The sequence below is a fragment of the Nocardia anocheti genome, assembly GCF_029675105.1.
Classification (GTDB): Bacteria; Actinomycetota; Actinomycetes; order Mycobacteriales; family Mycobacteriaceae; genus Nocardia.
In genome coordinates this window covers 171,162-227,505 of the sequence record NZ_JAQQFV010000006.1, presented here as the reverse complement: position 1 = coordinate 227,505, position 56,344 = coordinate 171,162, and the positions used below count along the sequence as shown (strand labels likewise).

At 70.0% G+C, this 56,344-nt stretch carries 56 protein-coding genes (1 of these 56 running past the window's edge); 12 read left to right on the top strand and 44 right to left on the bottom strand.

The window, feature by feature from the left end:
* Positions 1-29 precede the first annotated feature (29 nt).
* Positions 30-401: a LapA family protein gene (locus QC180_RS17745; RefSeq protein ID WP_278263870.1), complete on the top strand. Its 372-nt coding sequence runs from the start codon at positions 30-32 to the stop codon at positions 399-401.
* Between the two features lie 7 nt (positions 402-408).
* Here the strand turns inward: QC180_RS17745 and QC180_RS17740 are convergent, their stop codons facing one another.
* The 5 genes from QC180_RS17740 to rpsB form a co-directional block, all read right to left on the bottom strand.
* On the bottom strand, positions 409-1,287 hold the full coding sequence (locus QC180_RS17740) for a phosphatidate cytidylyltransferase (protein WP_278264083.1): 879 nt from the start codon (positions 1,285-1,287) through the stop codon (positions 409-411).
* 111 nt (positions 1,288-1,398) lie between these two features.
* Positions 1,399-1,956 carry a ribosome recycling factor gene (gene frr / locus QC180_RS17735; RefSeq protein ID WP_278263869.1) on the bottom strand — a complete coding sequence of 186 codons (558 nt, stop codon included), beginning with the start codon at positions 1,954-1,956 and terminating at the stop codon, positions 1,399-1,401.
* A gap of 46 nt (positions 1,957-2,002) precedes the next feature.
* Positions 2,003-2,731 (bottom strand): UMP kinase, encoded by a 729-nt coding sequence (pyrH, locus tag QC180_RS17730; protein WP_278263868.1) that lies wholly within the window; start codon positions 2,729-2,731, stop codon positions 2,003-2,005.
* Positions 2,732-2,963: 232 nt separating this feature from the next.
* Positions 2,964-3,788 (bottom strand): translation elongation factor Ts, encoded by an 825-nt coding sequence (tsf, locus tag QC180_RS17725; RefSeq protein ID WP_278263867.1) that lies wholly within the window; start codon positions 3,786-3,788, stop codon positions 2,964-2,966.
* 109 nt (positions 3,789-3,897) lie between these two features.
* Positions 3,898-4,761 (bottom strand): 30S ribosomal protein S2, encoded by an 864-nt coding sequence (gene rpsB, locus QC180_RS17720; RefSeq protein WP_278263866.1) that lies wholly within the window; start codon positions 4,759-4,761, stop codon positions 3,898-3,900.
* A gap of 1,386 nt (positions 4,762-6,147) precedes the next feature.
* Between rpsB and QC180_RS17715 the strand changes: the two genes are divergently transcribed.
* Entirely contained in the window at positions 6,148-6,645 is a 498-nt protein-coding gene (locus QC180_RS17715; RefSeq protein WP_474646470.1) for a M23 family metallopeptidase, read from the top strand.
* 51 nt (positions 6,646-6,696) lie between these two features.
* Complete coding sequence (locus tag QC180_RS17710) at positions 6,697-7,206, top strand: DUF1990 family protein (RefSeq protein WP_278263865.1); 510 nt, start codon at positions 6,697-6,699, stop codon at positions 7,204-7,206.
* Between the two features lie 9 nt (positions 7,207-7,215).
* Here the strand turns inward: QC180_RS17710 and QC180_RS17705 are convergent, their stop codons facing one another.
* The 16 genes from QC180_RS17705 to QC180_RS17630 all read right to left on the bottom strand — a co-directional run bounded on the left by QC180_RS17705 (position 7,216) and on the right by QC180_RS17630 (position 23,242).
* Entirely contained in the window at positions 7,216-7,584 is a 369-nt protein-coding gene (locus QC180_RS17705; protein ID WP_278263864.1) for a GatB/YqeY domain-containing protein, read from the bottom strand.
* 84 nt (positions 7,585-7,668) lie between these two features.
* Positions 7,669-7,977, bottom strand: coding sequence for a DUF202 domain-containing protein (locus QC180_RS17700; RefSeq protein WP_278263863.1), 309 nt, complete (start codon positions 7,975-7,977; stop codon positions 7,669-7,671).
* Positions 7,974-8,339, bottom strand: a complete 366-nt coding sequence (locus tag QC180_RS17695) for a YidH family protein (RefSeq protein ID WP_278263862.1) — start codon at positions 8,337-8,339, stop codon at positions 7,974-7,976. Before QC180_RS17695 ends, QC180_RS17700 begins: the two co-directional genes overlap by 4 nt.
* A gap of 128 nt (positions 8,340-8,467) precedes the next feature.
* Entirely contained in the window at positions 8,468-9,391 is a 924-nt protein-coding gene (locus QC180_RS17690) for a tyrosine recombinase XerC (RefSeq protein ID WP_278263861.1), read from the bottom strand.
* Between the two features lie 274 nt (positions 9,392-9,665).
* Complete coding sequence (gene dprA, locus QC180_RS17685) at positions 9,666-10,826, bottom strand: DNA-processing protein DprA (RefSeq protein WP_278263860.1); 1,161 nt, start codon at positions 10,824-10,826, stop codon at positions 9,666-9,668.
* 267 nt (positions 10,827-11,093) lie between these two features.
* A complete protein-coding gene (locus QC180_RS17680; protein WP_278263859.1) occupies positions 11,094-12,602 on the bottom strand; it encodes a YifB family Mg chelatase-like AAA ATPase in 1,509 nt (502 codons plus the stop codon).
* A complete protein-coding gene (locus tag QC180_RS17675; RefSeq protein WP_278263858.1) occupies positions 12,602-12,958 on the bottom strand; it encodes a YraN family protein in 357 nt (118 codons plus the stop codon). Before QC180_RS17675 ends, QC180_RS17680 begins: the two co-directional genes overlap by 1 nt.
* A gap of 87 nt (positions 12,959-13,045) precedes the next feature.
* Entirely contained in the window at positions 13,046-13,351 is a 306-nt protein-coding gene (locus tag QC180_RS17670; protein WP_011210678.1) for a DUF2469 domain-containing protein, read from the bottom strand.
* A 47-nt stretch (positions 13,352-13,398) separates the two neighbouring features.
* The gene (locus tag QC180_RS17665; RefSeq protein WP_278263857.1) at positions 13,399-14,103 is read right to left on the bottom strand and encodes a ribonuclease HII; all 705 of its coding nucleotides are present in this window, start codon (positions 14,101-14,103) and stop codon (positions 13,399-13,401) included.
* A gap of 21 nt (positions 14,104-14,124) precedes the next feature.
* Entirely contained in the window at positions 14,125-14,892 is a 768-nt protein-coding gene (gene lepB / locus QC180_RS17660; protein ID WP_474646483.1) for a signal peptidase I, read from the bottom strand.
* Between the two features lie 76 nt (positions 14,893-14,968).
* Positions 14,969-15,310: a 50S ribosomal protein L19 gene (rplS, locus tag QC180_RS17655; protein ID WP_019048201.1), complete on the bottom strand. Its 342-nt coding sequence runs from the start codon at positions 15,308-15,310 to the stop codon at positions 14,969-14,971.
* Between the two features lie 164 nt (positions 15,311-15,474).
* Positions 15,475-16,362 (bottom strand): hypothetical protein, encoded by an 888-nt coding sequence (locus QC180_RS17650; RefSeq protein WP_278263855.1) that lies wholly within the window; start codon positions 16,360-16,362, stop codon positions 15,475-15,477.
* Positions 16,363-16,383: 21 nt separating this feature from the next.
* Positions 16,384-18,777: a Tex family protein gene (locus QC180_RS17645; RefSeq protein ID WP_278263854.1), complete on the bottom strand. Its 2,394-nt coding sequence runs from the start codon at positions 18,775-18,777 to the stop codon at positions 16,384-16,386.
* Between the two features lie 47 nt (positions 18,778-18,824).
* Positions 18,825-19,973: an alpha/beta hydrolase family protein gene (locus QC180_RS17640; RefSeq protein ID WP_278263853.1), complete on the bottom strand. Its 1,149-nt coding sequence runs from the start codon at positions 19,971-19,973 to the stop codon at positions 18,825-18,827.
* 48 nt (positions 19,974-20,021) lie between these two features.
* Positions 20,022-21,635: an AMP-binding protein gene (locus tag QC180_RS17635; RefSeq protein ID WP_278263852.1), complete on the bottom strand. Its 1,614-nt coding sequence runs from the start codon at positions 21,633-21,635 to the stop codon at positions 20,022-20,024.
* Positions 21,632-23,242 carry an AMP-binding protein gene (locus QC180_RS17630; protein ID WP_278263851.1) on the bottom strand — a complete coding sequence of 537 codons (1,611 nt, stop codon included), beginning with the start codon at positions 23,240-23,242 and terminating at the stop codon, positions 21,632-21,634. The genes QC180_RS17635 and QC180_RS17630 overlap by 4 nt, the downstream gene beginning before the upstream one ends.
* A 96-nt stretch (positions 23,243-23,338) precedes the next feature.
* Between QC180_RS17630 and QC180_RS17625 the strand changes: the two genes are divergently transcribed.
* Together QC180_RS17625 and QC180_RS17620 are read left to right on the top strand one after the other, a co-directional pair.
* Positions 23,339-24,190 carry a helix-turn-helix transcriptional regulator gene (locus tag QC180_RS17625; protein ID WP_278263850.1) on the top strand — a complete coding sequence of 284 codons (852 nt, stop codon included), beginning with the start codon at positions 23,339-23,341 and terminating at the stop codon, positions 24,188-24,190.
* 385 nt (positions 24,191-24,575) lie between these two features.
* Positions 24,576-24,944 (top strand): VOC family protein, encoded by a 369-nt coding sequence (locus QC180_RS17620; RefSeq protein WP_278263849.1) that lies wholly within the window; start codon positions 24,576-24,578, stop codon positions 24,942-24,944.
* Positions 24,945-24,954: 10 nt separating this feature from the next.
* Here QC180_RS17620 and trmD read toward each other — a convergent pair whose 3' ends face one another.
* The 7 genes from trmD to QC180_RS17585 form a co-directional block, all read right to left on the bottom strand.
* Positions 24,955-25,635, bottom strand: coding sequence for a tRNA (guanosine(37)-N1)-methyltransferase TrmD (gene trmD, locus QC180_RS17615; RefSeq protein WP_278263848.1), 681 nt, complete (start codon positions 25,633-25,635; stop codon positions 24,955-24,957).
* Positions 25,636-25,638: 3 nt separating this feature from the next.
* Complete coding sequence (rimM, locus tag QC180_RS17610; protein ID WP_278263847.1) at positions 25,639-26,163, bottom strand: ribosome maturation factor RimM; 525 nt, start codon at positions 26,161-26,163, stop codon at positions 25,639-25,641.
* Positions 26,164-26,406: an RNA-binding protein gene (locus QC180_RS17605; protein ID WP_019048210.1), complete on the bottom strand. Its 243-nt coding sequence runs from the start codon at positions 26,404-26,406 to the stop codon at positions 26,164-26,166.
* Positions 26,406-26,843 (bottom strand): 30S ribosomal protein S16, encoded by a 438-nt coding sequence (rpsP, locus tag QC180_RS17600; RefSeq protein WP_278263846.1) that lies wholly within the window; start codon positions 26,841-26,843, stop codon positions 26,406-26,408. The genes QC180_RS17605 and rpsP overlap by 1 nt, the downstream gene beginning before the upstream one ends.
* Before the next feature lie 193 nt (positions 26,844-27,036).
* Positions 27,037-27,615 carry a Uma2 family endonuclease gene (locus QC180_RS17595; RefSeq protein ID WP_278263845.1) on the bottom strand — a complete coding sequence of 193 codons (579 nt, stop codon included), beginning with the start codon at positions 27,613-27,615 and terminating at the stop codon, positions 27,037-27,039.
* A 282-nt stretch (positions 27,616-27,897) separates the two neighbouring features.
* Complete coding sequence (locus QC180_RS17590; RefSeq protein WP_278263844.1) at positions 27,898-28,992, bottom strand: amidohydrolase family protein; 1,095 nt, start codon at positions 28,990-28,992, stop codon at positions 27,898-27,900.
* A gap of 70 nt (positions 28,993-29,062) precedes the next feature.
* Positions 29,063-29,875, bottom strand: a complete 813-nt coding sequence (locus QC180_RS17585; protein WP_278263843.1) for a nuclear transport factor 2 family protein — start codon at positions 29,873-29,875, stop codon at positions 29,063-29,065.
* An 82-nt stretch (positions 29,876-29,957) separates the two neighbouring features.
* Here QC180_RS17585 and QC180_RS17580 point away from each other — a divergent pair, with 82 nt between their 5' ends.
* The gene (locus tag QC180_RS17580; RefSeq protein ID WP_278263842.1) at positions 29,958-30,749 is read left to right on the top strand and encodes a phosphatidylethanolamine N-methyltransferase family domain-containing protein; all 792 of its coding nucleotides are present in this window, start codon (positions 29,958-29,960) and stop codon (positions 30,747-30,749) included.
* Between the two features lie 56 nt (positions 30,750-30,805).
* On the opposite strand, the gene ffh is transcribed toward QC180_RS17580, so the two are convergent.
* The 6 genes from ffh to ftsY all read right to left on the bottom strand — a co-directional run bounded on the left by ffh (position 30,806) and on the right by ftsY (position 38,958).
* Positions 30,806-32,368 (bottom strand): signal recognition particle protein, encoded by a 1,563-nt coding sequence (ffh, locus tag QC180_RS17575; protein WP_278263841.1) that lies wholly within the window; start codon positions 32,366-32,368, stop codon positions 30,806-30,808.
* 55 nt (positions 32,369-32,423) lie between these two features.
* The gene (locus tag QC180_RS17570; protein WP_278263840.1) at positions 32,424-32,738 is read right to left on the bottom strand and encodes a hypothetical protein; all 315 of its coding nucleotides are present in this window, start codon (positions 32,736-32,738) and stop codon (positions 32,424-32,426) included.
* Between the two features lie 134 nt (positions 32,739-32,872).
* Positions 32,873-35,320, bottom strand: coding sequence for a [protein-PII] uridylyltransferase (locus QC180_RS17565; RefSeq protein WP_278263839.1), 2,448 nt, complete (start codon positions 35,318-35,320; stop codon positions 32,873-32,875).
* 84 nt (positions 35,321-35,404) lie between these two features.
* Positions 35,405-35,743: a P-II family nitrogen regulator gene (locus tag QC180_RS17560; RefSeq protein ID WP_278263838.1), complete on the bottom strand. Its 339-nt coding sequence runs from the start codon at positions 35,741-35,743 to the stop codon at positions 35,405-35,407.
* Between the two features lie 4 nt (positions 35,744-35,747).
* Complete coding sequence (locus QC180_RS17555; protein WP_278264081.1) at positions 35,748-37,052, bottom strand: ammonium transporter; 1,305 nt, start codon at positions 37,050-37,052, stop codon at positions 35,748-35,750.
* A 316-nt stretch (positions 37,053-37,368) separates the two neighbouring features.
* A complete protein-coding gene (ftsY, locus tag QC180_RS17550; protein WP_278263837.1) occupies positions 37,369-38,958 on the bottom strand; it encodes a signal recognition particle-docking protein FtsY in 1,590 nt (529 codons plus the stop codon).
* A 155-nt stretch (positions 38,959-39,113) separates the two neighbouring features.
* Here ftsY and QC180_RS17545 point away from each other — a divergent pair, with 155 nt between their 5' ends.
* Positions 39,114-39,503, top strand: a complete 390-nt coding sequence (locus QC180_RS17545) for a DUF2237 family protein (RefSeq protein WP_067448994.1) — start codon at positions 39,114-39,116, stop codon at positions 39,501-39,503.
* A 61-nt stretch (positions 39,504-39,564) separates the two neighbouring features.
* On the opposite strand, the gene QC180_RS17540 is transcribed toward QC180_RS17545, so the two are convergent.
* Positions 39,565-40,323 carry a TetR/AcrR family transcriptional regulator gene (locus tag QC180_RS17540; protein WP_278263836.1) on the bottom strand — a complete coding sequence of 253 codons (759 nt, stop codon included), beginning with the start codon at positions 40,321-40,323 and terminating at the stop codon, positions 39,565-39,567.
* A gap of 112 nt (positions 40,324-40,435) precedes the next feature.
* Between QC180_RS17540 and QC180_RS17535 the strand changes: the two genes are divergently transcribed.
* A complete protein-coding gene (locus tag QC180_RS17535) occupies positions 40,436-41,344 on the top strand; it encodes an NmrA family NAD(P)-binding protein (protein WP_278263835.1) in 909 nt (302 codons plus the stop codon).
* Between the two features lie 75 nt (positions 41,345-41,419).
* On the opposite strand, the gene smc is transcribed toward QC180_RS17535, so the two are convergent.
* The 9 genes from smc to QC180_RS17490 all read right to left on the bottom strand — a co-directional run bounded on the left by smc (position 41,420) and on the right by QC180_RS17490 (position 52,197).
* Positions 41,420-45,058 (bottom strand): chromosome segregation protein SMC, encoded by a 3,639-nt coding sequence (smc, locus tag QC180_RS17530; RefSeq protein ID WP_278263834.1) that lies wholly within the window; start codon positions 45,056-45,058, stop codon positions 41,420-41,422.
* Between the two features lie 118 nt (positions 45,059-45,176).
* Positions 45,177-45,665, bottom strand: a complete 489-nt coding sequence (locus QC180_RS17525) for a DUF1707 SHOCT-like domain-containing protein (protein WP_278263833.1) — start codon at positions 45,663-45,665, stop codon at positions 45,177-45,179.
* A gap of 73 nt (positions 45,666-45,738) precedes the next feature.
* Positions 45,739-46,194: a DUF350 domain-containing protein gene (locus QC180_RS17520; RefSeq protein ID WP_278263832.1), complete on the bottom strand. Its 456-nt coding sequence runs from the start codon at positions 46,192-46,194 to the stop codon at positions 45,739-45,741.
* A 30-nt stretch (positions 46,195-46,224) separates the two neighbouring features.
* Complete coding sequence (locus QC180_RS17515) at positions 46,225-47,388, bottom strand: glutathionylspermidine synthase family protein (protein ID WP_278263831.1); 1,164 nt, start codon at positions 47,386-47,388, stop codon at positions 46,225-46,227.
* Positions 47,388-47,924, bottom strand: coding sequence for a hypothetical protein (locus QC180_RS17510; protein ID WP_474646482.1), 537 nt, complete (start codon positions 47,922-47,924; stop codon positions 47,388-47,390). The genes QC180_RS17515 and QC180_RS17510 overlap by 1 nt, the downstream gene beginning before the upstream one ends.
* A 184-nt stretch (positions 47,925-48,108) precedes the next feature.
* A complete protein-coding gene (locus QC180_RS17505) occupies positions 48,109-48,402 on the bottom strand; it encodes an acylphosphatase (RefSeq protein ID WP_278263829.1) in 294 nt (97 codons plus the stop codon).
* Positions 48,399-48,842: an OsmC family protein gene (locus tag QC180_RS17500; protein WP_278263828.1), complete on the bottom strand. Its 444-nt coding sequence runs from the start codon at positions 48,840-48,842 to the stop codon at positions 48,399-48,401. Before QC180_RS17500 ends, QC180_RS17505 begins: the two co-directional genes overlap by 4 nt.
* A gap of 117 nt (positions 48,843-48,959) precedes the next feature.
* Positions 48,960-49,673, bottom strand: a complete 714-nt coding sequence (locus tag QC180_RS17495) for a response regulator (protein WP_278263827.1) — start codon at positions 49,671-49,673, stop codon at positions 48,960-48,962.
* Between the two features lie 4 nt (positions 49,674-49,677).
* Positions 49,678-52,197 (bottom strand): sensor histidine kinase, encoded by a 2,520-nt coding sequence (locus tag QC180_RS17490; protein ID WP_278263826.1) that lies wholly within the window; start codon positions 52,195-52,197, stop codon positions 49,678-49,680.
* A gap of 215 nt (positions 52,198-52,412) precedes the next feature.
* On the opposite strand from QC180_RS17490, the gene QC180_RS30370 reads away from it, so the two are divergent.
* The 4 genes in view from QC180_RS30370 to QC180_RS17475 are tightly spaced (at most 1 nt apart) and all read left to right on the top strand, a layout consistent with a single transcriptional unit that may run on beyond the window.
* Positions 52,413-52,499: a potassium-transporting ATPase subunit F gene (locus QC180_RS30370; protein WP_474646481.1), complete on the top strand. Its 87-nt coding sequence runs from the start codon at positions 52,413-52,415 to the stop codon at positions 52,497-52,499.
* Positions 52,500-54,170, top strand: coding sequence for a potassium-transporting ATPase subunit KdpA (kdpA, locus tag QC180_RS17485; RefSeq protein WP_278263825.1), 1,671 nt, complete (start codon positions 52,500-52,502; stop codon positions 54,168-54,170).
* Position 54,171: 1 nt separating this feature from the next.
* The gene (gene kdpB, locus QC180_RS17480; protein WP_278263824.1) at positions 54,172-56,319 is read left to right on the top strand and encodes a potassium-transporting ATPase subunit KdpB; all 2,148 of its coding nucleotides are present in this window, start codon (positions 54,172-54,174) and stop codon (positions 56,317-56,319) included.
* Position 56,320: 1 nt separating this feature from the next.
* A protein-coding gene (locus QC180_RS17475) for a potassium-transporting ATPase subunit C (RefSeq protein ID WP_278263823.1) crosses the window boundary here: on the top strand, positions 56,321-56,344 show its beginning. Its footprint extends 846 nt past the window's final position; 24 of the gene's 870 nt are visible here — the first part of the coding sequence; the start codon lies at positions 56,321-56,323; its stop codon lies off the right edge, out of view.

Here is a 56,344-nt window from a genome sequence, read left to right as displayed (position 1 = left end):
CGGCCATAGCCGTCGGCCATGATCGAGGCATGTCCACCAACGCAGAATCGGGCGCCACACCGGCCGCTCGGGAGCCGGTCCCCGAGCCCACCGACGGCAAACACCACAAGCGGGTGCCCGCCGATCAGGCCCCCACCCGGCGGCCGACACCGGACGCCCTGATCAAGTCACGCACCGGCTACACCTGGATCGGCCTGCTGGCCGCGGCCATCCTCGGCATCGTGCTGCTCATCTTCATCATCCAGAATCTCGACCAGACCAAGGTCCAGCTGCTGTTCTGGGACTTCTCGCTGCCGCTGGGCGTCACCGTGCTGCTCTCGGTGATCGTGGGCGCGCTGGTGATGGGCCTGGTCGGCGGCGTGCGCATCCTGCAGTTGCGCCACGCCGCCAAGAAGCCCTGACCCGGCCTCAGAGCAGGGCGCTGAGCACCAGCCAGGACACGAACGCCGAAGGCAGCATCGAGTCGAGTCGGTCCATGATGCCGCCGTGCCCGGGCAGCAGCGTGCCCATGTCCTTGATGCCTAGCTCACGCTTGATCTGCGATTCGATCAGATCGCCCAGCGTCGCGACGAGCACCAGGCCCACACCGAGCACCACGCCGATCATCGAGTTGGCGTCGAGCAGCAGGGTGACGGTCAGCAGACCACCGATGACGCTGAACACCAGCGATCCGCAGAAACCCTCCCAGGACTTCTTCGGGCTGATCGCGGGCACCATCGGATGCCTGCCGAACAGCACACCGGCCACATAGCCGCCCACGTCGGAGCACACGACCAGGATCATGAAGGTCAGCACCCGCAGGTTGCCGTCGGGTTCGAGCAGCAGCAGCGTCGAGAACGAGGCCAGCAGCGGGATCCAGGACAGCGTGAAGATGGTGATCGCGGTGTCGCGCAGGAAGTTCTTCGGCGCCTGGCTCAGGCCGTGGTCGAACAATCGCCACACCATGCAGACCAGCGCCGTCGCCGCGAACGCGCCCACCACGCCCCGCGCACCCCATGGCCAGCCCAGCCAGAACACCGCCTGACCGCCCACCAGCAGCGGGATGCGCGGCACCAGCACGTCGGCCTCGCGCAGCCGCTTGGCGACCTCCCAGGTGGCCACGCCCACCGCCACCCCGACGACCCCGATGAACACCTTGGGGACGAACAGCAGGATCGCGATCAGCGACAGTCCCAGGCCCAGGCCGACCGCCAGCGCCGCGGGCAGGTTGCGACCCGCCCGCGAGGTCGACGCCACCGGCGCCGCGGGTGCGTCCGCGGGCGGTGCCGCGGCGATCTGGTCCGGCATCGGTTCCGGTGCCGCTCCGGTGGCGGCGGCGTCTTCGGCCACGATTGTCCCGTCGCTCAACTCGTCGTTCCGTTCATCCCCCGCACGAGCGGGACTGGCGAGATCTGGCGCTCAGACCTCGAGCAGTTCGGCTTCCTTGTGCTTGACCAGCTCATCGATCTGGCCCACGTACTTGGCGGTGGTCTTGTCGAGTTCCTTCTCGGCGCGCCCGACTTCGTCCTCGCCCGCTTCGCCATCCTTCTGGATCCGGCTCAGTTCGTCCATCGCCTTGCGGCGGACGTTGCGAATCGAGACCTTGGCATCCTCGCCCTTGCCCTTGGCCATCTTGACCATCTCGCGGCGGCGTTCCTCGGTGAGCTGCGGCACCGTGATGCGCAGGATGTCCCCGTTGTTGGTGGGGTTCACGCCCAGGTCGGAGTTGCGGATGGCGTTCTCGATCGGGCCGAGCTGGCTCTGCTCGTAGGGCTTGATCACGACCATGCGCGGCTCCGGCACGGTGATGCTCGACATCTGGGTGATCGGCGTCGGCGAGCCGTAGTAGTCGACCACGACGCGGGCGAACATGCCCGGGTTGGCGCGGCCGGTGCGGATGGTGCCTAGGTCGTCCTTCGCCACCGAGACGGCCTTCTCCATCTTCTCCTCGGCGTCGAAGAGCGCTTCATCAATCACGACCGGTTCCTCCACAGCGTCATCGTCATCTTCCGCGGTTGCGGGATCAGGACCGAACCAAGGTGCCGATGGGCTCACCGGCGACCGCGCGGGCAATATTGCCCTTGATCAACAAATTGAACACCAGCATCGGCATCTGGTTGTCCATGCACAAGCTGAACGCCGTCGCATCGGCGACCTTCAGCCCCTTCTCGATCACTTCCTTGTGGGTGATCTCGGTGAACATGCTCGCGTTCTCGTCCACGCGCGGGTCGGCGTCGAACACGCCGTCGACCGCCTTGGCCATCAGCACCACCTCGGCGCCGATCTCGAGGGCGCGCTGGGCGGCGGTGGTGTCGGTGGAGAAGTAGGGCATGCCCATCCCCGCGCCGAAGATCACCACGCGGCCCTTCTCCAGGTGTCGCTTGGCGCGCAGCGGGAGGTACGGCTCGGCGACCTGGCCCATCGTGATGGCGGTCTGCACGCGCGTGTCCACCCCCTGCTGCTGGAGGAAGTCCTGCAGCGCGAGGCTGTTCATGACGGTGCCGAGCATGCCCATGTAGTCCGAGCGGGCGCGTTCCATGCCGCGCTCCTCGAGCTCGGCGCCGCGGAAGAAGTTGCCGCCACCGATGACGACGGCGACCTGCACGCCGGTCTCGACGATCTCGGCGATCTGCTCGGCCACGGTCTGCACGACATCGGGATCGAGGCCGACCCCGCCGCCACCGAACATCTCCCCACCCAGCTTGAGCAGCACCCGGCGGTATCCAGGGCGGTCGTTACCCGGGTCGGTCATGGGTGGTCGTCTCCTTCGGCGAGGTCGAGAACTGTCGAACTGCGGGCACACGAATCAGCCGCACAGCAAGGCGAAGCGGCATCCATCCTGCCTTATCCGGTTCCCCTCGCCACACAAGACCCCCTCGCGTGACGCGGCGACCCCGGAACTGGGGGCAGCTGCCGCCGAGAATCGGCAAGAGCCCCTCGGAAGCGCACGGATGCTGCTCCCGAGGGGCTCTCGTTCAGGCGGATCAGGCCTGGCCGACCTCGAAACGGGCGAAGCGGGTCAGAGTGACACCGGCCTCGTCCAGCAGGGCCTTGACGGTCTTCTTCGAGTCGGTGACCGACGACTGCTCGAGCAGCACGACGTCCTTGAAGAAGCCGTTGACGCGGCCCTCGGTGATCTTCGGCAGCGCGGCCTCGGGCTTGCCCTCTTCGCGGGCGGTGGCCTCGGCGACGCGACGCTCGTTCTCGACCAGATCGGCCGGAACCTCGTCGCGGGTCACGTAGCGCGCCTTGAGCGCGGCGACCTGCATGGCGGCGGCGCGGGCGGCCTCCGCCGCGGCCTCGCCCTCACCGGTGTACTCGACCAGCACGCCGACGGCGGGCGGCAGGTCCGAGGCACGCTTGTGCAGGTAGGTGGCGACCTGTCCGTCGAAGGACACGACGCGACGCAGCTCCAGCTTCTCGCCGATCTTGGCGGCCAGCGCCTGCACGGCCTCGTCGACGGTGCCGTTGTCGAGCTTGAGCGCCTTCAGGGCGTCGAGATCGGCGGGCTTACCGGCGGCGGCGGCGGTGACGACGGCCTCGGCCAGCTCCTGGAACTCGGCGTTCTTGGCGACGAAGTCGGTCTCGGAGTTGATCTCGACCAGGACGCCGTCCTTGGCGATGACCAGGCCCTCGGCGGTCGCGCGCTCGGCGCGCTTGCCGACGTCCTTGGCGCCCTTGATGCGCAGCACCTCGACGGCCTTGTCGAAATCGCCGTCGGAGTCGGCCAGCGCGTTCTTGCAGTCCATCATGCCGGAGCCGGTGAGCTCCCGGAGCCGCTTCACATCAGCAGCGGTGTAGTTCGCCATCGGGGGCGAGCCTCCTCGTGTGTGGGGTGTCTGGGGGTTTACACCACCTTGCCGACCGCTTCTGAATTCAGAAGGGCCGGCAAGGTGAACGTAGAGCTAGGCGATCAGCTCAGAAGTCGGCCGGGGTGTGCTGCGCCGGGTCGGCCTTGACCTCGGCAGCGGCCTCGGCGGGCGTCTCGGCAGCGGCCTCGGCGGCCGGGGTCGCCTGAGCCAGCAGCTCCTGCTCCCACTCGGCGAGCGGCTCACCGGCGCCGGCCTCGGGCTTCGCGTCGCCGGAAGCCTGGCCCGCGCGGGCCTGCACGCCCTCGGCCACCGCGGAGGCGACGACCTTGGTCAGCAGAGCGGCGGAACGGATCGCGTCATCGTTACCCGGGATCGGGTAGTCGACCAGGTCGGGATCGCAGTTGGTGTCCAGGATCGCGATGACCGGGATGTTCAGCTTGCGCGCCTCGCCGACGGCGATGTGCTCCTTGTTGGTGTCGACGACCCAGATGGCCGAGGGCACCTTGGCCATGTCGCGGATACCACCGAGGGTGCGGTCCAGCTTGGTCATCTCACGCGTGAGCATGAGGATTTCCTTCTTGGTGCGACCCTCGAAGCCACCGGTCTGCTCCATGGCCTCGAGCTCCTTCAGGCGCTGCAGGCGCTTGTGGACGGTCGAGAAGTTGGTGAGCATGCCACCCAGCCAGCGCTGGTTGACGTAGGGCATCCCGACGCGAGTCGCCTCGGCCGCGATCGACTCCTGGGCCTGCTTCTTGGTGCCGACGAAGAGAACGGTGCCACCGTGGGCGACGGTCTCCTTGACGAACTCGTAGGCCTTGTCGATGTAGGTCAGCGTCTGCTGCAGGTCGATGATGTAGATGCCGTTGCGGTCGGTGAAGATGAACCGCTTCATCTTCGGGTTCCACCGACGAGTCTGGTGCCCGAAGTGCGCGCCGCTGTCGAGCAGCTGCTTCATGGTTACGACAGCCATAGCTCCCGTATCTCTCTTTCGTTGCCGGTTGACGCGGCCGATCGGTGATCGACTGCCCTGGCGCCACCGAAACCGCCGGACCCGATTCGAGAACCGGGACCAGCCGACGATTTCACTGTTCATCCGCTCGGAGAACTCGCGCGGACATGCCCTCTCGGAGGTCTGCGAACGAGCGACGACCGGATGGACGAGCACGGGTGGCGCGCGAAGTCGGTCCGCACCTCGGCGAAACGACACCGCCGAGCACAAACCGCGAGTTCAGTCTACGCGGAGCCGCGTCGAGGCCGAAATCGCCCCCTGGCGACGACCTGGGATTCCCATGGTGAAGTGCGAGATATCCACATCCGACGAAGTTGTCCCCATTCTCTCGAGGGCGGTTCCGGTGCGGTTCTCCGGCGCCCAGAGTGGGGGCATGACCACATTGACACGCATCCTGATCACGGCATTGCCCCTGCTCTGCGCCCTGGGAGTCCTCGGCGCGCCAGCGGCGGCTCATCCCTCCGATCCGCCCTGGCCCCCTGTGAACGAGCCGTCGCCGGGACTGCCGACTGAGCCTCCGTCGGACGGCCCGTCAGGTCAGCCAGCGGTCATGCCTCCGGCGGATTCTGTGTCGGCTCGGGAAGGCCGTGCTGTCCCTCCGTTCGTCACACCGGTCTCCCAGTTGCCGGTGGAAGTGCGGGTCGTCCAGTCGGCGGGGGTGCCGGTCGTCCGACCGCCGGTCGGCGTACAGCCGGGCGTCGTGCCATCCAAGCCCCGGTCTCCGGTGATGCCGTCCTGCGGTGGGAGTGGACACGCACGGATCTCGCCCGCGCCGGTCCCCGAGCGCCACGGAGAAGCCCGGATGGTTCGACGGGCACCCTGCCCAGGCACGGCCCCGTCCCCATCAGGACCCGTTCCTCCCGTGGTGCCCGCCGGTGCGTCCCCTCGCCCAGTGCTCACGCCCGCTCCCGTTCGTGTTCAGGTGTCGATTGTCGATCTCGCCGCAGCGCCACCGGCGTCCCCCGACGGACCAGGGCGACCTACGGCGGGGCGTCCTGCTGACCGCGTCGCGGATCCTGCGCCGGTCCCTGTTCGGGTGTCGAGCGTGGACCTCGCCGATTCCCCATGGGTGTCCGCAACCCGGCCGGGGCGCCCTCCGGCGGGACGCTCCACCGACAGGACCGCGGGTCACGCGCCGGTATCCGGTCGGGTCGATGCCGTGGTGCGGTCGAGTGGGTCGGCGGACGGGATGCCCGTGGTGCTGCGCGATCTTCTGCAGGCGTGGGTGGCTCAGCAGCGGGTGCAGCCGCTGCGGCCGCACCGGTGAATCGGCGCCGCGAGTCGACCGGAATGGGTGGACAGGCCGGAGTGCGTGGGCAGGTCTGGCGCCGGAAAAATGCGGCGGTTGTGAGCGCCTTGTGCCTGGTTCTCACAGTCGTCTCGGCGGCGGGGTCGGTGTCGGCGGCCGAGGTCGGGGATTTCGGATGGCCGTTGCGGCCGCGACCGAGTGTGGAGCGGCGTTTCGACAAACCGGAGCGGAACTGGTTGCCGGGGCATCGCGGCGTCGATCTGGCGGCTTCGGACGGGCAGGTGGTCTTCGCCGCCGGGGACGGGGTGGTGGTGTTCGCCGGGGTGGTGGCGAACAAGGCCGTCGTGTCGATCGATCACCCGGGCGGTGTGCGCACCACCTACGAACCGGTCGAGGCGCAGGTGGCGGTGGGCAACCGGGTGGTTCGCGGTACGCCGATCGGGACCGTGGTGGCCGGGCACGAGGGGTGCCCGGTGGCCGCCTGCCTGCACTGGGGAGCGCGTCGGGAATCCGGGGAACACAGTCGCCGCGAGTATGTCGACCCGCTCGGTCTGCTGCACGAGGTACCGATCCGGTTGAAGCCGGTGGAGCCGTGATGTGACCATCACCTCGGCCCCGACCGGCCCGCCCGGGGCGAGAATCGGGGTGTGCCAGAGAAATCAGCGCTCACCTACTCCGAGGTCGGTGCCACCCGGACCGCCCTGCCCGGGGGCTATCACCGGTTCCGTCATCGCCGCCCGATCGGCCACGGCCGCGCGTTGTTCGACCGCGCGGCCTCGCACATCCTCGACTTCGGGATGCAGAAAGGTGTCGGCATCTTCCAGCACGCCGAGACCCCCACCGCCGAACCGGACACCGACCTGACGGTCTTCCTCGGCCTCGGGCCGATCGGGATCGTGGCCCCGTGTCGCGTGGTCTATGTGCTAGACGAACCGGACCGGAGAGGCTTCGCCTACGGCACCCTACCCGGGCATCCCGAGGTCGGCGAGGAACTGTTCGCCGTCGAGTACGACCCGGCCGACGACACCGTCTACGGCCTCGTCACCGCCTTCTCCCGGCCGGGTGCCTGGTATGTGCGTCTGGGCGGACCGGTCGTGCGCCTGATCCAGCGCTGGTTCGCCGACCGCTATCTGCGCACGCTGCCGACCGGCGAATGACTCCGTCGCTCAGAGGAATCCGGCGAGGGTGTCGGCTTCGGCGGTGAGCTGGTCGCGACGGTCCGCCGCCCCGAGCCGATCGTATTCGGCGGCGGCGTCGCGTCTTTCGTCGATCTCCCGGCGCAGGATCTGGTCGATGTCCTCGTCGGTGAGATCGCGGCGAAGCGCTTCGGCGGCACCCACCCCGACCGCACTGTCCTCCAGTGCACCCGCTTTCACGTCACCCGTATCGACAGCCTCGGCGTTGTCGATCGCGGCCAGAACCGACCGGAGCGCCGAGACAGCACTGCGATCACGCGCCTTCATCGCGGGTTTCAGTCCGGCGCGCAGCCGGTCACGCAGCGAACCCGTGGGTCGATCGGTCGATCCGGACGTCATGGTCGCCGAGCGTAGTTGTCCACCGCCGTAGTGGTCGACCGGGTTTCTCGCGCGTCCCGGCGCCGATGGGCCGTGGGTCAGTGCTCAGCCGGTGAGTTCGTTGACCACGACGCCGAGAATGCCGATGAGGGCGACCGCGGCGACGGTGAGGGCCGTCATGGCGACGAGTCGATGGCCGCGGGCGGTGTGGCCGTGGTGTAGGGCGTGGCCGCGCAGCCAGCCGAGCCAGCTCAGTAGCAGCGCGGCTGCGGCCGCGACCAGGGGGATGACGATCGTCGGCCAGCCGTCGCGGGTGGCCTCATGGGCGAACAGCAGCGCACACCCGGCCGCTCCGAGCGCGGTGCGCCGCCAGGCCAGGGCCGTGCGTTCCTGCGCCAGGGTCGGCGGCGTCATGACAACAGCACCGCCAGGCAGGCCAGCGCCGCCACGAGCGCGACACCCACCGACAGCACCGGGACCAGGATCGTGCCGGGCAGTGGTCGCCCGGTCCGCATGGCGACCGTGACCCGCTGCCAGTGTCGATAGGCGCCGAGCGCCACCGCGAAGGCCATGACCAGACAGCTCACCGCGATCACCCCGCCGAATCCGGCCAGGCGCAGCGGCTGCACGAGGGTGTGCACGGCGACACCACCGGCGAGCAGCCCGAGCGCTGTCCGCACCCAGGCCAGAAAGGTGCGCTCGTTGGCGAGCGTGAATCGATAGTCGACGTCGTCCTCACCGTCGTCGGATTCCGCCCCGACCTCGGGCAACGTCATCACCACCACCTCCGGTCCCCATCTTGCCGCGCCACACCGCCGCACGGCGTCAACCAGGCCGTCACCCACCCCGATCACGACCGGCCACCACGATCCCCGGACCAGGCCCAGCAGCCCGGTCCGGCGACTCAGGCGCGCGGATGAGCTTGGTCGTGGACTTGTTTGAGACGTTCGACGGAGACGTGGGTGTAGAGCTGGGTGGTCGCCATGCTCGCGTGGCCGAGGAGTTCTTGGACGACGCGCAAGTCCGCACCGCCCTCGAGGAGGTGGGTGGCGGCGGTGTGGCGGAGTCCGTGGGGGCCGAGGTCGGGGGCGCCGGGGATGGCGGCGACGACATCGTGCACCACGGTGCGGGCCTGGCGCTGGTCGAGGCGGCGGCCGCGTTGGCCGAGGAGCAGCGCGCGCCCGGACCGCTCGTTGACCAGTGACGGTCGACCCGCGCGCAGCCAGGAGTCCAGGGCGGTGTCGGCCGGGGTACCGAAGGGCACCGATCGCTCCTTGTTCCCCTTCCCGAGGACCCGGACGAGGCGGCGTTCACGATCGACGTCCTCGATGTCGAGCCCACACAGTTCGCTGACCCGGATACCGGTGGCGTAGAGCAGTTCGACGATCAGACGATCACGCAAAGCCATCGGGTCCTGTTGCGCCGCACCCGATTCGGCCGCTTCCATTGCCTCCAGCGCGTGCTCCCGTCCCAGCACAGCGGGCAATACGCGGTGCGCTTTCGGCGCCTGCAACCGCAGCCCGGGATCGATGTCCAGCCGCCCGGTCTCGGTCAGCCACGCCGTGAAAGTGCGTGCCGCCGAGGCTCGCCGGGACAGCGTGGTCCGCGCGGCCCCACCGGCCGCGAGCTCGCCCAGCCACGATCGCAGCAACGCCAGATCCAGCTCTCGCACCGCCGAGTCCGTGGAGCGCGCGTAGAGGTGCTCGAGCAAGGACCGCACGTCCCCCAGATAGGCCCGCACCGTGTGCGCCGACCGATTCCGCCCCATCCGCAGATGCCGCCCGAACTCCGTCACCAACGCATCGAGATCCTCGGGCAACACATCCATCCCCCCACCGTCACCCCTCCCCCGCCCCCACGCAACCCACCACGCCGACCCTGCACCGCTCATCCAACGAGGAAGCCCTCCTCCAGATAAGCCGTCACTCCCTCGTTCCGCGCCCGGCGCGCAGCGACCACGCGACGAGCCAGTACCTCAGGCAACCGCTCCGCCCCGCGGCATCGTCGCACCACGCCCAGCTGCGCAATTCCGCTGCGGGAAGGGTGATCTCCACCGCCGGTCTCGGCCCGCCTCGAAGCTCCGATGACCACGGGATTGTGGTTCACGCTGTGCGTCTGGTGGTGATGCGGAACCAGCCTTCCGAGTCGCGGCCGACCAAGTCGGCGAGTTCCAGGCCGACGAGGACGGCGCGGACGGTGGGTAGGTCGAGGCCGGATTGGAGGGCCAGGTCGCGGGGTAGGCGGGAGCCGATGGTGGGGAGGGCGGCGTAGACGTCGGCGTCGGCGCCACGGAGGTGGGCGGCGGGGTCGGGGGTGTGGTCGCCGACGGGGAGGCGCAGGGGGCCCGCTTCGTCGATGACGTCTTCGGCGCGGGTGACCAGCAGGGCTTCGCCCTCGCGGATCATGCGGTGGCAGCCCACCGAGGCGGCGGAACCGACCGGGCCGGGGACGGCCATCGCGGGCCTGCCGAGTCGCCGGGCCCATTTGACGGTGTTGCGGGCGCCGCTGCGCAGGCCCGCCTCGACTACGAGTACGCCGTCGCCGAGGGTGGCGATGAGACGGTTGCGGGCCAGGAAACGGTGCTTCTGGGCGGTGGTGCCCGGCGGGTATTCGCTCAGGACCAAGCCGGTGTCGGCGATGGCGGCGATCAGGCGGTCGTGCTGGGCCGGGTAGGGGCGATCGACACTGCAGGCGAGGACAGCGACGGTCGCGCCACCGACCGCCAGGGCGGCGCGGTGGGCGGCGGCGTCGATTCCGAAGGCGGCGCCGGAGACGATGGTCCAGCCCCGACCCGCCAGATCGGCGGAGATCTCGTTGGCCACCTGCGCGCCGTATCCGCTGCTACACCGCGAACCGACCACGGCGACGGCGCGTTCGGACGCGGTCTGCAGCGACAGCGGACCCCGCGCCCACAGCACCAACGGAACCGCACCGTCGCGATCACGTTCCGTATCGAGTTGGTTCAACCCGAGCATCCGCCAGCCGGGCCATTCGGCGTCTTCTGGAGTGATGACCCGGCCACCGAGTCGTACCATGGCCTCCAGATCCGCTGCCGCCGTGTCGATCTCGCGCCGTGCGGCAACCGGCCCACGCAACGCCTCGGGCAACTCGTACTCGCGCACCGCCCTCGCGGCCTCACGTACCCCCACCGAAGCGATCAATGCCGAGAGCGGCGCGCACGGCCCTTGCACCACGCGTGACAAGTACACCCACGCCAGCCGAGCTTCCTCCAGCTCCACTGCTGTCCGCACCACCTCACTCACCGCACACCCCCTTGTCGCCGCCGAATCCGGCACTGGCCCAACAGTTCCCAGCGATTTCCAGCCGCCACCAGTCGCCCGGCACCAGACAGCGCTCGCCTTCTGCCCGCCCTCGCGACTGATGTGCACGCTGCCACTCGGGCACGCGCCCACCTGTCCGTTCCTCGAAGGTCTTCAACTGCCCTTGCCGCTGGCGAGTTGTTACCTGGCGGCACCGGACACCTGGCCTCCGCCGGTACTGGCGTCGTGCTCGCTCCTGACACTGGAAATTCATTGCGCACCCCGCTGACGGAAGTTCAAGGACGACAACACGTCCTGGACCGATGGCACTTCTCCACCACGCAGGTCACATACCGTCCACGCCACCCGAATGGCACGGTCGGCACCCCGGGCGGACATCCGACCGAGGCGTAGGGCGGTCTCGATGGGAGCGATCGATTCGCGAGGTAGGCGGAAACGCTGGCGCAGGATGTGCCCGGGGACTTCGGCATTGGTGGCCCAGCCGTCTTCGCTCCAGCGGTCCAGGGCGCGGGCTCTGGCCGCGGCGACCCGGGCGGCGACCGTCGCGCTGGTTTCGGAGTTCTGGTCGCCGAAGGTGGCGCCTGCCTGGCCGTGCATCTGGACCCAGATGTCGATGCGATCCAGCAGGGGGCCCGAGAGTTTGCCGAGGTAGCGGCGCCGGGCCAGCGGGGCGCAGATGCAGTCGACATCGCGGGCGGGTGCGCAGGGGCAGGGGTTGGCGGCCAGGACGAGCTGGAATCGGGCCGGATAGCGGGCGACGCCGTCGCGGCGGGCGATGCGGACCTCGCCTTCCTCGAGTGGGGTGCGCAGGGCCTCGAGCACCTTGGTGCCGATCTCGGCGCATTCGTCGAGGAACAGCACGCCGCGATGGGCGCGGCTCACCGCGCCGGGTCTGGCCATGCCGGAGCCGCCGCCGATCATGGCGGTGACCGAGGTGGAGTGGTGCGGGGCGACGAAGGGGGCCAGGGTCAGCAGCGGTTGTTCGGCGGAGAGCGAACCGGCCATCGAATGGATCGCGGTGACCTCCAGCGACTCGGCCTCCGACAGGGGTGGCAGCAGACCGGGAAGGCGTTGCGCCAGCATGGTTTTGCCGATGCCGGGCGGTCCGGTGAGCAGCAGGTGGTGCCCGCCCGCGGCGGCCACCTCGAGAGCCCATCGTGCTTCCTCCTGGCCGACCACATCGCTGAGATCGCCGCAGGGGATCTGCGCGCCGAGGACTGTGCCGTCGGGCTCGAGCAGCTTTCCTTCGTCACGCAGCCAGGCGACCACCGCCCGCAGACTGCGCGCGCCGAGGACCTCGATCCCCTCGACCAGTCCGGCCTCGGCGATCGCCTCCGCGGGCACCACCACCGTGGGCACCCCGGCATTGCGGGCGGCGATCACCGCGGGCAACACCCCGCGCACTCGCCGCACCCGTCCGTCGAGCGCGAGTTCGCCGAGCAGGACGGTCTTCACCAGCCGCTCCCCCGGCACCGCGCCGGAGGCGTCGAGCACCGAGACCGCCAGGGCGAGATCGTAGACACTGCCCACCTTCGGCAGCGTCGCGGGCGAGAGCGCCAGGATGACCCGCCCGTCCGGCCATTTCTCGCCGGTATTGGCCACCGCCGACCGCACCCGATTGCGTGACTCCTGCAGCGCCGTATCCGGCAGACCGACCAGATTCACCGACGGCAGCCCCTGACCGATGTCGGCCTCGATCTCCACCAGCTGACCGTCCACCCCGGTGACCGCCACCGACAGCGCCCGTCCGAGCGCCATCAGAACGCCGCCGTCAGATGGTCGATGACCGGCTTGCTGCCGCGCGGCAGCAGCACCGAGACGACGTCGAACCGGATCCGCCGCCACGGCCCTTCCTGCTCGGCCAGCCACAGCAGCGCCAGCCGCCGGATCCGCTGCTGTTTGCTGAAGGTGACCGACTCGGCAGGAGTCCCGAACCCCAGCCCCGACCGCGTCTTCACCTCGACGAACGCGGTCACCGACGGATCCTGGACGATCAGGTCCAGTTCCCCGTACCGGCACCGCCAATTGCGCGCGATGATCTCCATACCGGCCTCACGCAGATACTGCGCCGCCAGCTTCTCCCCGTATGCGCCGAGCGCCTGTTTGCTTCCCACCAGAGCAACGATCCCGGCACACACCTACACCGAGAATCCACCGACCTGGCAAAACACAAAACCTGTGGAGAACTTCCCGCCTGTGGACTACTCAGGCAGGCGCAGGTCGGGTTTCTCGAGTTCCTCGATGTTCACGTCCTTGAACGTGATCACCCGGACGTGCTTGACGAACCGCGCGGGGCGGTACATGTCCCACACCCACGCGTCGCTCATCCGCACTTCGAAGTAGACCTCGCCGTCGGCGTTCTGCGGGCGTAGCTCCACGGAATTGGCCAGGTAGAAGCGGCGTTCGGTCTCCACCACGTACGAGAACTGGCCGACGATGTCCTTGTACTCGCGGTACAACGACAGTTCCATCTCGGTTTCGTACTTCTCGAGGTCCTCAGCACTCATCGGGTGGGACGTCCTCCTGCTAGCAGCGCCGCGTTCATTGACTCACATCATCGCGCATGGGCCGCGCGGGTAGCCACTCGGCTACCACCCGGCACGTCGAGCTCGCGCACATTGCGCCAGGACCGGCGGTGTTCGGTGCTCGGTCCGAGCTGCCGCAGAGCGGCGGTGTGTTCGGGCGTGTTGTAGCCCTTGTGGGCGGCGAAACCGTAGCCGGGTAGCTGCCCGTCGAGCTCGACCATCATCCGGTCCCTGGTGACCTTGGCCAGGATGCTCGCCGCCGCGATGCAGGCCGCCGTGCCGTCGCCGCCGATGACCGGCAGCGACGGCGCGGGCAGGCCGGGGACCTTGAAGCCGTCGGTGAGGATGTAGCCCGGGGTGTGCCCGAGTCCGGCCACGGCCCGACGCATGCCTTCGATATTGGCGACGTGGATGCCGATGGAGTCGATCTCCCAGGCCGGGACCACGACCACGCTCCAGGCCAGCGCGAGGCGCTGAACCACCGGGAACAGCTCCTCACGGGCCGCCTCGGTGAGTTTCTTGGAGTCGTCGAGCCCGGACAGCTTGTCGTAGGCCTTGGGCGCCAGCAGGCACGCGGCGATGACCAGCGGTCCGGCACAGGGCCCGCGTCCGGCCTCGTCGACGCCTGCCACCGGCCCGAGGCCGCCGCGGATGAGCGCCGCCTCCAGGGTGCGCAGCCCGCTCGCGCGGCGCATCACCACCCGCGGCGGCCAGCCGGTCCGATCGTGCCCCACAGTTCGATTGTCCTCGTCGTCTCAGTTTTCCTGCGCGTTCTGCGCGCGCACCGGGCCGATCCGGCTCGGCGGCCAGATCTTGAACACGGTTTTGCCGCGCACATTGTCCACCGGGACCGTGCCCTGCAGATCGTCGCTGACGTGGGCGCGCGAATCGGCCGACTCGTTGCGGTTGTCACCCATCACCCACAGATGCCCTTCGGGCACCTTGACCGGCCCGAACACCCGGCCCGCCGGATAGACGGCGTTGGGGCGGTCGGTGTACCAGGGGTAGTCCTTCTTGATGTAGGGCTCGTCGAGCGGTTTGCCGTCGACCATCACCCGGCCCTGCTGATCGCAACACTGCACCGTCTGCCCGCCGACCGCGATGACCCGCTTGACCAGGTCGTTCTCGTCGGGCGGGACCAGCCCGAAGTAGGACAGGAAGTTCTGCACCCCGCGCACCACGGCGTTGTCGGAGCGGATGGACTTGTAGTGCCCGTTCCACGACGGCGGGCCGACGAACACGACGACGTCGCCGGGTCCGGGCTCGGAGCCGTAGTAGCTGATCTTCTGCACGTAGATGCGGTCGCCGATCAGCAGCGTGTTCTCCATCGACTGCGACGGGATCACGTAGGGCCGACCGACGAAGGTGACCATCAGCGCGGCGATGACCGCCGCGATCACGATCAGTATCGGCAGTTCCTGCCAAAACGGGCGTTGCTTCTTGTCGCCGCGCTTCTTCCTGCGTCGTCCGCCTTCGTCACCCGAATCGGACACCGACCCACTTTCGTCTGCCACGCCGAACAGAGTAGCCCGGCACCCCGACCGAAGTCGGAGTGCCGGGCTACTCGAAATTTCCGGGCTCCCAAGAGCTACCGTGAGATCAGCGCTTTTCCTTGATCTTGGCGGCCTTGCCGCGCAGATCGCGCAGGTAGTACAGCTTGGCGCGACGCACGTCACCGCGGGTCACGACATCGATGTGGTCGATGTTGGGGCTGTGCACCGGGAAGGTGCGCTCGACGCCCACGCCGAAGGACACCTTGCGGACGGTGAAGGTCTCGCCGATGCCGCCGCCCTGACGCCGGATCACGACGCCCTTGAAGACCTGGATGCGCTCCTTCGAGCCTTCGATGACCTTCACGTGCACGTTCAGGGTGTCGCCCGGACGGAAGTCGGGGACATCGCTACGCAGCGACTTCTCGTCGACGAAATCAAGGGTGTTCATTTTCCACCTTTTCGGATTCTTCGCGCGAACAGAGGAACCTGGCGGCACTGACGTGCGCGACCGGTTCATGCTCAGTACAGGAGTGCTCTCGGACATGACTCGCCCAAGGCAACCGGTTCATTGTGCCAGACCGGGTGGTCGTCGCCGAAATCGGGCGGCGTGGCTCACTCGCTCGTGGCGTGCTCACCGGCCTTGTCGGCGCGGCGACGCGGCAGATGCGGGTGCGGCGGGGGTGCGGGCGGCGCCGGGACGACCTTGCGGCTCAGTTCGGCCTCGGCGGCGGTGCGCGCGTGTTCGATGTCGGGCTTTCCGGCGATCAGGTCCTGGATGAAGATCTTCGCGCGGATGACGGGGCGGCGGTAGCGCCGTTCCCTGGCGACGGCCCGGTTCATCGTCTTGGGCCGGTTGCCGTAGCGCCAGCGGGCCCAGGGCGCGCCGGGCCTGCTCAGTCGGATGGCGCCGATCAGCAGCAGCGGCGCGAAGAACATGCCGAACAGGCCGGTCCAGATCTTGCCCTTGGCGATCACCACCGCGGCCAGCAGCAGGTTGAACAGCAGCGAGACGGCCAGGCCGAGGCGTACCCAGAGTCCGCGTGACTGGCGGAAGTCGTCGTAGTCGAGGAAGGTGTCCGGCTGCACACCCAGCAGCAGCAGTCCGGTCACCGCGACCGCGACGAAGACGGCGTCGACCGAGGTGCGGCCCTGTTCGGACCAGTAGACGTCACGCAGGTAGAAGATCAGCGCGAACTCGTCGAGGACCAGGGCGGCGCCGATGCCGAACAGGGCGGCGAGCACGCTGGAGGTGACCTGGGTGGAGTCCTCGGCGGTCGCGATCAGCCCGATGCCCGAGAGCAGCACGGTGATCACGCCGAACACCACGTGATGGATGTGGGTGTCGCCGGACTTGATGTTGCCCGGCCACCAGCGCACCTGGGCCCGGATCAGCCGCACGCTGATCCGGATGACCACGAAGCCGAGGATGAAGCCCAGCAGGAAGCAGAGCAGGGGCAGGCGGCCGTGCGCGATCACGTCGTTCTCGAGCCACCGTCGCATGCCGCCCGCCCTGTCGTCGTGTTACTGGCCGAATCCCGCTCGTCGCAGGGCGTCGGCCATCGAACCGCTCGGCGCCGCCGCGGGCTTGCGCTGGTTGCCGCCGCGACCCTGGCTCTGGCCGCGGCCCTGTGCCTGCCCGCGGTCACCGCCCTGGCCACGTCCACCGCCCTGGGGACGGCCCTGGCCTCGGTTCTGGCCGCGCGGTGCGCCGCCATTCCGATTGTCCCCCTGCGCGGGCTTGCCGGGCTCGTCATCGAGGCGCAGGGTCAAACCGATGCGCTGCCGGGCGACGTCGACTTCGAGGACCTTCACCTTGACCACGTCGCCGGACTTGACCACCTCGCGCGGGTCCTTGACGAAGGAGTGCGACAGCGCCGAGACGTGCACGAGCCCGTCCTGGTGCACACCCACGTCGACGAACGCGCCGAAAGCGGCCACATTGGTGACCACACCCTCGAGCACCATGCCGGGCTTCAGGTCGGCCACCTTCTCGATGCCCGCCGCGAACTCGGCGGTCTTGAACTCCGGGCGCGGGTCGCGGCCGGGCTTCTCGAGTTCGGCGATGATGTCGCTGACGGTGGGCACACCGAACTTCTCGTCGGTGAAGTCGGCGGGCTTCAGCGCGCGCAGGGTGCCGGTGTTGCCGATGATCTCGGCGATCGGGCGGCCGGTGGTCTCGAGGATGCGGCGCACGACCGGGTAGGCCTCGGGGTGCACGGCGGAGGTGTCGAGGGGGTCCTCGCCGCCGCGGATACGCAGGAAGCCCGCGCACTGTTCGAACGCCTTGGGGCCGAGCCGGGGTACCTCGAGCAGCGCGGTGCGGCTGCGGAAGGGCCCGTTCTGGTCCCGGTGGGCGACAATGCTTTCCGCGACCGAGCCGGACACGCCCGACACGCGCGAGAGCAGCGGCACCGAGGCGGTGTTGACGTCGACGCCGACGGCGTTGACCGCGTCTTCGACGACGGCGCCGAGCGAGCGGGCCAGGAGGGTCTCGGACACGTCGTGCTGGTACTGGCCGACGCCGATCGACTTGGGGTCGATCTTGACCAGTTCGGCCAGCGGATCCTGCAGACGGCGGGCGATGGAGACCGCGCCGCGCAGGGACACGTCCATGTCGGGCAGTTCGGCCGAGGCGTAGGCCGAGGCCGAGTACACCGAGGCGCCCGCCTCGGAGACCACGATCTTGGTCGGCTTGTTCTCGGGGATACGCGCGATGAGTTCGGTGGCCAGGGCGTCGGTTTCGCGCGAGGCGGTGCCGTTGCCGATGGCGATGAGCTCGACACCGAACCGGGCCACCAGCGCGCCCAGCACGGCCAGGGACTTCTCGGTCTGCCCCTGCGGTTTGTGCGGGTAGATGACCTCGGTGGCGACCGCCTTGCCGGTGGCGTCGACGACGGCGACCTTCACGCCGGTGCGGTAGCCGGGGTCCAGGCCCATGGTGGTGCGGGTGCCCGCGGGCGCGGCGAGGAGCAGGTCGCGCAGGTTGGCCGCGAACACGTCGACCGCGTCCTTCTCGGCGGCCTGACGCAACCGCATCCTGGTATCGATACCCAGGCTGACCTGCAGTTTGGTGCGCCAGGCCCAGCGCACGGTGTCGAGCAACCAGGGGTCGGCGGGGCGGCCCTGGTCGGCGATGCCGAAGGCGACCGCGATGCGGCCCTCGTAGATGGTGCGCTCGCCGGGCGCGGGTTCCTCGGTGTCGGGCTCGAGGTGCAGGGTGAGCACCTCCTCCTTCTCCCCGCGCAGCAGCGCCAGGATGCGGTGCGAGGGCAGCTTGTGGAACGGTTCGCTGAACTCGAAGTAGTCGGCGAACTTCGCGCCCGCCTCTTGCTTGCCCGCGCGCACCGTGGAGCTGACCTGGCCGCGGTTCCACATCAGTTCGCGCAGTTCACCGACGAGGTCGGCGTCTTCGGCGAAGCGCTCCACCAGGATCGCGCGGGCGCCGTCGAGCTGTTCGGCGGTGTACCCGGCCGGGTCGGTGGTGGGGTCGCCGATCAGCGCGTCGGCGACGGGCTCGTGTCCGGCTTCGCGGGCGATCTGGGCTTTGGTGCGGCGCTTGGGCTTGTAGGGCAGGTAGATGTCTTCGAGGCGGGCCTTGGTCTCGGCGAGCATGATCTGGGTGTGCAGGGCCGGGTCGAGTTTGCCCTGCCCCCGGATGGATTCGATGATCGCGCCACGGCGCTCGTCGAGTTCGCGCAGATAGCCGAGACGTTCGTCGAGCTGACGCAACTGGGCGTCGTCGAGGCCGCCGGTGACCTCCTTGCGGTAGCGCGCGATGAACGGAACCGTCGAACCGCCGTCGAGCAGTTCGACGGCGGCGCGGACCTGGGTCTCGCGCACCCCCAGTTCGTCCGCGATCCGCCTGCCCACGCTGGCCAGGGTGGTCGTGCTTTCAGTCTCGGGCGCTGTCGTCACGACCGCAGAGACTACAGCTCCGCACCGACACCCGGCGGACGCCCAGGTCAGCGGACCGTCGTGACCTCGGGTTCGGTGATCGGACGATCCAGGGCGGTGTCGGTGCGCTCGCGCAGGAACTTGTCGAACATGGCCGCGACGTAGGTGCGCACGAGTGTCGCCATCCGGTCGGGGTCGATGGTGCCGACGTAGGTGGCGGCCAGCGGCCGGGCGGCCGACGGGATGAGCGAGGGCATGTCGGTGAAGTCGTAGTGCGCCGAATCCGCGATGGACAGATGACGTTTCCAGCCCGGCGCCTGCCGCCAGAACGCGTCGAAGGAGGGGTTGCCGTCACCGACCTGCTCGATCTGCGCGCTGGTCAGCAGCAGGGTGGGCCGGTCGACACCCTCGGTCACCGCGCGGCCGAAGTCCTCGTCGACGCCGATCTGGCCGTCCAGATCGACGGCCGCGTCGATGCGGCGGTCCTCGTGCATCGCCTCGACCGCGGTGTAGCCGCCGGAGGAGTGCCCGACAACACCGATTCGGTCCAGATCGAGCGTCGCGCCCAGACCGGCGGGCAGCGGGTCCTGTTCGGCGTCGGGGTTGGTACCCGTGGCGAGTCCGCCGAGGGTGTCGAGCAGGAAGCGGAAGTCCGCCAGGCGGGTGGCGATGTACTTCTGCCGGATCTCGGGGTCGAAACCGTGGGGGGCCTCGGCGGGCCGCACGATCCGGCCGCCGGGGAACTCGATCGCCGGACCCGCCTCGTAGGTGTGGTCCACCGTCACCACCACGTAGCCGCGCGAGGCGAGGTCCTCGGCCAGGCCGGTGCCCAGGATCCGGGAGACACCCGCGCCGGGCGTGTAGAGCACGACCGGGTAGCTGCCGGTGCGGGCGGGCGCGTCGCGGTGCGCGTGGGTCAGCACGCCGGGCAGGTCGACGCCGAGCTTCTGCTCCAGGCCGGGGGCCAGTTCGGTCGAGACGTAGTGCGCACGGGGGTGACGGTCGGTGTCGGTCGCCGGGTAGAAGACCGAGACCATCAGTTCCCTGCTGTCGCTACCGGGAGCGAAGGGGTCGGGGCGGGCGGTGTCGACCAGGTGCAGGGTGGTCGTGCCGACGGGCAGCTCGCCGGTCGGGCCCGGCAGTACGGTGAGCCCGACCGGTGCGGCGGCGGCCGTACCCGCGCTGCTGGTCAGCAGCGCGCCGACCGCCACCGTCATCACCATTGCCCGACGAATCACCGTGTCCCCCAGCCGTATCCGCGAGCCTCAGCCGAGCAGTTCCCTGGCCAGCTCGCGCATCTCGGCCTTGCGGATCTTGCCGGTGACCGTCATCGGGAACTCCTCGACCACGTGGACGTAGCGCGGGATCTTGTAGTGCGCCAGCTTGCCCGTGCAGAACTCGCGCAGGGCCGCCGCGTCGAGCACCGCCGCGCCCGCGCGCAGCCGCAGCCACACCATGAGTTCCTCGCCGTATTTGTCGTCGGGTACGCCGATGACCTGGGCGTCGAGGATGTCGGGGTGGGTGTAGAGGAATTCCTCGATCTCGCGCGGGTAGATGTTCTCGCCGCCGCGGATCACCATGTCCTTGATCCGGCCGGTGACCGAGAGGTAGCCCTCGTCGTCCATCACGCCGATGTCGCCGGTGTGCATCCAGCGGGCGGCGTCGATGGCCTCGGCGGTCTTGTCGAGCTGCTCCCAGTAGCCCAGCATCACCGAGTAGCCGCGGGTGCACAGCTCGCCCGGTTCGCCGCGCGGCAGGGTGCGGCCGGTGGCCGGGTCGACGACCTTCACCTCCAGATGCGGGCCGACGCGCCCGACGGTGGCGGTGCGGCGGTCGATGCTGTCGTCGCGGCGGGTCTGGGTCGACACCGGCGAGGTCTCGGTCATGCCGTAGCAGATGGCGACCTCGGCCATGCCCATCCGATCGATGACCCGTTTCATCACCTCCACCGGGCACGGCGAGCCCGCCATGATGCCGGTGCGCAGGCTCGACAGATTCGGCGCGGCACCACTGTCGAGTTCGGCCAGCATGGCGATGAACATGGTCGGCACGCCGTAGAGCGAGGTGCACCGTTCGGCGGCGACGGCGGCCAGTGTGGCGGCCGGATCGAAGGCGGGCGCCGGGATCACCACCGCCGCACCGTGCGAGGTGGCCGCCAGATTGCCCATCACCATGCCGAAACAGTGGTAGTACGGCACGGGCACGCAGACCCGGTCGGCGGCGGTGTAGCCGCACAGTTCGCCGACGAAGTAGCCGTTGTTGAGGATGTTGTGGTGGCTCAGGGTCGCGCCCTTCGGGAATCCCGTGGTGCCCGAGGTGTATTGGATGTTGATCGGGTCGTCGGCCGAGAGCCCTGCCCCGATCTCGGCGAGCCGAGCGGGGTCGGGCGCGGTGGCGGCGACCGCCTGCCACTGCGGTGTATCGAGGATCAGGACCTGTTCCAGGGCCGGGCAATTCGGCCGGACCCGCGCGATCATCGACACGTAGTCGGAGGTCTTGAACTCCGGCGCCGCGATGAGCAGCCGCACCCCGGCCTGTCCGAGGACGTACTCGAGTTCGCTGGTGCGATAGGCGGGATTGATGTTGACCAGGATCGCGCCGATCTTGGCGGTCGCGTACTGCGCCAGGAACCACTCCGCGCAGTTGGGCGCCCAGATGCCGACGCGGTCACCGGGGACGATGCCCAGCGCGGCCAGGCCGGTGGCGACGGCGTCGACGGCCGCGCCGAGTTCGCGGTAGGTCCAGCGGCGGCCGGTGGGGCGGTCGACGAGCGCGTCGTGGTCGGGATGCGCCGCGATGGTGCGATCCAGGTTCGCGCCGATGGTGTCGCCGAGCAGTGGCGTGTCGGCGGGTCCACACGCGTAGGACAGTTCGGTCACCGGATCTCCTCGTTCCGCAGCAGGAATCGCTGCACTTTGCCGCTGGGTGTCTTGGGCAGGCTGTCGACGAAACGCACCCGGCGCGGATAGGCGTGGGCGGCGAACTTCTCCTTGACCAGCCGCTGGAGTTCGGCGGCCAGTTCGGGGCTCCCCGTGACACCGGGGCGCGGCACCACGAACGCCTCGACGACCTCGCCGCGCAACTCGTCCGGTCGACCGACCACGGCCGCCTCGGCGACCTGTTCGTGCAGCACCAGCACGCTCTCGACCTCGAACGGGCCGATCCGGTAGCCCGCCATGATGATCACGTCGTCGTCGCGTGCGCTGAAGTGGAAGAAGCCCTCGGCATCGCGGGCGCCGACGTCACCGGTGAGGTACCAGCGGCCGTCGGCGGTGAAGCGGCTCGCGGTGCGCTCCGGGTCGTCGAGGTAGCCGAGGAACCACAGCAGCGGGCTGTGGTCGGTGTCGATGGCGACGCGGCCGATCTCGCCGGGCGCGGCCGCGCGATCGGCGTCCTCGGCCAGTACCGCGCACGACCAGCCGGGCAGCGGTCTGCCCATCGATCCGGGCGGCACGGGGGTGTCCAGATCGGGATGCCAGGCGTGGCAGACGACCATGCCGTGTTCGGTCTGGCCGTAGTGGTCGCGGACCGCGACGCCGAGGGCCCGCCGAGACCAGGCGACGACATCCGGAGTGAGCGGCTCCCCCGCCGAGGACGCGCGCCGCAGTGTGAACCCCGGCTCGAACGCCCCGTCGTCGGCGCGCAGGGCCCGGTAGACCGTCGGCGCGGCGGCGAAATTGGTGACGCCGAAGCGCTGCAGCACCGCGCGGGTGAGCGGGGCGGAGAATCCCGCGTGCAGCAGCAGGGTGCGCACTCCGGCGGCCAGCGGCGCCAGGATCGCGTAGTAGAGGCCGTAGGCCCAGCCCGGGTCGGCGCCGTTCCAGTAGACGTCGTCGGGGCGCACGTCCAGGGCGAACTCCTGGTACGCGTGGAAGGAGGCCAGCGCGCGCACCGGGATCGGTACGCCCTTCGGTGTGCCGGTGGTACCGCTGGTGAACAACTGGACCAGCAGCCCGTCCCCGCCGACGACCACCGCCCGCGCCCGTGGGTCGTCGGCGCGATGCGCGGCGAGCAGGGTGTCCCAATTCAGCGTGCCGGGGATCTCGGCGCCGACGACGATCGTGTGGCGGTCGGATCCGCCCAGCTTGGCGGCCTGATCGGCATCGGTGACGACGACCTTCGCGCGGGCCGCGGTCAGCCGGAACTCCACGGCGGGCGGCGCGAACGCGGTGAACAGCGGAACGTGGACCGCGCCGCGCCGCCAGATCCCCAGCAGCGCCACGACCAACTCGGCCGACTTCGCCATCAGCGTGGCCACCCGGTCCCCCGGCTCGACGCCGAGCTCGGACAGGGCGGCGGCGAAGCGCTGGGAAGCCTCGCGCAGCTCGCCGTAGGTGAGTTCGCGCGCGCTCAGATCGGACTCGACGACCGTGACGGCCACCTGGTCGGCCGGGTGCCGGTCGCACAGCAGCTCGGCCGCGCAGGCGGCCGTGCCGTCGTAGTCGTCGAGCAGGGCGCGCACCCGCGCGTCCGGGTCGGTACTCATCGCAGTTCTCCTCCAACGCCTGGGCCTGCCGCCAGGGTCTCCCTTAGAATGTGGCACAGCTCACGTACCCCACTACCCCCGAAAAGGGGTGACCCGATGAAGGCCACGTCCCTGCTGCGGCCCCGCGACGACGACGCGCTGCGCGCCGAGATCCGCTGGGTGGCGCACCGGGCCGATGTGCCCGTGGTGTTCGGCGGCCCGGTGCACGAGGACACCCTGCTGCTCACCGAGTTCGTCGGCACCCTCACCACCGGTATGCGCGGTCTGTCGGTGCTGCGCACCTCCGGGCTCGGCGGGCGGGCCATGGAGTACCGCAGGCCCGCCGCCGTCGCGGACTATCGCGGCGCGTCCACGATCACCCACCACTACGACGGGCCGGTGGTCGGCGAGGGGCTGCGCTCGGTGATGGCGGTGCCGATCGTGGTGGCCGACCGGGCGCGGGCCGTGCTCTACGCGGCCACCCGCAGCGTGGGCCCGCTGGGGGACCGGACGGCCGACGTGCTGGTCCAGGCGGGCAGGCGGCTCGCGACCGAGATCGCGGTGCGCGACGAAGTCGACCGCCGGGTCCGTCTGCTCGAACTGGCCACCCCCTCGCCCGTGGGCGGCGCGGCCGTCACCGAGGAGCTCCGCGAGATCCACGCCGACCTGCGGGCCCTGGCGGCCGACGTCGGCGACGCCGGGCTGCGCGGCAGGCTGTCCGGGGTGTGCGATCGGCTGACCGACGTGCTGACCGGCGAGCCCGACACGACGGCTCCACGACTGTCGCGCCGTGAGCTCGATGTGCTCGCGCAGGTGGGACTGGGCTGCACGAATCAGGAAGTGGCACAGCGGTTGTCGCTCGGTGCGGAGACGGTCAAGAGCTATCTGCGGCAGGCGATGTCCAAGCTCGACGCGAGCACCCGCCACGAGGCGGTCGCGCTGGCCCGGCGCCACGGTCTGCTGCCCTGAGGCGTCCCTCCCCTTGACGTGTGGAATGCGTCACTCGATACGCCGGATCCGGGACGCGCGCCACGGTTCCGTCGGCCCGGACGCCGGGATGTTCGGTCGACGGCGCGCGGTGCGCGGTCCCGCCCAGCAAGCGAACCGGTCGGTCGGTGCAACTCTCGAATTCCGCAGGGCCACAACGTCTGTCCAGCGCAGTCGAGTCGCCCCCGACGCGAACGGACCGGCCGGTGAACGCGGCGCATCCCCGTCCACCGCGCGTCGACCCGTTCCGGATGGAATCAGTAAGCCCCACCTTGGACGATCACACAACGAATGACCCTGATGGATACCCAAATGTCTTTAGGGCAAAACAATCTCGGACCGGTTCCGGCCCGGTAGCGTCGATCCGATGACGGAGCCTTTTCAATTGGCCGGCCTTTCCCTGGACTGTGACGACCCAGAGTCCCTCGCCCGCTTCTACCTCGGGCTGCTCGGTGGCCGGGTCCTGTGGAACGACGCGCACAGCGTCGGAATCCGAATCCCGTCGGGACTGACGATCGCCGCGCAACACGTGGAAGACTACTGCCCGCCGGTGTGGCCGGGCACCGCGGCCGTGCACCTGGACCTCGCCGCCGACGCCGACCTGGACCTGTGCGAACAGCACGCGCTGGCGATCGGCGCCAAACCCGCACCGGTGCAACCGGATCCGCGATGGCGGGTCCTGCTCGACCCCGCCGGTCACCCGTTCTGTATCACGACCCGGGTGGTGCCGACCTGAGTCGCGGCTGCTACTCCGGTAGGAGATCGGGCCTGCGTTCGCGGGTCCGCTCCAGCGACTGTTCGTGACGCCAGGCGGCCACTTTCGCGTGGTCGCCGGAGAGCAGGATCGGCGGCACGTCCAAGCCGCGCCAGGACACCGGACGGGTGTAGCTGGGGCCTTCCAGCAGACCGTCGGAGAACGAATCCTCCTGGTGCGACTGCTGATTGCCGAGTACGCCGGGGATCAGCCGCACGACCGCCTCGGTCATCACCAGGACCGCGGCCTCGCCGCCGATGAGCACGTAGTCGCCGATGCTCACCTCCTCGACGCGCACGCGCCGGGCGGCGTCGTCGAAGACGCGCTGGTCGATGCCCTCGTAGCGACCGCAGGCGAAGACGAGATGCTTCTCGGTGGCCCAGCGCTGGGCGGTGGCCTGGGTGAACGGGACGCCCGCGGGGGTGGGGACGACCAGCAGCGCGTCGTCGGGACACACCTCGTCGAGCGCGTCGCCCCAGACGGTGGGCTTCATGACCATGCCCGGTCCGCCACCGTAGGGGGAATCGTCGACGGACTTGTGCACGTCGTGGGTCCAGCGGCGCAGATCGTGCACGCCGACGGAGAGCAGGCCCTTGTCCACGGCCTTGCCGAGCAGCGCGGTCCGCAGCGGCTCGAGATACTCCGGGAAGATCGTGACGACGTCGAGTTGCACGAATTACTCCGGATCGAGCAGGCCCTCGGGCGGGGTGATGACCACCAGACCGTCGGCGACCGACACGGTCGGCACGATGGCGGTGACGAAGGGGACGAGAATCTCGCGGCCGTCGTCGGCGGCGCGCACCGACAGCAGTTCACCCGCGGCCGAGTGCAGCACCTCGGTGACCGTGCCGACGACGGTGCCGTCGGCGAGCTCGACGCGCAGACCTTCGAGCTCGTGGTCGTAGAAGGCGTCCTCGTCCTCGGACGGGGGCAGCGAATCGCTGTCGACGACGAACAGCAGGCCGCGCAGGGCGTCGGCGGCGGTGCGGTCGGCGACGCCGTCGACGAACACCAGAAGCCGACCCGAGTGCTCTCGGGCCGACTTCACGGTGTATTCACGGGTCGCCGCGGACTTCGGCATCCTGCCGTGCAGGATGGCACCGGGAGCGAAGCGCAGCTCCGGCTCGTCGGTGCGCACCTCGACGACGAGTTCGCCGCGCACGCCGTGCGACTTGGCGACCCGACCTACGACGAGTTCCATCTAGGCGTCGGTGTCGACCACGTCGACCCGGATCCCACGGCCGCCGATACCGGCGACCAGGGTGCGCAGCGCGGTCGCGGTACGACCACCGCGTCCGATCACCTTGCCCAGGTCCTCAGGGTGGACGTGCACCTCGACCGTGCGTCCGCGGCGGCCGGTGATCAGCTCGACACGGACGTCGTCGGGGTTGGCGACGATGCCGCGAACCAGATGTTCGACGGCATCGGCAACAACGGCAGTCATTACTCGGCAGCCTCAGCGGCGGGGGCCTCGGCGGCCTCCTCGTCCTTCTTGGCGGCCTTCTTCTTGGGGGTGACGGCCTCGGCGACGGGCTCGTTGTCGGCGGCGGCCAGCGCGGCGTTGAACAGGTCCAGCTTGGACGGCTTGGCGGCCTTCACCTTGAGGGTGCCCTCGGCGCCCGGCAGGCCCTTGAACTTCTGCCAGTCGCCGGTGATCTCCAGCAGACGCTGCACCGACTCGGTCGGCTGCGCGCCGACACCCAGCCAGTACTGCACGCGCTCGGAATCGATCTCGATCAGCGAGGGCTCTTCCTTCGGGTGGTACTTGCCGACGGACTCGATGGCCCGGCCGTCACGACGGGTGCGGGCGTCGGCCACAACCACGCGGTACTGCGGGTTGCGGATCTTGCCCAGGCGGGTGAGCTTGATGCGAACAGCCATGCTGATCTGCCTCTTTCAATAGTTTGGTCACCACGCGATTCGGCGACCCGCATGGTCTGCGAGTCCGGTTTCGCGCATGAAGTGCGTGACCGCCGCGCGGCACATGACCGGAGACGGGCTGACACTGTCCGGAAGGACGGTTGACCATTGTGCCAGACGCGCCCACCCACCCCGAAATCGCCTCCGCGCTCCCTCACCGCAACTGCGAGGTGTCGATGACGACGGGCACCGGACCGGGCGCTTCGACCGATCCACCGTCGTCGGCGAAGACTTCCTGGCGGTAACCGGTCTCGGCCAGCGTGTATCCCCAGAACCGCGCGGGTTTCCCCATCGGCAACTCGACGATCCAGAGATTCGGAATCCTGGCCGAAGCGTAGGCCGCGACCTTGGTGTCCCGCTCTTCGCGGGAGTTACCGGGCGACCAGACCTCGACGGCGAGCAGGACGTCCTCGGCCGCGAAGCTCACTTGGCTGATCTCTCCGGCCACCACCGAGATGTCAGGGATCACACCGGTGCGTAGCGGCGTGCTGATACGAACTCCGACAGCGGGAAGAACGTGGAGGTCGAACCGTTCTGCGGCCTTCAGCGCGTCTCGCAACATCACGGCCAATTCGAAGGACGCGTACTGATGCGAACCACCGGGAGGCGGCGTCATGTGCAGGTACCCCCAGATGAGTTCGAGTCGCGATCCATCCACCGGCTGCTCTTCGGCGAGCCAGTCTTCCACAGTCTTGGGGCCCAGCGGATGGATCATCGAAACCTCGGCGCTCATGGTCACTCCGTCCGATCTCCCGTTCGCTTGCGGCGCGCTCGAACCGAACTGATGCGATCGACCAGCGGTGCGCGGCGGCAGCGAACTGCATGTCGAGTTCACCGGCCGTGCCGCTCGCACTCCACTGTATAAGCCCGTTACGCAGCCCGCGCGTAGTGCGCGCACATTTTTGCGTAGTAAGCACCCATTTCATGCGTAGTAAGCACCCGTTTTGCGCGTAGTAAGCACCCGTTTCATGCGTAATGCGTGCAGCGTGGGCAGCATGCCGACAGTTGCCGAACCTCAGCGGTGGCCCGTGACGGGACTCGGGGTTTTCACGACCTGGCCGCGTAGGACGACCCACTGGGGGTCGGTCAGCGATTGGGGGTGGGTGCGGGGGTCTTCGGGGTAGACGACGAAGTCGGCGGGGGCGCCTTCGGTGAGGGATTCGCGGCCGAGCCAGGTGCGGGCGTTCCAGGAGGCGGCGCCGAGGGCGTCGTGGGGGGACAGGCCCGCGCCGGTGAGGGCGGTGATCTCGTCGGCGATGCGGCCGTGGCGGATGGAGCCGCCCGCGTCGGTGCCCGCGTAGATCGCGACGCCCGCTTCGTGGGCTCGGCCGACGGTGTCGCGGACGCGGCGGTGCAGGTCGCGCATGTGGGCGGCGTAGACGGGGAACTTGGTGGCGCTGTCGGCGATGCCGGGGAAGGTGTCGATATTGATCAGGGTGGGGACCAGGGCGGTGCCGTGGGCGACCATCGCGGCGATGGTGTCGTCGGTGAGGCCGGTGCCGTGTTCGAGGCAGTCGATTCCGGCGTCGATGAGGCCGGGTAGGGCGTCCTCGCCGAAGACGTGGGCGGTGACGCGGGCGCCCTCGGCGTGGGCGGCGGCGATGGCCCGCTTCAGGATGTCGTCGCTCCACAGCGGGCGCAGGTCGCCGACGGAGCGGTCGATCCAGTCGCCGACGATCTTGACCCAGCCGTCGCCGAAGCGGGCCTGTTCGGCGACGATCTCGGGCAGGTCGCGTTCGTCGTCGAGTTCGATGCCGAGTTCGCGGATGTAGCGCTTGGGGCGGGCGATGTGGCGGCCCGCGCGGATGACGCGCGGGAGTTCGGCGTGCTCGTCGATGAAGCGGGTATCGATGGGTGAGCCCGCGTCGCGCAGCAGCAGCGCGCCCGCGTCGCGTTCGGTCTCGGCCTGCTCGATCGCGCCCTCGTGGGTCTCGTCGCCGCCGCCGTAGCGGATGCCGACGTGGCAGTGGGCGTCGACCAGGCCGGGCACGATCCAGCCCGCGCCACAGAGGGTTTCGGCGCCACGCACCGGTTCGAAGGTGACGGTGCCGTCGACGACCCACAGGTCGCGCTCCTCGTCACCGGGCAGAACCACACCACGCAGATGCACACGAACCTCCCGGGTCGGCCTCGGACCCAAACTACCGCGCGCGACCGGCGGGCGCACCCACCCACCGGGCTCAGCCGTCGGCGTCGTCGAGGAACACGGTGACCGCGTCGATGCGTGAGGAGCTCGGGGCGAAGTCGACGAAGGCCACGCCGTGGGCTTCCCCGATCGTCACGCTGGCGCTGACGGTGCGTCCGGCGGCGATCATCTTGTCCCAGTGGATCTCTCGGGCGCGCTCGGCGAACTCGTCGGCGGTGATCCGGGTTCCGGCGGGCAGTTCGATGACGGCGCGGTCGTCGAGCAGCGCGTGCACGCGGGTCGCGTCGCCGGCGGACGCGGCGGTGAACAGGCGACGGACCAGGCGTTTGCCGTGTCCGCCGACCCCGCGCAGGGCGCGCAGCATGCCGAAGGCCCCGCCCATGCCGAGCTCGGCGACCAGTTGCGGGCCCAGCTTGGCTCCGGCCAGGACGCCGGTCGTGCCGGTGCCGAGCAGGCGCGCGATCATCACCGCCAGTTCCCAGTGCGCGGCCAGACGGGTGATGCGCCAGCCGTCGGCGGTCTCGACCAGGTCGTAGCGCAGATGCATCGGGACGACCACGGTGGCGCCGGTCGACATGGTGGTCTCGATGTGCAGGTCGCGCACCACCGAGCGTCCGGCGACCAGATCGCGGTCCACCCGGAAGACGATGGTGTTGGGTCCGATGAACGTGTTGTAGAAGCGCCCGATGGCCTCGGCGCCGACGTGCGGGCGGGAGCCGACCGGATCGTTGACCTCGGCGCCCTCGGCGAACAGGGCCACCCAGGCGGCCTTGTCGTGCGCTCCGACGGCGCGCGGGGAGGCGTGTACCGCCGCCAGGAGGTTCTCGGAGATCCGGTCCAGTGACATGGATCCATGATAGAACGTGTTCTAGTTTTTGTGTCGGCGATCGTGCACAGCACACGACGCCCTGTTCAAACGGAGAATCTCGATGGAGTGGTACACCGGGAACACCACCTACGACACCGTGCTCACCATCGGCTTCGCCTTCGCGGCCTTCGTGATGGTCGGCGGGCTGTTCGCGCAGAGTCCCTACGGGCGCTTCACCTCCAGCAAGGTGGGATTCAATCTGAATCCGAAGCTGGGCTGGTGGCTGATGGAGCTCCCGGCCACCGTGGTGTTCGCGGTGTTCTTCCTGACCGGCCCCGACCCGTTCTCACCGACGCCGCTGGTACTGGCCGCGATCTGGCTGCTGCACTACGGCAACCGGGGCTGGTTCTTCCCGCTGTCGATCCGGCAGGTGCCGGGCAAGACCAGCAGTTTCAATATCGGTGTCGTGGCCGCCGGGGTGTTCGTCACCGCGCTGCACGGCTATCTCAACGGCGCCCTGTTCAGCCACGACTACCTGCACCAGTACAGCACCGCGTGGCTCACCGACCCGCGCTTCCTGGTCGGCCTGGTCGTGTACCTGTGCGGATTCGCGCTGCTGGTGCGCTCGGAGGCGATCGTGCGCAACCTGCGCGACAAGGACAACCCCGGCGCCACCGAGTACCGCATCCCGCACGGCGGCGGCTTCCGCTTCGTCAGCAGCCCCGCCTATCTCGGCGAACTCATCGCCTGGACCGGCTTCGCCCTGCTCACCTGGTCCCTGGCGGGCGTGGTCATCCTGCTGATCACCGCGGGCAACCTGGTCCCCCGCGCCTTCGCCACGCACCGCTGGTACAAGGAGAAGTTCGCCGACTATCCCCTGAACCGAAAAGCGCTGATCCCCGGCGTCATCTGAGTCGAACACCCGCGGCCGGTGATCCATGCCTGGATCACCGGCCGCGAGGTCTGTCCCTAATTCTTGGGGAACTTGAGCTGGGAGAGGTCGATGCCCTCCAGGCCCGGGGGGAGCTGGTCGAGGCCGGGCGGCATCTGCGAGAGGTCCATGCCCGGGGGCAGACCGGGCATTCCGGCGGGCATGCCGGGGAAACCGCCGCGCATCTTCGGCGGGGTCGGGCCGCGGCCGCCCTTCTTGCCCTTCTTGCCCTTCTTGTTGTTGCCGCGGCGCGCGCCGGGCAGGCCCATCTGACGGCCCATCATGGCCATCATCTTCTTGGCCTCGAAGAAGCGGTCGACGAGCTGGTTGACCTCGGAGACCTGCACACCCGAGCCGTTGGCGATGCGCAGGCGGCGGGAAGCGTTGATGATCTTCGGGTTGTCGCGCTCGGCGGGGGTCATGCCGCGGATGATGGCCTGCACGCGGTCGAGCTGCTTGTCGTCGACGGCGGCCAGCGCGTCCTTCATCTGACCTGCGCCGGGCAGCATGCCGAGCAGGTTGCCGATCGGACCCATCTTGCGGATGGCCAGCATCTGGTCGAGGAAGTCCTCGAGGGTGAGCTCGCCGCTGCCGATCTTGCGGGCGGTCTCCTCGGCCTGCTGGGCGTCGTAGACCTGTTCGGCCTGCTCGATGAGGGTGAGCACATCGCCCATGCCGAGGATGCGCGAGGCCATCCGGTCGGGATGGAAGACGTCGAAGTCCTCGAGCTTCTCGCCGGTGGAAGCGAACATGATCGGCGAGCCGGTGACATTGCGCACCGACAGCGCGGCACCACCGCGGGCGTCACCGTCGAGCTTGGTGAGCACGACACCGGTGAAGCCGACGCCGTCGCGGAACGCCTCGGCGGTGCTCACCGCATCCTGGCCGATCATGGCGTCGAGGACGAACAGGGTCTCGTCGGGCTGCACGGCGTCGCGGATGCCCGCGGCCTGGCTCATCAGCTCGGCGTCGATACCGAGGCGACCGGCGGTGTCGACGATGACCACGTCGTACTGCTTGGCCCTGGCCTCGGCGACACCGGCGCGGGCCACCTCGACCGGGTCGGCCGCGGTGATGCCGAGGGGGTTGTCGCCGCCGCCGACGGAGGTGCCGGGGTGCGGGGCGAACACGGGCACACCCGCGCGCTCACCGACGACCTGGAGCTGGGTGACGGCGCCGGGGCGCTGCAGGTCACAGGCGACCAGGATGGGCTGGTGGCCCTGACCCTTCAGCCATTTGGCCAGCTTGCCCGCGAGGGTGGTCTTACCGGCACCCTGCAGACCGGCCAGCATGATGACCGTCGGCGGGTTCTTGGCCAGCGTGAGCCTGCGGGTCTCGCCGCCGAGGATGGCGACGAGTTCCTCGTTGACGATCTTGACGACCTGCTGGGCCGGGTTGAGCGCGGCGGAGACCTCGGCGCCCTTGGCCCGCTCCTTGATCTTGGCGATGAAGCCGCGCACCACGGGCAGCGCGACGTCGGCCTCGAGCAGGGCGAGGCGGATCTCGCGCGCGGTGGCGTCGATGTCGGCCGGTGACAGCCGCCCCTTACCGCGCAGATCCTGCAGTGCACCGGTAAGCCGGTCGGACAGGGATTCGAACACCGATCGCGCTCCTGATCTGAAAGGGACGTGTATTGCCCTCCCAGGGTAATGGGTGTTATTCCCGGTGGCGCACGTGCGGTGGCGCGGTGCGGCGCAATTCGTGATTCTCGATGTTCACCAGGTACACCGCCTCGCGGCCGGTGAGGCCGAGTTCGCGCGAGAGCGACTCGATCCGGTTCCATTCGGAATCGGGACTGTCGACGTGGTGCGCGGTGGTCGAGGCGATGGTCATCGCGGCCAACGCCTGGGCACCGGTGAGGGTGCGTCCCGGGAGCCACGAAACCACCCACAGGTCACCGCCGACGCAGCGCGCGATGTGCGCGGTCGCGTCGCTGGTCATCATTGATGCGGAAACGACTTCGATAGCCACGGATCTGCTCTCCCCTCGAACGAGTGACAGCCAGACCCGAGGAATGCTATAGGTCACATCTCGACTTATCGGGCAGGCGCGGGGATTGCGGGCAACCTGATAGCAATCGGTGAGTAAACCGTGTCCTGACAGTGTCAGGCGCCGCCGTCGTCCGGCTCCGGGGGCGGCGGGGGCGCGGGGTGCGGAACCACCTCCAGCACAGCCTTTTCGATGCCCGCGCGTAGCTGCGGCGTGTCGGCGCAACCGAGTTCGAGGCAGAACGCGTCGACGACGGCCGAGCCCATGGTGACCGCCTTGGCCCAGCGCACATCGGCGCCCGCGGTGGCGAAGGCACCGGCGAGTCGGCTGAGCAGACCGATGCGGTCCTCGGCGCGCAGCTCCAGGATCACCTGGCCCGGCGTGCTGGTCTCCGACCAGAGCACCCGGGGCTGGGCGAGCGCGTAGCGGCCGGGTCCGGCGCCCACGGCCTCGGCTTCGCGCTTGGCCAGGACCTCGGGCAGGTTCAGCGTGCCGGTGGTGGCCTTGATGAGTTCCTGGCGCAGCAGGCCCGCGTCGGGCGGGTCGCCGAACTTCGGGGTGACGACGAAGGTGTTGACCGCCGAGTCACCGGCCGAGCCCAGCGCGGCCGAGAGCACCCGCAGCGAGTGCAGCGCGAGCACGCCCGCCGCGTCGGAGAGCAGCCCGGCCCGGTCCGGGGCGATGACGGTGACGACATGGGTGTGCTTGCCGTCGCCGGGCGCCAGGGTGACGTGCACGCCCCCGGCGCGCGCCCGCTCCAGCAGGTCGGGGTCGATCGGTTCCGGTTGCGGCAGTGGCTCACCCGCCATCACCAGCTTGCAGCGGCGGACCAGTTCGCCGATCAGCGAGGCCTTCCAGTCACCCCAGACGCCGGGGCCGGTGGCCAGGGAGTCGGCTTCGGCGAGGGCGTGCAGCAGTTCCAGCAGGCCGACGTCACCGTCGAGGGCGTCGGCGACGTGTTTCACGGTGGCCGGGTCGTCCAGGTCGCGGCGGGTGGCGGTGTCGGGCAGCAGCAGGTGGTGGCGCACGATCGCGCTGAGGGTGCGCACGTCGGAGGGCCACAGGCCGAGCCTGCGCCCGATGTGGGTGGCCAGTTCGGCGCCGACCACGCTGTGGTCGCCGGTGCGGCCCTTGCCGATGTCGTGCAGCAGGGCGCCCAGGGTGAGCAGGTCGGGGCGGGCGACGCGGGTGCTGAAGCCGCTGGCGTAGGCGACGGTCTCCATCAGGTGGCGGTCGACGGTCCAGGTGTGCAGGGCGTCGCGCGGGGGCAGATCGCGCACCGCGCCCCACTCCGGGAACAGCCTGCCCCACAGGCCCGTTCGATCCAGCGCCTCGACCGCGTCGATGCTGCCGCGACCGGCACCCAGCAGCACGAGCAGATCGTTGAGCGCGTCCTTGGGCCAGGGCTCGCGCAGTTCGGGCGCGTCCTCGGACAGGCGGTTGAGCGTGGTCGCCGACATCGGCAGCCCGGTGCGGGCCGAGGCCGCGGCCACCCGCAGGATCAGCCCGGGATCGCGCTGGGGGCGCGCGTCCCTGGCGAGCACCACCTCACCGGCGTGTTCGACCACCCCCTCATCGAGTGGTCGACGCACCGGCATCCGGCGCAGGCGGGCCAGGCCGCGCCGCGGCAGCGCGTTGGCGGCGGTGCGCAACCCGACCTCCGAGGAGTAGCTCACCGTGCGGGCCGAGTCGCTGAGCATGCGCGCCAGATCGAAACGGTCACCGATGCGCAGCGCGGCGCCGATCTCGTCGGCGTCCTGGGCGCGCAACTGGTCGCGGGCCCGCCCGGCCACCCGGTGCAGTTCGGTGCGCACGTCGAGCAGCCTGCGGTGGGCCTGCGCGAGGCCGCCGCCGGGCACCTCCGGCCCCAGACCCGGCATGGCGTCGGTGAGCTGGGCGATCGAGAGCGCGTCGAGCAGTTGGATGTCGCGCAGGCCGCCGCGACCGTTCTTCAGATCCGGCTCGGCGCGGTGGGCGATCTCGCCGCTGCGCTGCCAGCGGGCGGTGGTCTGGGCGATCAGCGCGTCGAACCGGGAGCGGATGCCGGTGCGCCATTCCCGGCGCACCCCGCCGATGAGCAGATTGCTCAGGTCCTCGTCGCCGACGATGTGGCGGGCCTCGAGCATGCCCAGCGCGGCGATGGTGTCGTCGGCGGCCACCCGCAGGGCCTGGGGCACCGTGCGCACGCTGTGGTCGAGCTTGATGTGGGCGTCCCACAGCGGGTACCAGAGCTGATCGGCGACCTCGGCGACGATCTTCGGGTCGACGTCGTCGTGCAACAGCACCAGATCCAGATCCGAGTAGGGCAGCATCTCGCGCCTGCCCAGCCCGCCCACCGCGACGACCGCCAGACCGCTGTCGGCGGTGATGCCCAGTTCGCTGCCCTTGCTGGTGAGCCAGAATTCGAACAGGTCGACCAGCGCCGCCCGCAACGCCTCCGGGTCCAGGCGCGGATTGCGCGTTCCGGCTCCCTCGAGCAGCGCCGCCCTGGCCTTGACCAGGTCGGCCGCGCCGTTGTGCTGAATACCGCCGTTCTGTCCTGCCACTGCCCCACCGCCATTCATGCGGGCGGCCCCGCCCCGACCGGTGAACCGGTGGGAGCGGGGCCGCCGCTCGATCGTCGCGCCGCCGGTCGCTCCGGCGCCGGATTACAGTGCGTCGGTACCGCGTTCGCCGGTACGGACCCGGATGATCGTCTCGACCGGGGTGACCCAGACCTTGCCGTCACCGATCTTGCCGGTGCGCGAGGCCTCCACGATCACCTCGACGACCTTCTCCACCGAGGCGTCGTCGACCACGATCTCGACGCGGACCTTGGGGACGAAGTCCACCGAGTACTCCGCGCCGCGGTAGACCTCGGTGTGGCCCTTCTGCCGACCGTAGCCCTGGACCTCGCTGACGGTCATGCCGAACACGCCCGCCTGCTCGAGTCCGGTCTTCACGTCCTCCAGGGTGAACGGTTTGACGATAGCGGTAATGAGTTTCATTACGTCATGCCTCCTTGACGGCAGTCCGTGCCGTGCCACTCACAGCAGCAAAATCGTAGGCCGTCTCCGCGTGCTCGGACTCGTCCATGCCCGCGGATTCTTCCTCGGCGCTGGCCCGCAGACCGATGGTGGCCTTCAGGACCAGGGCGATCACGGTCGCGACGACCAACGAGTACGCCAGCACCGCGAAGGCGCCCGCGGCCTGACGCCACAGCACGTCGAAACCGCCGCCGTAGAACAGGCCGTCGGCACCGGTCGGCGCCTCGGCGGTGCCGACCAGGCCGATCAGTACGGTACCGATGACACCACCGACGAGGTGGATACCGACCACGTCGAGCGAGTCGTCGTAGCCGAACTTGAACTTCAGGCCGACCGCCAGCGCGCAGGCCGCACCGGCGACCGCGCCGATGGCCAGGGCGCCGAGCACGTTGACCGAGGCGCAGGCCGGGGTGATGGCGACCAGACCGGCCACGATGCCCGAGGCCGCGCCCAGCGAGGTCGGGTGACCGTCACGCAGCTTCTCCACCAGCAGCCAGGCGAGCATGGCGGCGGCGGTGGCGACGAGCGTGGTGACGAAGGCGGCCGCGGCGGTGCCGTTGGCACCCAGCGCCGAACCGGCGTTGAATCCGAACCACCCGAACCACAGCAGGCCGGCACCCAGCATGACGAACGGGAGGTTGTGCGGACGGAACGGCGACTTCGGCCAGCCCTTGCGCTTGCCCAGGACCAGCGCCAGCGCCAGCGCGGCGGCGCCGGAGTTGATGTGCACGGCGGTACCACCGGCGAAGTCGATGGCCTTGACCTTCTCCATGATCCAGCCGCCACCCCAGACCCAGTGCGCGACCGGGAAGTAGACGACCGTGGCCCAGACCGCGGCGAAGACCAGCCAGGCGCTGAACTTCATCCGGTCGGCGACCGCACCCGAGATGAGGGCGACGGTGATGATCGCGAACATCGCCTGGAAGGCGACGAAGACGAGCACCGGGATCGTGCCGGTCAGCGGCACGCCCGCGGCGTCCTCGCCGAAGCCGGTGAACAGGGTGCGCAGGCCGAAGAACTCGACCGGGTCGCCGATCAGGCTGCCCTTGTCGGTGCCGAAGGCCACCGAGTAGCCGTAGAGCGCCCAGAGCACACCGATCACGCCCATGGCGCTGATGCTCATCATGATCATGTTCAAGACGTTCTTGCTACGGACCATGCCGCCGTAGAAGAACGCCAGTCCGGGTGTCATCAGCAGCACGAGAGCCGCGCTGGTCAGAACCCAGGCCGTGTCACCTGTGTCGGGTGCACCGATCTCGGCGCCCGCCAGGAGTACGGGATTCACCACCTTTTGTCCTCCTCATCTCGAGCCCCGCCGAGTACGACGAAGGCCTGCCAAGAAGGGTCCTCATCCGGTGTTTCATCCGGTGAGCTGTGGTGTTTCACCTGCGTGAACGGATAGCCGAGTTGTGTTGCTTCCACGTTTCGTGGGGTTGGCCACACCCCGACACCTCACGGTGAGGACGCGCGCGATGTGCGATTCGCCCCGGGTTCGCGGCCGGGCTCGACGACACCGTTCGCCCTGGAAATGCCGTTGCCCGCCCGGTCGCGGGGACCGGGCGGGCAACGGTGACGACGGCGCGGGGCTAGGAGTTGCCGCCGAGCAGCGCGTCGACGAAGGCACCGGGCTCGAACGGGGCCAGATCGTCGGCGCCCTCGCCCAGACCGACCAGCTTCACCGGCACGCCCAGCTCGTGCTGGACCTGGAAGACGATGCCGCCCTTGGCGGTGCCGTCGAGCTTGGTGAGCACCACGCCGGTGATGTCGACGACATCGGCGAAGACCCGCGCCTGCATGAGGCCGTTCTGGCCGACAGTGGAGTCGAGGACCAGCAGTACCTCGTCGACGGCGGCCTTCTTCTCCACGACCCGCTTGACCTTGCCCAGCTCGTCCATCAGGCCGGTCTTGGTGTGCAGGCGACCCGCGGTGTCGACCAGCACGGCGTCGACGCCGCGGTCGATGCCCGCGGTGACCGCGTCGAAGGCGACGGCGGCCGGGTCGGCGGCCTCCTTGCCGCGCACGGTCTCGGCGCCGACGCGTTCACCCCAGGTCTGCAGCTGGTCGGCGGCGGCGGCGCGGAAGGTGTCGGCGGCGCCGAGCAGCACCCGGCGACCGTCGGCGACGAGTACGCGGGCCAGCTTGCCGGTGGTGGTGGTCTTGCCGGTGCCGTTGACGCCGACCACGAGCAGGATCGCCGGATGATCGGCGTGCGGCAGCGCGTGGATGGAGCGGTCCAGTTCCGGGCGCAGGGCCTCGATCAGCACGTCGCGCAGGGCGGCCCTGGCCTGTTCGGGGGTACGCACGCTGCGCGCGGCCATCTCCTCGCGCAGGCGGCCGACGATCTTGGCGGTGCTGGCGGTGCCGATATCGGCCAGGACCAGGGTGTCCTCGATCTCCTCCCAGGAGTCCTCGTCGAGGTCACCGCCACCGAGCAGGCCGAGCAGGCTCTTGCCGACGGCGTTCTGCGAGCGCGACAGGCGCCCGCGCAGGCGCACGAGGCGGCCGGAGGTGGGGTCGATCTCCTCGATCGCGGCGGCGACGGCGTCGGTCTCGGCCGGAGCCTCGGGGACGACGGGCGTCGTCTCGGCCGGGGCGGTCTCGGTGGGCGCGGTGTCCGCCGGAGTGGTGTCGACCGGGGTCGCGGTGTCGGTGGGGTCCGTCTCGGTGGGCGTCGGGGTCTCGGTCGGCGCGGTCTCGGTCGGCGCGGTCTCGGTGGGCGCGGTCTCGGTCGGCGTCCGGGTCTCTGTGGGCGCGGTCCCGGTCGGTGCGGTGTCGGTGGTGGGGGCGGTGTCGGTGGTGTCGAGGCTGCTCAGGTCGTCGGGGACCACCACGGTCTCGGCGTCGCGCACGTCGGCCTCGGGCAGTGGCACGTCGGTGATGCCGCGGCGGGGGGCGTCACGCGGGACGGCGGCGTCGTCGCCGATGTGCGGCTGGCCCTCGTCGTCGGTGCGTTCACCGACCGGTTCGGGGCGCGGCAGAGTCGGCGCCGACCCGCCCTGACTGAAACTGAAGCCACCGGCGGCGGTATAGCCACCGGAGCGGTCGGTCAGCTCCTTGTCGGGCTCGGGAGGGGCCAAGGAGATCTGGCGCCGCTTGTACAGGACGAAACCCGCGACGAGCGCCACCAACAGCACGGCGGCGATCGCGGCGATCAGGATCCACGCTTGCGAACTCACCCGGCCGAGTCTATTCGGGCAGCCCGAAGCGGCACGTCGGCGGCGTCGGCGGGGCAGGTCGGCGCGGCCTTTCGCGGCCCGTCGGCACGCCGGGGAAAGACTACAGATTCGTTGTCCTGCGGAACTTCTGGCGCAATCCCCATAGGATCGGCGGCGTGACCGATCGAAACGTGCTTGGGGGGCCGCTGGAAGAGTGCGGCGCCGATCCTCTCACGGGCTTCTACCGCGACGGGTGCTGCAGCACCGGTCCGGAGGATCTCGGCAGCCACACCGTGTGCACCGTCGTGACGGCGGAATTTCTGGAGCATCAGGCGTCGATCGGCAACGATTTGAGCACGCCGCGCCCGGAGAACAACTTCCCCGGGCTGCAGCCGGGCGACCGCTGGTGCGTGGTAGCCGTGCGCTGGCTGCACGCCCACGAGGACGGTGTCGCCGCGCCCGTGGTGCTGGCCGCCACCCACGAGAACGCGCTGGAAGTGATCTCGGTGGACATCCTGCGCAAGTACGCGGTCGATGTTCCCGACGATGTGAGCGACCTGCTGTAGATCGCGGTTCGGCCGGTGTTCGGACCGGCACAGGCGGTGCGGGCGTGGTGAGTCGACCGACTCAGGGGTGACGGCGGCGGTGCGCTCGCTGGCGGCAGGCCGGGGAACAGTAGCGGGCCGGGCGGCCGGTGCCGGATCGGTGGACGCTGGCACCGCAGACCGGGCAGTGCGTCGGAGTTTCGTCACCGTCCGCCGTTTCGTTACGGACAGTTCGGCCGGGTTCCGTCACGGGAGGCCGCGCGGTGCGCAGGGCGTCGAGGATGAGCGCGGCGGCCGGTGCCAGCGTGGGACTGCCCGCTCGATGTCGTTGGATCGCAACACATCCGGTGAAGAGATCGAGCACCTCGGTCACCGTCACGTCGGTCCGGACCGCGCCGTGGCGCTGAGCGGCCGCCAGCAGGGCGCCCAGCGCGCGGTGGAAGCGCTCGCCCGCCTCGCGCAGGAGCGCTCGCGGCCAGCCGTCGTCGGATTGCACCAGGTCGCACAGGTCACGATTGGCGGGCGTCGTCAGGACGACGTGCCTGCACAGCGTGAAGAACGCGACGCCGGGATCGGGCGCGGCGAGCTGTTCGGCGGCGAGCGCGGCCAGGCGGTCCACCCGCTGCTGCATGACCGCTTCCAGCAGATCGGTTTTCGTCGGGAAGTGCCGGTGCACGGTGCCCGCGCCGACACCGGCGCGGCGCGCGACCTCGGCCAGCGACACCGAGGCGCCCCGCTCGGCCAGCACGCGCTGCGCGGCCGCGAGCACGAGCGCGCGATTGCGGCGCGCGTCCGCCCGGCCCGCCGGACCGACGGCATCGGTGACGTCCTGGACCGTCATTTCGTTACGCCCTCTCCCCGATCGGCCTGGCCACCACGGCCCCGGCGCCCGTACCGTCCGGAATACGGGTCGACCGACCCGATTCTAGCGACGACGAACGGAACCCTCCGACATGATCTCCGAACTTCCCGTCCTGGTCACCGGCGCGACCGGTCAGCAGGGCGGCGCGACCGCGCGCAGGCTCCTCGCCGACGGCCACCCGGTCCGCGCCCTGGTGCGCGACGCCGACTCCGACGGCGCGCGGGCCCTGGCCACCGCCGGTGCCGAACTCGCCGTCGGCACCTTCGAGGACGCGGCGGCCCTGCGCGCGGCCGTCACCGGCACCAGGGCCGTCTTCCTGGTCCCCGTCGCGACCTACACCGGTGACGGCTGGGACATCACCGACGAGGCCCGCCACGGCATCGCCGTCGTCGAGGCGGCGGTGGCGGCCGGTGTCGAACAGATCGTGTTCACCGGCGTCGCCTCGGCGGGCGACCCGAAGTCCTGGGGTATGCAGGGCAAAGTGCGCATCGAGGAGTCGGTCGCCGCGTCCGGGCTGCGCTACACCCTGCTGCGCCCGGTCCGCTTCATGGAGAACTACCTGTTGCAGGGCAGTCCGGTCGACGGTGTGCGCCCCGGCGGCGAGCACTATCACCTGTTCCCCGCCGACCGCCCGCTGCAGATGATCGCCGTCGACGACATCGCCGCCATCGCCGCGCTGGCCTTCGCCGACCCCGACGGCTGGCACGGCCGCACGCTGGACCTGGCGGGCGAGGCGATCACCCCGGTCGACGCGGCAACCGTCATCGGCCGGGCCACCGGACGCCCGGTGCACTACCGCGAAGCGACCGAAGCCGAGGCCGACGCGATCGGTCCGCAGCTCGGCAATGTCTGGCGGTTGTCCCGACAGACCGGCGGCTGGCACGCCGACATTCCCGCCCTGCGAGCGCTGTACCCGGGTCTGACGAGCCTGTCCGACTGGCTGGCCCGGGGCGCCGCCGAGCGGATCCGGCATCGAATCGACGCGGTGCCCGCGCACTGAACGGACGGGGAACTCGGCCGACGCGTAGGCCCCGGCTGTGACGACAGGCACGAACTCGACGGACCGCGGCGGTGGCTAGCTCGCCGGGGCGCCCACCGATTGCGCTTCCGCCGCCGGTGTCGTGTCCACCCGGTTGAGGCGCTGGGAGATCACCTGGGTGATGCCGTCGCCGCGCATGCTCACGCCGTAGAGGGCGTCGGCGATCTCCATGGTCGGCTTCTGGTGGGTGATCACGATGAGCTGGCTCTTCTCGCGCAGTTGCTCGAACAGGCCGATCAGGCGGCGCAGGTTGGTGTCGTCGAGGGCCGCCTCGACTTCGTCCATCACATAGAACGGGGACGGGCGCGCCCGGAAGATGCTGACCAGCAGCGCCACCGCGGTCAGCGACTTCTCGCCGCCGGAGAGCAGCGACAGGCGCTTGACCTTCTTGCCGGGCGGCCGCGCCTCGACCTCGATGCCGGTGGTGAGCATGTCGGAGGGGTCGGTGAGCACCAGCCTGCCCTCGCCACCGGGGAACAGTTTGGCGAAGACGCCGACGAACTCGCGCTCCACATCCGCGTAGGCCTCGGTGAAGACCTGCAGGATGCGCGCGTCGACCTCGGCGACCACGTCGAGGAGGTCCTTGCGCGCGTTCTTGACGTCCTCGAGCTGGGTGGCCAGGAAGTTGTAGCGCTCCTCGAGCGCGGCGAACTCCTCGAGGGCAAGGGGGTTCACCTTGCCGAGGGTGGTGAGATCCTTCTCGGCGCGCTTGGCGCGGCGTTCCTGGGTGGCCCGGTCGTAGGGCATCGGCTGCGGTGCGCTGACCTGTTCGCCGCGTTCCTTGGCGTCCTCGTACTCCTGCAGTTCGAGGGCCGAGGGCGGCAGCGGCACGTCGGGGCCGTATTCGGCGACCAGGTCGGCCAGGGCGATGCCGAACTGTTCGGCGATGGTGGTCTCGAGCTGTTCGATCCGCAGGGCGGCCTGGGCCTTGGCGACCTCGTCGCGATGCACGGCGTCGGTGAGCTGGGCCAGCTGGGTGGTGAGCACCCGCGCCCGTTCCTTCACCTGTTCGAGCGCGGCGGCGCACTCCCCGCGCCTGCGCACCAGTTCGTCGCGGCGCGCGGCCGCGGCGGCGACGACCTGTTCGAGCTCGTGGGCGATCTTCGCCCCCGAGTCGGCGACCGCGGCGGCCACGGCGGCGGCCCGGCGGCGGGCGGCCTGGGCGCGTTCGGCGCGGGCCCTGGCCTCGCGTTCGGCACGGGCGGCGCGACGCAGCGAATCGGCTTTGCCGCGCACCGATTCCGCGCGTTCCTCAGCGGTGCGCACGGCCAGCCGGGCCTCGACCTCCATGGTGCGGGCCTCGGCCAGCGCGGCGGCGGCCTCTTCCCTGGCGCGTCCGGCGGTCTCGGTGCTCGCGGCGCCGAAGCTGTCGTCGTCACCGTCGTGTTCGATCTCGGCGTGCCGCAACCGGTCCTCGAGTTCGGCGAGCGAGGCCAGGGACTTCTCCCGGGCGGCCTCGGCCTCGGCGCGCTGCCCGGTGAGCCGTTCGCCCTCGGTCTGGGCGGCGCGCGCGGCCTGGCCGACGCGGGCGAGCCGGTCGTAGATGGCCAGCAGCGCCTGATCGGATTCGTGCAGTGCCATCAGGGCGTGGTTGGCCGACTCCTTGCGGTCGGTCTGTTCGGCCAGCGCCCCGGCCAGCGCGGCCTCGAGTTCGTCGGCGCGGCGCTGCGCGGCGGCCAGTTCGGCGGTGGCGGCGTCGATCTCGGCCTGCACCTCGAGCTGGCTGGGCATGCGCTCCGAGCCGCCGACGATCCAGCCCGAACCGGCCAGGTCACCGTCGCGGGTGACGACCCGCAGTTCCGGACGTCGCGCGACCAGCGCGGTGGCGGCGGCCAGATCGTCGACGACGGCGACTCCCGCCGTGAGCGCGGCGAGCGCGGGACCCACCCGCTCGGCCCCGTCGATGACCTCGGCCAGCCAGGTCGCGCCCGCAGGCAGCGCACCCGGCTCGGTGGGGACCACACCCTCGGTCGCGAAGACGAAGGCCACTCGGCCGCCGTCCCCGGAGCGCAGTTCGCGCACGGCCGCGTCGGCGGCGGTGACGGTCTCGGCGGTGACGGCGTCGGCGAGCGGGCCGAGCAGCGCGGCGACCGCGGACTCGAACCCGGCCCGCACTCGCAACTCACCCGACAACCGTCCGCCGAGCCCACCGATGCCGTGTTCGAGCAGCCAGGCCGCGCCGTCCTTGCGGGCCAGGTTCATGCCCAGCGCCTCGATGCGCGCGCCGAGCCGGGCGACCAGTTTGCTCGCCTCCCGGTCCTGTTCGCGCAGTTCGCGCACGCGTTCGTCGGCCAGCTCCAGCGCCGCGACGGCGTGTTCGTGCTGGGCGTCGAGGCCCTTCTCCCCCGCGTCCAGTTCGCCGAGTTCGTCCTGCACGGCGTCGTATTCGACCTGGGCGGTCTCGCCGCGGTGCCGTGCGTCGGCGATGGCGACCGAGAGGCGGGCGATCTCGGCGTCCACCGACTGGGCCCGGGTGCGCAGGGTGTCGACCTGGCCGGACAGCCGGGCCAGGCCCTCGCGCCGGTCGGCGATGGCGCGCACGGCGGCCAGGTGCGCCTGCTCGGCGGCCTTGGCGGCGTGCTCGCGATCGGCGAGCGCCTCGCGGGCCGCCTCCAGGGTCTCGGCGGCCATCTCCACCGCGTAGCGCAGCTCGGCTTCCTCGGCCTCGACGCGGTCGGCCTCGGCCTCGAGCTGTTCGGGGTCGCGGCCGGTGCCGACGGGGGTCTCGGTGTCGAGGTGGCGGGCCCGGTCACCGGCGATGCGGATGGTGGCGTTGACGCGCTCGGCCAGCGCGGAGAGCTGGAACCAGGTCTGCGCGGCCGCGTCGGCGCTGGGGCTGAGCTTGGCCAGCTGGAACTCCTGCTGGGCCAGCGCGGCATTGGCGGCGTCGAGTTCGGTCTGCACGGTGATCTGCTGCTCGCGCGCGTACGCCTCCTTGCTGAGCTGGGACTCCAACTCGCCGCGGCGGGTCACCAGGTCGTCGGCGGCCAGCCGCAACCGCGCGTCGCGCAGGTCGGCCTGCACGGTCTGCGCGCGGCGGGCCACCTCGGCCTGCCTGCCCAGCGGCTTGAGCTGACGACGCAGTTCGGTGGTGAGGTCGGTGAGCCGGGCGAGATTGGCCTGCATCGCGTCGAGCTTGCGGACCGCCTTCTCCTTGCGCCTGCGGTGCTTGAGCACGCCCGCGGCCTCCTCGACGAAGGCGCGCCGGTCCTCGGGCCGCGACTCCAGGATGGCCGAGAGCTGGCCCTGCCCCACGATGACGTGCATCTCGCGCCCGATACCGGAGTCGGAGAGCAGTTCCTGCACGTCCATCAACCGGCAGCTGCTGCCGTTGATCTCGTATTCGCCCGCGCCGTCGCGGAACATGCGCCGGGTGATCGACACCTCGGCGTAGTCGATCGGCAGCGCGCCGTCGGAGTTGTCGATGGTCAGCGTCACCTCGGCGCGCCCGAGCGGGGCCCGCCCGCTGGTCCCGGCGAAGATGACGTCCTGCATCTTGCCGCCGCGCAACGCCTTGGCCCCCTGCTCACCCATCACCCAGGTGAGCGCGTCGACCACATTGGACTTGCCCGACCCGTTGGGCCCGACGACACAGGTGATGCCCGGTTCGAAACGCAACGTGGTCGCGGACGCGAAGGACTTGAACCCCTTCAACGTCAGGCTCTTCAAATGCACGAAAAGCAACCTTCCTACGCTGTTCCGCCTCTCCGCGACTCTAGGCCAGACTCAGGTGCGCAGAGGATTCGGCAGGCGGCAGGCGGTGGAGGAAGTTGCTGAGATAGTACGGGGCCGGTCAGGGCAGTTGGCGTTTGCCGTGGGGGTCGAGGTGGTTCATATGCTTCTGCATCTGGCGCAGGTGGGTCTGGGTGCCGGGGGTGGCTTCCCAGCCGGTGATGACGCGGAACAGCAGGACCGCGCCCCAGGGGCCGATCACCCACATGGGCCAGAAGTAGGTGAGTTCCCCGGCGGTCAGGCTGACCAGGCCCCAGATGACGAGCACGATGACGCTGACGCCGAGCCAGCTGCCCGCCTCGATGCGCTGCCAGACCGGGATCCGCTTGGTGGGCTGGGGAGCCGGGGCGGCATCGGACTGGGGTGTCAGCGGGGGCAGATCGGACAGGACGACGGCGAGCTGGTCGCGGGTGGTCGTCTCGTACACCTTGGCCACCCGCTGGTCGTACTCGGCGAGGTCGAGCCTGCCGTCGGCCAGGTGCGTGCCCAGCTGGGCGACGATCGCGTTGCGTTCGGCGTCGGACGCGCGTGTACCCGGGCTGATATCCATGCCGACGTCCTCTCCGGTGGGCTACTGGTCTCCAGCGTCCACCCTCCACTGTGCGATGTCAACCCGGACCAGGTCAGAGGATCGCGAAGGCCACCACGAGGCCCAGCGCGAAGTGCGCGGCGGCGACCACCAGCACCTCGGGGGTGTAGGTGTCGGCGTGCAGGGTGCGGCCGATATCGATCCCGGTGACCTTCTCGATGATGCGCACCGAGACCACCTGCGCGATGATGCCGACCAGGCCGTACACCACGGCCGCGATCAGCCCCTCGGTCAGCTTGTTGACCCCGCCGGTGGCCAGCACGGCGAACACCACGATGAAGGCCATGCTGATCATGCCCGCGGCGGAGACGATCAGCGCGTTGGGCTTGCCGCCGACCACCAGGTCCCGCAGCTTGCCCGGGGTGGTCAGGTCGATGGCGAAGAAGCCGATCAGCATCAGCGCCAGGCCGATCAGGCAGTACAGGATGATGGCGCCGACGCCTTCACCGAGTGCACTCCAATAACCCGATTCGAGGGCGAGGGCGGTCATCGTGGTCCTTTCGAAACAAGTGGTGTGTGGTCAGTCGACGATGCGGTGCGGCACGAAGGCCGCGCCGTCATCGGTGATCAGGCCCGCGGTCTCGCGGATGCCGAGCCCGGCCGCGGTGTCGCCGACGACCCAGGCGCCCAGCACCGGACGCATGCCGTCGAACTCCGGCAGCGGGTCGAGCAGCTGATAGACGAAGCCCTCGTGGCCGTAGACGCCGCCGGTCGCGGTCTCCATCCCGGCGCCGACGATGGTCATGTTGGCGCCTTCGCGGCCCAGCTTGGGCTTGCGGATGTACTCGGTGAGCTCGTGCGGGTCGTCCAGGTAGGCGGGCAGCAGATTGGGGTGGCCCGGATACATCTCCCAGAGGATCGCCAGGATGGCCTTGTTGCTGAGCAACGTCGTCCACAGCGGCTCGACCCAGGCGGTGGCGGGCAGGCTCGCCACGACGCGCTTGCCGAAATCGTCGTCGAGGATCCACTCCCACGGATACAGCTTGAAGACCGCCTCGATCGGCGCCTCGGCCAGATCGACGAAGCGGTTCAGCTCGAGGTCGAAGCCGACCTCCTCGATCGGCAGCGCCACGGTGTCGAACCCGGCCTCGGCCGCGGTCTCCTGCATGTACGCGGTGGTGACGTTGTCCTCGCCGGTGGCGTCCGCGCCAGACCAGGTGAAGTGCAGTTCGCTGCCCGGCAGCACCCCGCGCAGCTCGGTCCAGCGTTCCACCAGCTTCTCGTGCAGCGAATTCCACTGGTCGCCAGCGGGATACACCTGCTGCAGCCAGTGCCACTGGATGATGGCGGCCTCGAGCAGCGAGGTGGGGGTGTCGGCGTTGTACTCGAGCAGCTTGGCCGGGCGGCGCGCGTCGTAGCGCAGGTCGAAGCGGCCATAGACGTACGGGTCGCTGCGGCGCCAGGATTCGGCGATCGGGCCCCAACTCCATTCCGGCAGACCGAAATCGGCGAAGCGCTCGGTGAGGACCACGTGCTCGGCGGCGTGCAGGCACATCGACTGCAGCAGTTCCACATCGGCTTCCAGCGCGAGGATCTCGTCCATCGAGAACTCGTAGTGCACCGACTCGTCCCAGTACGGGCGCGGCTGACCGCTCGCGTCGCGTCCGGGCGCGCCGTAGACCAGGCCCTGGCTCTCGATGATCTGCTGCCAGCCCGGCCGGGGCGTACTCGTCGTGCGCCGCATCAGGACCCGCTCCCGCCGGTGGACTTGGAACCCAGGCCACCGCGCTGGACGGTGGTGCCGGACTTGGTCTTGATCTCGGCGTTGCGCGGCTTCACCGAACTGCCGCCGGTGGGTGGCTTGCCGATGGTGGGGGTGCCGCCGTAGTGGTAGCGGTACTGCGGCCAGCCCAGCAGGATCAGGCTGCCGCCGCCCCCGTGACTGGAATCGCTGCGGAAGTTGGTCTTGCCGTCGCCGCAGTACTCGTCGGCGACGACGACCTCGTTGCCGTTCTCGTCGACCTGCACGCACGACGCGGTGACCTGATCCGGCGCGGTGACCGCCCGATAGGCCAGGTACCCGCCGCCGACCAGCGCGGCCACGCCGACCACGGCGATGCCGCCCATCATCACGCGTTTCCTGGTGCGCCGCTTGGCCTCCTCGGCCTCGGCGGCGGCGCGCTGGGCCTGTTCGGCCTGCTTGCGCGCCTTGTCCCTGGCCCGCGCCTCGGCGACCGTGGGCGGACGCGGCTGGGTGGTGCCCGCCTCCTGCCGTTCCATCCGGCCTGCCCGGGGCTGCTCGCCCGCGGGCGGCTCGGGCGGTTGCTGGGGCATCGGCGGCCAGCCCGCGCCCGGATCGGGCGGTGACCAGGGTGACTGTCCGGACTCGTCGTCGCCGGGTCGATCGGGCGGACCGGGGTTCTGTGTGCTCACCGCTGCCGCCCCCTTGCCCCCGAAGTCACCACTAGCGCTCCTCGAATCCCGTCATGTCGCCCCGCGCGGGCTCCCAGCTTTCCACAACAAGGTCGACCCGGCCAGGCGGTCCGGCCGCCACTGCGCCGGACCGTAGCAGCTCCAGCAGTTTCTCGCCCGCCGTTCGACTGCCTTCGGCGACCACGTGCACGCGTCCGTCACGATGGTTGCGCGCGTAGCCGACCAGGCCGAGTTCCAGTGCGCGCGAACGGGTCCACCAGCGGAACCCCACGCCCTGGACCTGTCCGTGGACCCAGGCGCTGAGCCGGACCGGCGCCGCGCTCATGCGTCGATGTCGAAGTTCAGGCTCACCTTGGCGCCCGCCTCGAGCGTGCGGCCCACGGTGCACACCTTGTCCACGGCGCGCTGCACGGTGACCAGCAGTCGTTCGCGGGCGGCCTCGTCGAGCTCGGACAGATCCAGTTCCATGACCTCGTCGAGCTGCGGGTAGACCTCGTTCTCGCGGTCGGCGTCGCCGGAGACCCGGATGGTGGCGTCGAAGTCGTCACCGAGGCGGCGCGACAGCGGCAGGTCCGAGCTGAGCCCGGTGCAGGCGGCGAGCGCGATCTTGAGCAGCTCGCCCGGGGTGAAGGCGCCCTCGACGCCCTGCGAGGCGATGAGCACCTCGGCGCCGCGCGAGCTGCGCCCGGTGTAGGCCCGGGTTCCGGTGCGCTCGACCCACAGTTCGGTCGGTGCGGTGGTCACGGGTGCGTTCTGCTCAGCCATGGTGTGATCCTGACATGTCCGTCTCCCCGTGACGCAGGCCGCCCGGTACCCCGTGCGTCCCGCGTCACAGCGAGTTTCCGGCGGGTTACCCCGGTACCGACGCAATCGGGCGCCGTTTCATTCCTGGAAGCGGTAGCCCATGCCCGCTTCGGTCAGCAGGTGCCGGGGGTGGGCCGGGTCGTCCTCGAGTTTGCGGCGCAGCTGGGCCAGATAGACCCGCAGATAGTGCGTCTCGGTGTCATAGGACGGCCCCCACACCTCGCGCAGCAGTTCCTTGCGGCCGACCAGTTTCCCGCGATGGCGCACCAGCATCTCGAGCATCCCCCACTCGGTCGGGGTCAGGTGGACCGGCGTGCCGTGCTTGGTGACCCGCTTGGCGACCAGGTCGACGGTGAACGACGCCGTCTCCACCACCGGATCGGCCTCGTCGGCGGCGGTGGCGCCGCGCCGGATCGCGGCGCGCAGCCGGGCCAGCAGTTCGTCCATGCCGAAGGGCTTGGTGACGTAGTCGTCGGCGCCCGCGTCCAGGGCCTCGACCTTGTCGGCGGAGTCGGTGCGCGCCGAGAGCACCAGCACCGGCGCCGAGGTCCAGCCGCGCAGTCCGGCGAGCACCTCGATGCCGTCCATATCGGGCAGGCCCAGATCCAGGACGACCACGTCGGGGTGCTTCTCGGCCGCGGCGCGCAGGGCGGCCGCGCCGGTGCCCGCGGTGACCACGTCGTATCCGCGCACCGACAGGTTGATCCGCAGGGCGCGCAGGATCTGCGGTTCGTCGTCGACGACGAGCACCGTCGCGCGGGCGGTGGACGGTTCGGAAGGCGGGTTGCCCATGTGCTCACTTTCCTCGCGGATCGACGGGCGGTGTCCGGGCCGACGGTTCCGAGGGTAGGTCGACGAGCATCGTCAAGCCCCCACCCGGAGTCGGTTCGGCGTGGACGGTGCCGCCCATGGCCTCGACGAACCCGCGCACCACCGACAGGCCGAGCCCGACGCCGGTGGTGTTGTCATGGTCGCCGAGGCGCTGGAACGGTTCGAAGAGCTGCTCCTCGGTGCCCGCGGGCACGCCCGGCCCCCGGTCGACCACGGCGATCGACACCCCCGCGCCGTGCTGTTCGGCGGTCACCCGCACCGGTGTGGTCGGGCCCGAGTGGCGCAGCGCGTTGTCGATCAGATTGGCCAGTACCCGTTCGAGCAGGCCCGGATCGGCGGGCACCGAGATCTCGTCGACCTCCACGCTCACCCGATCCCTGGCCGCGCGACGCAGCCCCCGCGCCCCCATCCCCACGCTGACCAGCGCGCGATGCACCGCCTCGTCCAGATACACCCGCTGCAGTCGCGGGGTGACCGCGCCGACGGTCAGGCGCGAGGAATCGAGCAGGTTGCCGACCAGCGCGGTGAGCTGGTCGACGGATTCCTCGATGGCCTCGAGCAGTTCGCCGGTGTCCTCGGCCGAGAACTCGATGTCGTCGCTGCGCAGGCTCGACACCGCGGCCTTGGCCCCGGCCAGCGGGGTGCGCAGGTCGTGGCTGACCGCCGAGAGCAGCGCGCGACGCAACCGGTCGGCCTCGAGCAGGGCGGCCGCCGCGCTCGCCTCCTCGGCCAGTTCGGCCTGGCGCACCAGCCCGACCGCCTGATTGGCGACCGCGTTGAGCACGGGCCGGTCGGCGGCGTCGATCGAGCGACCCGCCAGCAGTAGCTGACTGTGCGCGTCCCCCGCCTCGATGACGGTCTCGGCCTCCGCGCGCCGCGTCGGCGGGTCGGTCCCGACCGTCGCGACGAGCCGCTCGCCCCCGCACAGGCTCACCGCCCGCTGGCCGTAGGTCTCGCGGACCTGATCGAGCAATCGGGGCAGGTCGGCGCCGTGCAGCACCGATCCGGCGAACAGGGTCAGCAGCTCGGCCTCCCTGGACGCCTTGCGCGCCTGCCTGGCCCGCGCGGCGGCCACGTCGACCAGGGCGGCCACCGCCACCGCGACGATGAGCAGCACCACCACGGTGACGAAGTTGTCCGGCTCGGCGATGGTGAAACTGAAGCGCGGCGCGGTGAAATACCAGTTCAGCAGCAGCCCCGACAGCAGCGCCGAGAGCCCGGCGGGCACCACACCGCCGAACAGCGCCACCGCCACCACCCCGACGAAGAACAGCGCGCTGAGACCGCCCAGTTGCAGCCAGCGATCGAGGACCCCGCACAGCAGGCTCACCAGCACCGGCACCACCACCGCGGCCGACCAGGCGAACACCGGCCTGCGCGGTCGCAGTCGATGCCTGCGGACCCGGCCGTCGGCCTCCTCGTGGGTCACCATGTGCACGTCGATCCGGTCCGAGCGCCGCACCACCGTGGCGCCGATCCCCTCGTCCAGGATCCGCGCCCACCGGGAGCGACGAGACGTGCCCAGCACCAGCTGGGTGGCGTTGACCTCGCGCGCGAAATCCAGCAGCGCGGTGGGCACGTCGTCCCCGGTGACGGTGTGCAGCGAGGCCCCGAGCCCGGCCGCCAGCGCGCGCAGCGTCGCCATCCGTTCGGTGGACACCCCGGCCAGGCCGTCGCCGCGCACCACGTGCACCACCACCAGCTCGGCGCTGGACTTCGAGGCGATCCGCCCGGCCCGGCGCACCACCGTCTCCGACTCCCGGCCCCCGGTCACCGCGACGACGACGCGTTCGCGCGCCTCCCACAGGTCGGTGATCCGGTGCTCGGCCCGGTATTTCGCGAGGGCCGCGTCGACCTGGTCGGCCAGCCACAGCAGCGCCAGTTCGCGCAGCGCGGTGAGATTGCCGGGGCGGAAGTAGTTGCGCAGGGCGGCGTCGACCTTGTCGGCCGCGTAGACATTGCCGTGGGAGAGCCTGCGCCGCAACGCCTCCGGCGTCAGGTCGACCAGTTCCACCTGATCGGCCGCGCGCACCACCGCGTCGGGCACGGTCTCGCGCTGCTCGATCCCGGTGATCCGCGCGACCACGTCGTTGAGGCTCTCGAGGTGCTGCACGTTCACCGTGGAGATCACGTCGATGCCCGCGTCGAGCAGCTGCTCGACATCCTGCCAACGCTTCTCGTTGACGCTGCCCGGCGCGTTCGTGTGAGCCAGTTCGTCGACGAGCACCACCGCGGGTGCGCGGGCCAGCACCGCCGCCACATCGAGTTCGGGCAGTTCGGTGCCCCGATAGGTGATCGTCTTCGGCGCGATCCGTTCGATGCCGTCGAGCAGTTCGGCGGTCTTGGCGCGGCCGTGGGTCTCCACGACGGCGGCCACCACGTCGCGGCCACGTTCGAGCCGCCGGTGCGCCTCACCGAGCATGGCGTAGGTCTTGCCCACGCCGGGCGCCGCCCCGAGGTAGATGCGCAGTCGTCCGCGTTTCACCGATCCATCATCGCGTCAACATCGCGCAAAAGCCCCGCCACGCAGCGCTAAGGAGTCGTAAGGAAGCCACGCCGGGTGCCGCGACGGCGTTTGACTCACCTCAGCGCTCCACCGCGGGGCGCGAGGAGGTCGGAAATGTCTGTGGTGGTGTTCACGGTGCTCACCGTGGCGATCTTCGCGCTGCTCGGCGCGATCGGGCGCGGGGTGGAGAAGCTGTGATCGCGAATCTGGTCGGCCTGGTCCTGGCCGCGCTGGTCGCCGTGTTCCTCGTCGCGGCACTGCTGTTCCCGGAGAGGTTCTAGGTGAGTACGACAACCGCCGCGATCGTGTTCGTCGCGGCCCTGGTCCTGGCCGTGGCGCTGGTGCACGTGCCGCTCGGCGACTACATGTACCGCGTCTACAGCCGGACCGGGCACGCGCGCGCCGAGCGCCTGATCTACCGCGCCATCGGCGCGAACCCCGAGGTCGAGCAGACCTGGCCGGTCTATGCCCGCAGCGTGCTGGCGTTCTCCGCGGTGGGCATCCTGTTCCTGTTCTTCTTCCAGCTGGTCCAGGGCGCGCTGCCGCTGCGGCTCGACGATCCCGGCACCGAGATGACGCCCGCGCTGGCGTGGAACACCGCGGTCAGCTTCGTCACCAACACCAACTGGCAGAACTACTCCGGCGAGTCCACCCAGGGGCACCTGGTGCAGATGGCCGGTCTGGCGGTGCAGAACTTCGTCTCCGCGGCGGTCGGCATGGCGGTGGCGGTGGCGCTGGTGCGCGGCTTCGCCCGCCGCCACACCGGCGAGCTGGGCAACTTCTGGGTCGACCTGGTGCGCGGCACCCTGCGCATCCTGCTGCCGATCGCGTTCGTCTTCGCGATCGTGCTGATCGCGGGCGGGGTGATCCAGAACTTCCACCCGCACGATCAGCTCGCCCAGACGATCGGTGGCGCCCAGCAGACACTCACCGGCGGGCCCGTCGCCAGCCAGGAGGTGATCAAGGAACTGGGCACCAACGGCGGCGGCTTCTTCAACGCCAACTCCGCGCACCCGTTCGAGAATCCGACGACCTGGACGAATTTCGTCGAGATCTTCCTGATCCTGCTGATCGCCTTCTCGCTGCCGCGCACCTTCGGCCGGATGGTCGGCAGTGTCAAGCAGGGCTACGCGATCGTGGCTGTGATGGGCACGCTCGCCCTCACCAGCGTCACCCTGACCACCCTGTTCCAACTCCAGCACCACGGCACGGTGCCGAGTGCGATCGCCGCGTCCATGGAGGGCGTGGAAACCCGCTTCGGCGTGGCGAATTCGGCGACCTTCGCCGGAGCGACCACCCTCACCTCGACCGGCGCGGTGAACTCCTTCCACGATTCCTACACCAGCCTCGGCGGCCTGATGACCATGGTCAACATGCAGCTGGGCGAGGTGGCGCCCGGCGGTGTGGGCTCGGGGCTGTACGGCATGCTGATCCTGGCCGTGATCACGGTGTTCGTCGCGGGCCTGATGGTCGGGCGCACCCCCGAATACCTGGGCAAGAAGATCACCCCCCGCGAGATCGAACTCGCCGCCGCGTACTTCCTGGTGAGTCCGCTGATCGTGTTGATCGGCACCGCGCTCGCGATGGCGCTGCCCGGGCAGCGGGCGAGCATGCTCAACGGCGGCCCGCACGGCCTGTCGGAAGTGCTCTACGCCTTCACCTCCGCGGCCAACAACAACGGCTCCGCCTTCGCCGGGCTGTCCGGCAACACCACGTGGTTCAACACCGCGCTGGGCCTGGCCATGGTGTTGGGCCGGTTCCTGCCGATCATCTTCGTCCTGGCGTTGGCCGGGTCCCTGGCCCAGCAGGGCAGCACTCCCGCCTCGACCGGCACCCTGCCGACGCACCGGCCGCAGTTCGTCGGCATGGTCGTCGGCGTGACGGTGATCCTGGTCGCGCTCACCTTCCTGCCCGCGCTCGCGCTCGGGCCGCTCGCCGAAGGGCTCCACTGACATGTCCGGTCCCACCCTGCTCACCCCGGTCGCGTCGCGTCCCGACCACCGTGCCCCTCGGATCGGCTCCGGCGTGCTCGATCCGCGACTGCTGCGCACCGCGTTGCCCGAGGCGCTGCGCAAACTCGATCCGCGCACACTGTGGCGCAATCCGGTCATGCTGATCGTCGAGATCGGCGCCGCCTGGTCGACGGTCTTGGCGATCGCCGATCCGAGCGTGTTCGGCTGGTCCATCGTCGCCTGGCTCTGGCTCACCGTCGTGTTCGCCAATCTGGCCGAGGCCGTCGCCGAGGGCCGCGGCAAGGCCCAGGCCGACTCGCTGCGCCGGGCCAAGACCGACACCGTCGCCCGGCGCCTGGCCGACTGGACACCCGGTGGCCGCGTCGTCGAACAACGCGTCGCCGCACCGGAACTGCGCCGCGGTGACATCGTCGTGGTCGAGGCCGGGCAGGTGATCCCCGGCGACGGTGACGTCGTCGAGGGCATCGCCTCGGTGGACGAATCCGCCATCACCGGCGAATCCGCCCCGGTCATCCGCGAATCCGGCGGCGACCGCAGCGCTGTCACCGGCGGCACCACCGTGCTCTCGGACCGCATCGTCGTGCGGATCACCCAAGAACCCGGCGAGAGCTTCATCGACAAGATGATCGCGCTGGTCGAGGGCGCGAGCAGACAGAAGACACCCAACGAGATCGCGCTGAACATCCTGCTGGCCGCGCTCACGATCATCTTCGTGGCCGCCGTGGCGACACTGCAACCACTGGCGATCTTCGCCAGGGCGAACAATCCCGGCGTGCCGGACAGCCCGGCGCTGGACGCGCACGGCGTCACCGGCATCGTGCTGGTCTCGCTGCTGGTGTGCCTGATCCCCACCACCATCGGCGCGCTGCTCTCGGCCATCGGCATCGCCGGGATGGACCGGCTCGTGCAGCGCAATGTGCTGGCCATGTCGGGTCGCGCGGTGGAGGCCGCGGGGGACGTGAACACCCTGCTGCTCGACAAGACCGGCACCATCACCCTCGGCAACCGCCAGGCCGCCGAATTCGTCCCGATGCCCGGCATCCCCGACGACGAACTGGCCGACGCGGCACAACTGTCGAGCCTGGCCGACGAGACCCCGGAGGGCCGCTCGATCGTCGTGTTCGCCAAACAGGTGTTCGGCAAACGCGAGCGCGCGGCGGGCGAGCTGCCCGGCGCCACCTGGGTGGAGTTCACCGCGCAGACCCGCATGTCGGGTGTCGACCTCGCCGACGGGCACCAGCTGCGCAAGGGGGCGGCTGGTGCTGTCACTGAATGGGTTCGCGCGCAAGGGGGTTCGGTCCCGGCGCGGGCCGCGGAGATCGTCGACGGCATCTCGGCCTCGGGCGGGACGCCGCTGGTGGTCGGTGAAGTGAAGGACGGCACCCCGCGCCTGCTGGGTGTCATCCATCTCAAGGACGTCGTCAAGCAGGGGATGCGGGACCGCTTCGCCGAGATGCGCCGCATGGGCATCCGCACCGTCATGATCACCGGCGACAATCCGTTGACCGCCAAGGCGATCGCCGCCGAAGCCGGAGTGGACGACTTCCTCGCCGAGGCCACGCCCGAGGACAAGCTCGCCCTGATCAAGTCCGAGCAGGACGGCGGCCGCCTCGTCGCCATGACCGGTGACGGCACCAACGACGCCCCGGCCCTGGCCCAGGCCGATGTGGGGGTGGCGATGAACACCGGCACCTCGGCCGCCAAAGAGGCGGGCAACATGGTCGATCTGGACTCCGATCCGACCAAGCTGATCGAGATCGTGGAGATCGGCAAGCAACTGCTGATCACCCGTGGCGCGCTCACCACGTTCTCCATCGCCAACGACATCGCCAAGTACTTCGCGATCATTCCGGCGCTGTTCGTGGGCCTGTTCCCCGGCTTGGACGCGCTGAACATCATGCGGCTGGCCAGTCCGCAGTCGGCGATCCTGTCCGCGGTGATCTTCAACGCCCTCGTCATCGTGGTGCTCATCCCGCTGGCGTTGCGCGGTGTGGGCTACCGCCCCGGTGACGCCGCGTCGCTGCTGCGCCGCAACCTGACGATCTACGGCCTCGGCGGACTACTCGCCCCGTTCCTCGGCATCAAACTCATCGACCTGCTGGTCCAACTCCTCCCCGGGATGTCCTGACATGCGTACCGCCACCTGGATCCGC

What these genes read in the sequence shown, in the direction of transcription:
- QC180_RS17535 (WP_278263835.1), top strand. Translation starts at nt 40,436, where the DNA reads ATGATCTCCGAACTTCCCGTCCTGGTCACCGGCGCGACCGGTCAGCAG.
- QC180_RS17625 (WP_278263850.1), top strand. Translation starts at nt 23,339, where the DNA reads ATGAAGGCCACGTCCCTGCTGCGGCCCCGCGACGACGACGCGCTGCGC.
- QC180_RS17510 (WP_474646482.1), bottom strand. Translation starts at nt 47,924, where the DNA reads ATGGAACGGCAGGAGGCGGGCACCACCCAGCCGCGTCCGCCCACGGTC.
- QC180_RS17745 (WP_278263870.1), top strand. Translation starts at nt 30, where the DNA reads ATGTCCACCAACGCAGAATCGGGCGCCACACCGGCCGCTCGGGAGCCG.
- QC180_RS17560 (WP_278263838.1), bottom strand. Translation starts at nt 35,743, where the DNA reads ATGAAACTCATTACCGCTATCGTCAAACCGTTCACCCTGGAGGACGTG.
- QC180_RS17525 (WP_278263833.1), bottom strand. Translation starts at nt 45,665, where the DNA reads ATGGATATCAGCCCGGGTACACGCGCGTCCGACGCCGAACGCAACGCG.
- rpsP (WP_278263846.1), bottom strand. Translation starts at nt 26,843, where the DNA reads ATGGCTGTTCGCATCAAGCTCACCCGCCTGGGCAAGATCCGCAACCCG.
- QC180_RS17580 (WP_278263842.1), top strand. Translation starts at nt 29,958, where the DNA reads ATGGAGTGGTACACCGGGAACACCACCTACGACACCGTGCTCACCATC.
- QC180_RS17630 (WP_278263851.1), bottom strand. Translation starts at nt 23,242, where the DNA reads ATGAGTACCGACCCGGACGCGCGGGTGCGCGCCCTGCTCGACGACTAC.
- QC180_RS17695 (WP_278263862.1), bottom strand. Translation starts at nt 8,339, where the DNA reads ATGACGTTGCCCGAGGTCGGGGCGGAATCCGACGACGGTGAGGACGAC.
- QC180_RS17595 (WP_278263845.1), bottom strand. Translation starts at nt 27,615, where the DNA reads ATGAGCGCCGAGGTTTCGATGATCCATCCGCTGGGCCCCAAGACTGTG.
- QC180_RS17620 (WP_278263849.1), top strand. Translation starts at nt 24,576, where the DNA reads ATGACGGAGCCTTTTCAATTGGCCGGCCTTTCCCTGGACTGTGACGAC.
- rpsB (WP_278263866.1), bottom strand. Translation starts at nt 4,761, where the DNA reads ATGGCTGTCGTAACCATGAAGCAGCTGCTCGACAGCGGCGCGCACTTC.
- QC180_RS17650 (WP_278263855.1), bottom strand. Translation starts at nt 16,362, where the DNA reads ATGCGACGGTGGCTCGAGAACGACGTGATCGCGCACGGCCGCCTGCCC.
- QC180_RS17740 (WP_278264083.1), bottom strand. Translation starts at nt 1,287, where the DNA reads ATGCCGGACCAGATCGCCGCGGCACCGCCCGCGGACGCACCCGCGGCG.
- QC180_RS17690 (WP_278263861.1), bottom strand. Translation starts at nt 9,391, where the DNA reads ATGGATGTGTTGCCCGAGGATCTCGATGCGTTGGTGACGGAGTTCGGG.
- rimM (WP_278263847.1), bottom strand. Translation starts at nt 26,163, where the DNA reads ATGGAACTCGTCGTAGGTCGGGTCGCCAAGTCGCACGGCGTGCGCGGC.
- QC180_RS17495 (WP_278263827.1), bottom strand. Translation starts at nt 49,673, where the DNA reads ATGGGCAACCCGCCTTCCGAACCGTCCACCGCCCGCGCGACGGTGCTC.
- QC180_RS17670 (WP_011210678.1), bottom strand. Translation starts at nt 13,351, where the DNA reads ATGAGTGCTGAGGACCTCGAGAAGTACGAAACCGAGATGGAACTGTCG.
- QC180_RS17505 (WP_278263829.1), bottom strand. Translation starts at nt 48,402, where the DNA reads ATGAGCGCGGCGCCGGTCCGGCTCAGCGCCTGGGTCCACGGACAGGTC.
- pyrH (WP_278263868.1), bottom strand. Translation starts at nt 2,731, where the DNA reads ATGACCGACCCGGGTAACGACCGCCCTGGATACCGCCGGGTGCTGCTC.
- QC180_RS17520 (WP_278263832.1), bottom strand. Translation starts at nt 46,194, where the DNA reads ATGACCGCCCTCGCCCTCGAATCGGGTTATTGGAGTGCACTCGGTGAA.
- QC180_RS17500 (WP_278263828.1), bottom strand. Translation starts at nt 48,842, where the DNA reads ATGGCTGAGCAGAACGCACCCGTGACCACCGCACCGACCGAACTGTGG.
- rplS (WP_019048201.1), bottom strand. Translation starts at nt 15,310, where the DNA reads ATGAACACCCTTGATTTCGTCGACGAGAAGTCGCTGCGTAGCGATGTC.
- kdpB (WP_278263824.1), top strand. Translation starts at nt 54,172, where the DNA reads ATGTCCGGTCCCACCCTGCTCACCCCGGTCGCGTCGCGTCCCGACCAC.
- tsf (WP_278263867.1), bottom strand. Translation starts at nt 3,788, where the DNA reads ATGGCGAACTACACCGCTGCTGATGTGAAGCGGCTCCGGGAGCTCACC.
- QC180_RS17680 (WP_278263859.1), bottom strand. Translation starts at nt 12,602, where the DNA reads ATGGCGCTCGGACGGGCGCTGTCGGTGGCGGTCACCGGGGTGGACGGT.
- QC180_RS17540 (WP_278263836.1), bottom strand. Translation starts at nt 40,323, where the DNA reads ATGACGGTCCAGGACGTCACCGATGCCGTCGGTCCGGCGGGCCGGGCG.
- QC180_RS17515 (WP_278263831.1), bottom strand. Translation starts at nt 47,388, where the DNA reads ATGCGGCGCACGACGAGTACGCCCCGGCCGGGCTGGCAGCAGATCATC.
- QC180_RS17700 (WP_278263863.1), bottom strand. Translation starts at nt 7,977, where the DNA reads ATGACGCCGCCGACCCTGGCGCAGGAACGCACGGCCCTGGCCTGGCGG.
- QC180_RS17565 (WP_278263839.1), bottom strand. Translation starts at nt 35,320, where the DNA reads ATGAATGGCGGTGGGGCAGTGGCAGGACAGAACGGCGGTATTCAGCAC.
- QC180_RS17705 (WP_278263864.1), bottom strand. Translation starts at nt 7,584, where the DNA reads ATGACGTCCGGATCGACCGATCGACCCACGGGTTCGCTGCGTGACCGG.
- QC180_RS17640 (WP_278263853.1), bottom strand. Translation starts at nt 19,973, where the DNA reads ATGACGGTGGCGGTCGGCGCGCTGCTGACCAGCAGCGCGGGTACGGCC.
- QC180_RS17605 (WP_019048210.1), bottom strand. Translation starts at nt 26,406, where the DNA reads ATGACTGCCGTTGTTGCCGATGCCGTCGAACATCTGGTTCGCGGCATC.
- QC180_RS17585 (WP_278263843.1), bottom strand. Translation starts at nt 29,875, where the DNA reads ATGTCACTGGACCGGATCTCCGAGAACCTCCTGGCGGCGGTACACGCC.